Consider the following 57,193-nt stretch of genomic DNA (forward strand, 5'->3'; position numbering starts at 1 on the left):
GTCATCCGGTTCACCTACGACCCCAGCGCGGACAGCGGCGCCGGGCTCCTGGTGGACGGCTCGGCCGTCATCATGGCCCCGAACGCGGGCCTGGACGGCGACAAGGCCAACGGGCTCGCCCTGGGTCCCTGCAAGCCGGGCGCGCCGGCGACCTGCAAGCACTCGCTCTACATAGGCGGGCTGCTCGACGGGTTCATCCGGCGGATCAACAACCCCGAGGACGACCCCCGCAACCAGACCGTCGACGTGGTCGCCATGACCACCGAACAGCGGACCGGCACCCTCGGCCGCGGCATCAACGGCTCCATGGGCATGATCGGCGACGACCTCTACCTGCCCGAGAACCAGGGCTTCACCGTCGTCAAGGCCATCAGCGCCTGCCCGACGTCCGGACAGGTCTGCCCGACCACGCCACTCAACATCGCCCAGTTCGGGTTCATCTTCGGCTCCGCCATCGGCGTCGACCCCGACCCGCAGCACCTGCGCAGCACCGCCGGCCTGGTCTACGCCTCGGTGTCGCCGGGCGCGGCCAACGCCACCGTCTATCAGTACGACATCGCGACCAACACCTCCCGGATCTACGCCGCCCGCGGTCAGATGCCGCCGGCGGGGTCGGCCGAGGCGACGGTCTACTGCACCACCACCTGCACCCGGCCGGTCGACCCGGCGAACCCGCCGGGCGGTCCCGCGGCGTTCCGGTTCGCGCAGGGGCTCATGGTCGCCGACGACGGCTCGGTCTACCTGACCGAGGACGCCTTCGCCGGCGCCCGCGGCGGCCGCGGACACACCTTCGTGGCTCCCGGTGACCCGTACCCGCCGGGGGCGACACCGGTGCCGCTGCCGCCCCCGCCCCCGGCCGGCAACACCACCTGCACGGTGAACGTCCAGGTGCCGGCGCTCGCCGGCGGCCAGACGTGGTGGGTCCAGTTCACCGCCCACGCCACCGGCCAGCTCGCCGCGACCTGGACGCTGCAGGTCCCGCAGTCGGCGCAGCTGCTGCTCTACCCGGGCAACCCGTTCACCGGGTTGGCCGACCCGGTCGCGACCGGCGCCAAGGGCGGCTTCATCGCGAAGCAGGCCACCACGAACACGACCAGCTTCAGCGTCAGCACCGCGCCGACGAACGAGCCGGCCGGGACGTACACGGCGCAGTTCTTCAACGGTGGCTCCGCGATGGGGGCCACGGTCGGGTCCATCACCTACAAGAACGACCCGGCGTCGGCCTGCGGACCGGCCCAGCTGGTGCCGCCGAACCACATCGTCAACTGACCCCTCCCCGAAAGGCCGTGGCCGCTGCCCCTCCCCCGGGGCGGCGGCCACGTGCTTTGCCGATCCCTAACCCGGGCGGTCCTAGCGTCCGCGGCGGCCGAACGGGCAACCGAGCTGTCCGGCGGCCGGGCGGGAGGGCGGCGAGGATGCGGATGGTGCTGCGGGCCGGCCCGCTGGAGCTGGACCCGGCCGAGCGACGGGTCCGGCTGCACGGGGCGCCGCTGGTCCTCCGGCCGCGGGAGTACGCGCTGCTGCACTACCTCCTGCGCCGCCGCGGCGAGGCGGTGAGCAAGGCCGACATCCTGACCGAGCTGCAGGACGAGTTCGCCGGCGGGGACGCCTACGTCGTCGAGGTCACCATAAGCTACCTGCGGCGCAGGCTGGCCGCGCCGCCGAACCGGCCGATCGTCGAGACCGTACCCGGCGTCGGCTACCGGCTCTCCCCCGACGGCGGCTGCCACTGACCCACCCGACCCCGCGGCCTGTGCGGACACTCCGCGTCAGCCGGCGGCCCTGACCGGCGTCCGATGGGGCAGCCTCTCGGGCGACGGAACAAACTGAGCTTGGAGGCGTCCATGTCGGTGTTGGAGACGTTCGCCCTGCCGGGGCGGGTCGTGGTGGTGACCGGCGGGAACCGGGGTCTCGGCGAGGCCTTCGCGCACGCCCTCGGCGAGGCCGGCGCGCGGGTCGCGATCCTGGCCCGGGACGCGGAGCGCAGCGCGCAGGTGGTCGCCGAGCTGGCCGGCAAGGGCATCACCGCCGCCGCGTTCCAGGCCGACGTGACCGACCGGGCCGCGGTGGAACGGGCCGCGGCCGAGATCACCGCCGCGTACGGGCCGGTCGACGTGCTGGTCAACAACGCCGGTGCCTGCATCCACCGCCCCGCGCTGGAGGTCACCGAGCAGGAATGGCGCAGCGTCCTGGACGTCAACCTCACCGGCGTCTGGAACGGTTGCCAGGTCTTCGGCCGCCGCATGGTCGACTCCGGCGGCGGTGTGATCGTCAACGTCGGATCCATGTCGGGCCAGATCGTGAACCGGCCGCAGTGGCAGCCCGCGTACAACGCCTCCAAAGCCGCGGTGCACCACCTGACCAGGTCACTGGCCGCCGAATGGGCGCCGTACGGGATCCGGGTCAACGCGGTCGCCCCCGGCTACGTGCGGACCGACATGACGCCGATCGACAGACCCGAGTTCGCCCGGCACTGGATCGAGGACGCACCACAGCAGCGCGCCGCGGCGCCGGCCGAGATCGCCCCCGCCGTGCTGTTCCTGGCCAGCCCCGCCTCGGCCTTCATGACCGGCTCCGTCCTGGTCATCGACGGCGGCTACACCGTCTTCTGACCGGGCCGGGCGTCAGGCAGCGGGTGGTGATCTCCTCACCGTCGACGATCAGCAGGTCCCGGCCGGCGTACGCGCCCCCCAGACGCCGCTGGCGCTGGACGTGTCGTGGTCGGTGGAGGCGACGAGGTCCAGTCCCCCGGCGGGCGGCACTGCCCTGAAGCTGGAGATCTCCGGCGCCGCTGGCCGCCCTCGGCGCGCACGGTCCTCTTCTTCGACCGGTGAGCCCGCGCCCGATCAGGACGCGCGGGCGGTGGCGGAGCGGATCACCGGGGCGATCTCGTCGGCGAGGCGGGAGATGGACTCCTCGACCAGTCCGCGGGGCAGCCCGCCCCAGTCGACCTGACCGAAGAGGCGGTCGATGCCGAGCAGGTCGTACGCGGTCATGATCTTGGTGATGATCTCGTCGGAGGAGCCGATCAGCAGCGCGTTGCCGGGCGCGGCGCCGGCCAGGAACTGGTCCTGGTCGACGAGGAACCCCCGCCCGCCAGGCCGCTTCGGCCGCAGGTACTCGTGGTAGTGCGGGTAGACCTCGCGGGCGGCGGCCGCCGTGGCGCCGGCGTGGAAGTGGGTGGAGATGCCGACGCTGAGCCGGTCGGCGTGCCCGGCCCGCTCCCCCGCCTCGCGGTACTCCGCGACCACCCGCCGCGCCCCGGCGATGCTCCCGCCGATGAGGCCGAGCACCATCGGCAGCCCGAGCCGGCCGGCCCGGGCGGCGCTGCCCGGGGAGCCGCCGACGCCGACCCACACCGGCAGCCGTACGGCCCGAGGCATCACGTCCACGCCCGGGATCGGCGGCCGGAACCGGCCGGACCAGGTCAGCCGCGGCTCGTCCTTCAGCCGCAGCAGCAGGTCGAGCTTCTCCTCGAAGACCGCGGCGTAGTCGTCGAGGTCGACTCCGAACAGGCCGAACGGCTCGATGAACGCGCTCCGCCCGGCGATCAGCTCGGCCCGGCCGCCGCTGAACAGGTCGAGGGTGGCGAAGTCCTCGTACACCCGGACCGGGTCCAGGACGCTGAGCACCGTCACCGCGCTGGTGAGCCGGATCGACGAGGTCGCCGCGGCCGCGGCGGCGAGCACGACGGCCGGGGAGGACACCGCGAACTCGGCGCTGTGGTGCTCGCCGAGACCGAACACGTCCAGGCCGAGGGTGTCGGCCAGCCGCGCGTACCCGACGATCTCGGCCAGCCGCCGCCCGCTGTCGACCAGCCGGCCGGTGCCGGGATCGGCCTGCAGGTCGGCCAGCGACACGATCCCGATGTCCACTGTGGACCCTCCCGGTACCCGGCTCAGTCGACGGTGACGACGAGCTTGCCCAGGGTGCCCTGACCGAAGTCGGCCAGCGCCTGCGGGGCGTCCTCCAGCCCGTACGTCCGCTGGATCGTGACCCGGGTCGCGCCGCCGGCCTGGTTCGCGGCCAGCCGGTCCAGCACCTCCCGGACGGGCTGCGCGTAGATCGCGGCGACCTTCACGTCTCCGGCGGGCAGCTGGTCGGCCGACATCAGCAGGGTCGAGACGAACCGGCCCTGCGGCTTCAGCACCGGCAGCAGCGGGGCCGGATCGCCGGCCAGGTGCACCACGGCATCGATCCCGTCCGGGTACGCCGCCCGCACCTGTCCGGACACGTCGCCGGTGTGGTCGATCACCTCGGTCGCACCGAGCCCGGTCACGTGCGCCCGCTCGGCGTCGGTCGCGGCCGTGGCCAGCACCCGCGCGCCGGCCGCGACGGCCAGCTGGACGACCTGGCTGCCGACCCCGCCGGTCGCGCCGGCCACCAGCACCGTGCTCCCGTCCGCGAGCTCGGCCGCGTCGACGGCGGCGGCCGCGGCGGTGCCGGCGAGGCCGAGTGCCGCACCCTCGGCGTACCCGATCTCCTCGGGCAGCGGGGCCAGCCCGATCGACTCCGCCACGGTGACGTACTCACCGAAGGAGCCGTCGCCGAGCTCCGGCTTCGTCACCACGCCGAAGACCCGGTCCCCCACCGCGAACCCGTCCACGCCGGGGCCGACGGCATCGACGGTGCCGGCGAAGTCCTTGCCCAGCACGACCGGGAAGCGGTGCTCCATCGCGCCCCTGAGGTACGACCCGGCAACGGCCAGGTCGAAGCCGTTGACCGACGCGGCCCGGACCCGGACCCGCACCTCGCCCTCGGCGGGCTCCGGCACGTCGAGGTCCTGCACGACAGGGGTGGCACCGAAATCGGCGAGTACGAGCGCGCGCATCGACGTGTCTCCTAAGTGGTGGAGGTCTTCCGGATACCGACGCTATCTCATCTGGAAGGGGTCTTCCACATCGACTACCGTGGCTCCATGACCACGGAGGCGGAGCGCCCGCGACGGGCCGACGCCATCCGGAACCGGGAGGCGATCCTGACCTCGGCCCGGGAGATCTTCACCGCCGACGGGCTGCAGGTGCCGATGAGCGTCGTGGCCCGGCGCGCCGGCGTGGGCATCGCGACGCTGTCCCGCAACTTCGCCGACCGCGACGAGCTGGTCGCGGCCGTGTTCGCGGCGGAGATGACCGCCTACGCCGACGCCGCCGAGGCCGCGCTCACCGACCCCGACCCGTGGCACGGGTTCTGCACCTTCGTCGAGACCGCCTGCGCCCTGCAGAGCTCCGACCGCGGGTTCACCGCCGTGCTGGCCATGACGTTCCCCCGGGCCGGGGGACTCGAAGCCGAGCGCGCCCGCGCCTTCCGCAGCTTCGTCACGCTCGTGCGCGCGGCCAAGGCTGCCGGGAGACTCCGGCGCGACTTCTCTCCCGAGGACCTGCCGATCATCCTCATGGCCAACGCCGGCGTCGTCACGGCCGCCGGCATCGCCGCCCCGGCCGCCGCCCGGCGCCTGCTGGGGTACGTCCTGCAGGCCTGTTCGGCCGAACACACCGAACCGCTGCCCAAGCCACCCACGCCCCGCCAGATGTACGAAGCCATGACCAGTATCCAGACACCCGGCCACCAGTAGCCGCCGCCCGAGTCGGACTCCTTCGCGGAACGCCTGGCAGACTCTGACCGGGACAGTGACGCGCCCAGCGGGGCGGTGCCGGGTCCTCGGCGCCACCTTCACCCCAACCTCTTGCCACCGATAGCTAGGGAACACCGATGCGCCGTCTCGCCCGATTCAGCTTCCGCCGCCGATGGGTCGTGCTCGCGACCTGGCTGGCGCTGCTGCTGGTGGTCGGTGGTGCACTCGGCGCCATCGGCGCCGGCTACGACGACAAGTTCACGCTGCCCGACACGGAAAGCACCCAGGCCCTGGCCCTGCTCCAGCGGGTCAGCCCGCAGGCTTCCGGCGACCAGCTCACCGCAGTCGTGCATGTGAACTCCGGACGCGTCACCGACGACGCCGCCCGGCAACGCTTCACCCGCGGGCTCGAGGCCGCCAAGGCCACCGGCAAGGTCGCGGCATACGCCTCCCCGTACGCCGCTGCCGGTGCCCAGCAGGTGTCGAAGGACGGCCGGACCGCCTTCGCCACGCTCACTCTGGCCGGCACCGTCCCGAACGACGTGACCAGCGCCCAGGTCGTCGACATCATCGACGCCGTACGTGGCCCGGCCGGTGACGGCGTGCAGATCGAGGTGACCGGAGCCGCCGCGCAGGCCGCGCCCGCGCAGGGTGTGGCCGAGGTCGTCGGGCTGATCGCGGCCGCCATCGTGTTGTTCCTGGTGTTCGGATCGCTGCTGGCGATGACCCTGCCGCTGATCACCGCGATCCTGTCGATCGCGGTGTCCGTTGCCGGGATCGGGCTGCTCGCCAACCTGTTCACGATCGCCACCTTCGCCCCGACCCTGTCCGTGCTGCTCGGTCTCGGCGTGGGCGTGGACTACGCGCTGTTCATCGTCACCCGCTATCGGCAGGGCCTGCTGGAGGGCAAGAGCCCGGAGGAGGCGGCGGTCACCGCGGTGGACACCAGCGGCCGCGCGGTGCTGTTCGCCGGCATCACCGTCTGCATCGCGCTGCTCGGCCTCTTCGCCCTCGGGCTGTCCTTCCTGTACGGCGTCGCCATCGCGGCCTCGCTGGCGGTCGCGGTCACCGTCCTGGCGTCGCTGACCCTGCTGCCCGCGCTGCTCGGCTTCTTCGGGCGGCGGGTGCTGCCCCGGCGGCGCCGCGCCGCCCCGGTCGGACGCCCGGAGGACCTGCAGGAGGAGCCGGCCGGCTGGCGCCGGTGGACCGCGCTGCTCGACCGCCGGCCGGCGCTGTTCGCCGGTCTGGGGCTTCTGATCATGCTCGCCATCAGCGTGCCGTTCCTGCACCTGCGCCTCGGCCTCACCGACCAGGGCAGCGACCCGGCCGCGTCGACCACCCGCAAGGGCTACGACCTGCTGTCGGAGGGCTTCGGACCGGGGTTCAACGGCCCGCTGCTGATCGTCACCGACCTGGGCCGGTCGGCGGACCCGGCCGCCACCGAGAAGCTCCGTACGGCGCTCACCTCGGACCCCGGCGTCGCCGACGTCCTGCCGACCGTCTACCTGGGCGGCACCCAGCCGGGCAAACCCACTGTCGGTGGCATCGGACTGACCACCGTCTACCCCGCCAGCGCTCCGCAGGACGCGGCGACCAGCGATCTCGTGTCCCGCGTCCGGGACAACCTCGTGCCGGCCGCCGAGCAGGGCAGTGGACAGCGGATGCTCGTGGGTGGCACCACCGCCATCGGCGAGGACTTCAGCGACACGATCGCGAAGAAACTGCCGCTGTTCGTCGGTGTCGTCGTGCTGCTGTCGTTCCTGCTGCTCACCGCCGTATTCCGCAGCCTCGTCGTCTCCACGGTGGCGGCGGTCATGAACCTGCTCTCCGCCGCGGCCGCGTTCGGGGTGGTCGTCCTGGTGTTCCAGGACGGCTTCGGGCTCTCCCTCATCGGAGTCGACCGCACCGGGCCGATCCTGTCCTTCCTGCCGGTCATCCTCTTCGCCATCCTGTTCGGCCTGTCGATGGACTACGAGGTCTTCCTGCTCAGCCGCATCCACGAGGAATGGCTGCACCGCAAGGACAACCGCCAGGCCGTCCTGCACGGGCTCGCCGCGACCGGACGCACCATCACCGCCGCCGCCGCGATCATGGTGTTCCTGTTCCTCGCCTTCGTACTCGGCCCCAACCTCACCATCAAGCTCTTCGGCTTCGGCCTCGCCGCCGCCGTCCTGCTCGACGCACTGGTGATCCGCAGCATGCTCGTCCCCGCGCTCATGCTCCTGCTCGGCCGCGGGAACTGGTACCTGCCCCGGTGGCTCGACCGTGTGCTGCCGCGGCTGTCGGTGGAGGGATCGGCCGCACAGGATGAGACCCGCGAGGAAGAACCCGCAGGCACCCACTGACCTCGCGCTGCCTCGGTCCCCGAACCATTCCGGGAGGTCGGGAGCGTGACGACTACCTTCTGGATCCTTCGGCATCATCGTGACGACTTCCACGTCGGGTGTTGAAGAACTGGACACGATCGACCATCGTTTCCCTGTCGTCAGACGCGCAGCGGATCGACGACGTTCTTGTCGTCGGACGTGCGGAATTCGTTCACCTGCGTCGCGACCTCGCTCGGAAACTGGAAGATGTATCGGTGCGGTGCTCGAACTCCATCGCCACGTCGGCGAGATCCTGGACGACCACGAGATGGACCAGTGACAGCTTTGAGCCCTTCCGGTACAGGTCCGCGAGACGCTCGAGCGACCGGACCGACACCGTGCCGCATGGCCTTGCTGCCCACGCCGCGGAACGGCACCGTGAAGGTTGTCGAACGGGGGGCCGGCACGCCGGTGGTGTTCCTGCACAGCGGGGGTGGGCAGCGCCGGGGAGGCGGACGGCTGTTGCCGGGCGCTCATGCATCGCCTCCGGTGGTGCCGTGATATTGGTCGTCGGTGATGTGCTCGAGCCAGGTCGTGCTGCCGGTGGGGTCATCAGCACCCTCGAGCATCGCGATGTGCTCCATGAAGGTGTCCTCGGACGCGGCGTGCCAGTGCTCCTCGCCCGGCGGGGTGTAGATCGTCTGGCCGGGGTGGGCCTCGATGACCTTGCCGTCGCGGGTGCCGAACCGGCCGACGCCCTGCGTGACATGCAGGTACTGGCCGCGGGCGTGCGAGTGCCACGCGGTGCGGGCGCCGGGGGCGAAGCGGACGGTGGCGACGACCATGCGCTGGTCACCTTCGTGCGGGAGCGCGATCGGGTCGAGCCAGACGTCGCCGGCGAACTGCTCCGGGGGGTTCTTCGTCGTCGGGATGGTCGGTTCGATGTTCATCTGCTGATGCTCCTCAGTAGCTGTCCGGCTCGCTGCCGGCGCATGACCGGCAGGACGGCGCGGGTGACGTTCAGCGGACCGAACAGGTTGACCTCGAGCTGGGCCCGCAACTGCTCGGGACTGACCTCCTCGAAGAAGCCGGCCTGGAAGGTCCCGGCGTTGTTCACCAGCACGTCGATCCGGCCGAACCGTTGCACGGCGGCGTCGACGGCGGAGGTTGCGGCCTCGGGGTCGGTGATGTCCAGGGCCACGGCGAGCAGGTTCTCCTGCGCACCGACCGAGGCGCTCACCCGCGCGGCGTCTCGGACGGTGGCGACGACGGCGTGCCCGGCGGCCAGAGCCGCCTGGGCGATCTGGACGCCCAGGCCGCGTCCTGCGCCGGTGATGACGTAGACCTTGACGTTGCTCATAGGGGATGCGTCTCCTCGCGAGAAGGATGGGGAAGTGTGGCCGCGGCGGCTGTCGCGACGACGAGGACGGCGGCGGCGACCAGCAGGCTGAGACGGACGCCGGATCCGATGGTGGCGGGGTCGGCGAGCAGCCCGCCGAAGACGGCGACTCCGAGCGCACCGCCGACCTGGCGGCTGGTGTTGAACAGGCCGGACGCCATGCCGGAGCGGTCTCCCGGCACGCTGTCGAGCAGTGCGCCGATGGCCGGCGGTATGACCAGGGGTGCGGCGGCGCCGACGGGGATCATCAGCACCGCCAGCTGCCGCGGCGACGCCACCCCGGCCAGGAGGCCGAGCGCCACCAGGTCGAGCGCGATGGTCAGCAAGCCGGTGGTGATGACCGCCCGGCGGCCGAGGCGCTCGGCTATCCGCGCTGAGAACGGGGTGATGACAGCGCCGATCAGCATCATCGGCACGAAGACCGTGCCGGTGGCCAGTGCCGAGAGCCCGCGACCCTGCTGGAGGTAGAGGCTGAGGACGAAGGGCAGCCCGTAGTAGCCGACCATGAACGCGAAGCCGACCGCCAGCAGCACCGCGACCCCCCGCGCCCGGACCAGGTCCGGTGGCACCATCGGATGCGCCCCGCGGGTCTGCCCGGCGATGAACGCCGCGAGCGCGACCACCGTCACCGCAGCCGCCGCCAGCACCAGCGGATCGGTGACGCCGGCCGCGCCGGCTCCGATGGCGGCGTACGTGAGGCCGCCCAGGGCGAGCACGGCGGTCACCTGCCCGACCCGGTCCAACGGCACGTCCCGCCGCGGCGACGGGCGCAGGCCGGCGAGCAGGCCCAGCGCCACCGCGCCCACCGGGACGTTGATGAGGAAGATCAGCCGCCAGTCGATCAGTTCGAGCGCACCGCCCAGCGCGGGACCGGCGGAGGAGGCGACGGCGCCCCCCATCGCCCACACGCCCAGGGCGCGGCCCCGCGCGCCGGCGTCCGGATAGGCCTGGCGGATCAGCGCCATCGATGCCGGCATCATCACTGCCGCGGCCGAACCCTGCAGGAACCGGGCCGCCACGAGAACTGTCAGACCGGGTGCGACGGCACAGGCGGCCGACGCGAGCACGAAGACGACGATCCCGCCGGCGTACGCACGGCGCGCGCCGATCCGGTCGGTCAGAGCGCCGGAGGACAGCAGCAGCGCGGCGAACATCAGCGTGTAGCCGTCGACCAACCACTGCAGACCGGTGATGCCACCGCCGAGATCGGCGCGGATGGCCGGCAGCGCCACGTTGACCACGACGGTGTCGAGCGTGACGACGAAGAACCCCAGGACCGCCGCCGCCAGCGCGGCTCGCGCCTGGCTGCCGACCGCCACGGAGGGGGCCGGGTGCGCGATCGCTGCGGACATGCCGGGGCTCCTGACGGACGGGATCGGGTGCCGGGCTGGTCGCCGACGCCACCGAGGCAACCGCGTCTCCCCGCGGCGTGGGAGGTCGTGTCTATGGGGGGTACAGACACGACCTCCCACCGGCGGCCGGTGGACGTAGCGTCGTCACCGTGGACAACCGAGCCGAGATCCGCGAGTTCCTGGCCACGCGCCGGGCCCGGATCACCCCGGGACAGGCCGGGCTGCCCGCTGGCGGCGGCCGGCGGCGGGTGCCCGGGCTACGCCGGGAAGAGGTCGCGGTCCTGGCCGGCGTGAGCACCGAGTGGTACGCCCGACTGGAGAAGGGCCACATCGCCGGTGTCTCCGAGGACGTCCTGGACGCGGTGGCCCGCGCCCTGCAGCTCGACGAGGCCGAGCGGGACCACCTCTTCGACCTCGCCCGGGCCGCCCGCCCGGGCCGCGGCCCCGCCCGCAGGACGACGCCGAAGGTGCCGGCGAGCGTGCACTGGATCCTCGACTCGATGACCACCGCGGCCGCGTTCGTCCGCAACGGACGGCTGGACGTCCTGGCCATCAACCCGCTCGGCCGCGCCCTCTACGCGCCGGTCTTCGACGACCCCAGACGCCCGGCGAACCTCGCCCGGTTCAACTTCCTCGACCCGCGATCCGAGGACTTCTACCCCGACTGGCGCGGCGCGGCCGACACCAGCGTCGCGCTGCTACGCACCGAGGCCGGCCGCGACCCCCACGACCGCGACCTGACCGACCTCGTCGGCGAGCTCGCCACCCGCAGCGACGAGTTCCGCACCCGATGGGCCGCGCACGACGTCCGGCTGCACCGGTCCGGGGTCAAGCACTTCCAGCACCCCGTCGTCGGCCGGCTCGACCTGGCCTTCGACGCCCTGCAGCTCCCCGCCGAGCCGGGCCTCACGCTGACCGCCTACACCGCAGAACCCGGCTCACCCGCACAGGACGCACTCTCGCTGCTGGCCAGCTGGGCGGCCACCACCGCTGTGACCGATCGAGCGGCGACCGACCGGCCCGCGCGCTGAGCGCCGCACCTGCACTGCACCGACGGCAGCGGTTGCTCGGTCGGCCCAGCCCGCATCGGCGGCTCTTTCGCCCGCAGGCATGCGGTCAACTCGGGCACAGGGAGACGCCCGGCCCCCGCGGACCTAGCTGAGCTCCAGCTGCGCGAGTTCACCGCGGGAGGTGACGCCCGTCTTGGCGAAGGAGTTGCGGAGGTGGAACGCGACCGTGCGGGGCGAGATCCAGCACTGGGCGGCAACGTCCTTATTGGACAGACCCTGACGGACCAGCTGGGCGACCCGGAGTTCCATGGGCGTGAGATCCAGCAGGGTCGAGGGATCGCGGGTGCGGGCGGTCTCCCCCGAGGCCCGCAGCTCCCGGGTGGTGTGCTCGACGAGCGGCTCGGCGCGCAGGTCCTGGAAGGTGTCCAGCGCGAGCCGTAGGTGGGTACGGGCGTCGACCCGGCGGTGCGCACGGCGCAGGAACTCCCCGTACGCGAGGTGGGTCCGGGCCCGGTCGTACGGCCGCCCGCCGTGCGCCAGCGCGCTCTCGAAGAGCCCCGGCGCCTCCGCCGGTCCGGCCAGCAGGGCCCGTCCGTGCCCGGCGGCGGCAAGCGCCCACGGCCACCGGGTCGCCTCGGCGAAGGCGGCCAGTTCCTCCGTCCAGACCGCGGCCCGCTCCCGGTCGCCGGCCCGGACCGCGGCGTCGACGCGGTCGACGGCCGCCATCCGCGCGATGACCGGCAACCGGATCCGGCCGAGGTGGTGGAGGGCGGCGTGGACGTCGCCGGCCCGGGCCGCCCGGGTTCCGACCGCCCACCGGGTCAGGTCGTGGACCGGGTCGGCCAGGATGCCGAGCGGATGGCTCCCGGTGACGGCCTCCAGCTCGGCGAGCAGGGCGTCGTAGTCGGGACGGCCCTGGAGGGCGGCCAGGAGGGTCAGCCAGGCAAGGGGGGCCGCGGTCATCGGTCGCGGCGCGAGCGTCAGCGCTTCGGCGGCGGAGCTGCCGGCGGCGGTCCACCGCCCGGCGAGCAACTGGGCGAAGGCGAGCCGCGGCAGCGCGTAGAGGACGAGCATGCCGGCGCCGCTCTCCCGGGCGCCGGAGAGCATCGCGGTGAAGCTGCGCCGGTGGGCGTCGTCGTCGCCGAGGTGCAGCGCGGCGTTGCCGAGGTTGGCCAGCACATCCGGGTCGGTCACCTCGGCGCTCTCGGCCAGCGCGTCCCGCAGCGAGGCCACGGCCGTCCTCACGTCACCGCGGGCCGCCTCGGTCATGCTGGCCAGCAGCCGGCTGAGGCAGCGCCGGCGAGGGGTGTCGTGGGGGATGGCGACCGGGTCGGCGGAGGCGCCGCTGTCCGCGCCGTAGACGACCAGGACCGAGGCGGCGGCCGCCATCTCCAACGCCCGGTCCGGGTCGTCGGCGGCGACGACCCGGGCGGCCCGGGTGAAGATCCGGTGCCCGTCGGACGCCGAGCCGACGTTGATCTCGATCCGGCCGCGCAGCCGATCGATGTCGGCCCGCAGCAGCCCGTCGCCGGTGCCCTCCCGTGCGGCGGCGGCCAAGGTACGGGCCCGGGTCGGCTGCCCGCAGGCCCAGGCGTTGCGGGCGGCGGCGAACGACCGGGCTGCGCGCACCTGATCGCCGGTGGTCAGCTCGGCGGCGCGCTCGTAGGCGGCGGCCGCCGCGACGTACCCGCCGCGCCGTTCGGCCCTGCCCGCGGCGAGATCCAGGGCCGCGGCGACCCCGTCGTCGGGCCCGTCGGCGGCGGCCGCGCGGTGCCACGCCTCCCGGTCGGGGTCGTCGGCCAGGGCGCCGGCGAGGGCCTGGTGGGCCGTCCGCCGCTGGGCGCTGGTCGCGCCCTGGTAGATAGCGGACCGGACGAGCGGGTGCCGTACCCGCGCGCTGTCCCCGTCGATGGACAGCAGGCCGGACCGCTCGGCCTCGTCCAGCGCGTCCGCGACGACGCCGAGGACCGCGGCCGCGCGCCGCACCGTCGCGGTCCGGCCGGAGTCGTCTGCGGCCGCGACCAGCAGCAGCGTCTGGACAGGCTCCGGCAGCCGGCGGCACCGGTCCAGGAAGACCCGTTCGACGCCGGCGGTCAGGGGCAGCCGCGCCGGCATCGGCGCGGTCCCGCTCAGCTGCGCCGCGGTCAGCGCGGTCGGCAGCTCCACCAGCGCCAGCGGGTTGCCGCCGCTCTCGGCCAGGAGCACCTCGGACACCTCGTCCGGGAGCGGGTGCCCGGCGCCGCGGTCGAGCAGCGCCCGCGCCGCGGTCCCGTCCAGCCCGGTGAGCACCAGCGATGGCACCCCGTCGGCCGCGAACGCCGCACCGTCCCGGGCCGCGAACAGCACCGCGACCCGGTCGGCCTGCAGCCGCCGGGCGGCGAACAGCAGCGCGTCGGCCGAGGCCGCGTCGAGCCAGTGCGCGTCGTCGACGACCGCCAGCACCGGGGTCTCCTCGGCCGCCTCGGTGAGCATCGACAGGGTCGCCACCGCGACCAGGAACGGCTCGACCGCCGGTCCGTCCGTCTGTCCGAACGCGACCCGCAACGCGCGCGCCTGGGGCGGTGGGATCCGGTCGAGCAGCCGCAGGACGGGACGCAGCAGCCGGTGCAGCGCGGCGAACGCCAGCGGTGACTCCGACTCCAGCCCCTGCGTCCGCAGCACCAGGACGCCGGCCGCGGAGGCGATCAGATCCTCCAGCAGCGCCGACTTCCCGACCCCGGCCTCGCCGCGCACCACGAGCGCGTCGGCGCGGCCCTGCCGGGCCCCGTCGAGCAGGACGGCCAGCCGGGCCCGCTCGACGTCCCGGCCCTGCAGCACGGCCCGACGCTACCGGCGATCCCGGCCATTTGACCGGGTCGAGCAGCCGCCGGCGCGCCCACTCTCGGCGTCACCACCTCGAGGAAGCGAGACCGCGATGGCCACCACCACGCTCATCGACCGCCCGGCCACGATCGCCCCCGAGCCCGGGCCCGGTCCCCTCCGCCGCGTCGTCGCGGCCGGTCTGACGGCCGGGCTGCTGGGCGCGCTCCTGCTCACGCTGGTCGTCCTCGCCGGCGCCGGCGAGCACGCCATCACCGGCTCGGCCCTGCTCGCGTTCGGGTTCGGCTGGGCGCTGCTGGCCGTGCTGTCGATCCGCCGGACCCGCGCGCCGCAGCGGTGGGCGCTGGTGCCCGCCGTCCTGATGGCTGGCACCGGAGCGTGGCTTCTGACGTCGGCCCCGGGCGACGGCGTGCTGTCCGCCGCCGGCTGGGTCTGGCCGCCGGCAGTGCTGGCGCTGGCCGCGTGGATGGGCGTCCGGGCGCGGCAGGTCCGTCCCGGCCGCTGGCTGCTCTACCCGGTCGTGGCCGTCCTGGCCGCCGCGGCCGTCGGCGGCGGCTACGCCACCGTCACGGCACCGGACAACCCGATGCCCGGGGTCTCCTACGACGTCGGCGGCCACCGGCTCCACCTGAACTGCACCGGGTCCGGCGGTCCCACCGTCGTGCTGGAGAACGGGCTGGGCGAGACCTCCCCGCTGTGGAGCCGGATCACCGCGACGGTCGGCCGGGACACGAGGGTCTGCGCGTACGACCGGGCCGGCCAGGGCTGGTCCGGCGACGCCCCGCAGCCGCAGGACGGCGCGCAGATCGCGGCGGACCTGCACACGCTGCTCGCCCGCGCCCACGAGCCCGGGCCGTACGTGCTCGTCGGCCACTCCACCGGCGGCGTCTACGCCCTTGCGTACGCGGCCCGGTATCCCGCCGAGGTCGCCGGCATGGTGCTGCTCGACTCCGCCGGCCCGAACCAGTTCACGGCGCTGCCGGACTACCCCCGCCAGTACGCCGCGATGCGCCGCCTGACCGCCCTGGCCCCGAGCCTGGCCCGCCTCGGCGTCACCCGGCTGCTACCGGCCTCCGCCTCCTCGGGCCTCCCGGCCCGGGAAGCGGCGCAGGTACGGGACTTCGCCACCAGTCCCCGCGGCCTGCGCAACATCCGCGACGAGCTGTCGGTCTACCCGGTCGTCTTCGTCCAGGCCGGGGCGCTCACCGGCCTGGCCGGCCGGCCGCTGGTCGTCGTGACCGCGGCCGAAAACCAGCTGGGCACCGCAGGCTGGGCGGCCGCCCAGGACCGGCTGGCCGCGCTGTCGACCATCAGCAGCCACCGCCTCGCCGACACGACCCACGTGGGTCTTCTCGACGACCCGCGCGGCGCCGCCGCCTCGGTGCGCGCCATCACCGACGTCGTCCGCTCCGTCCGCACCGGCACGCCGCTGCCCGCGCGCTGAACTCACCGCCGCCCCAACAGAGGAGCCGTCATGCACACCGCCGAACCCGTCCGCCCCACACCACGCTCCGCGCCGCCGAACGACCGCGTGGCTCTGCACTGCCGGCCCTCGGGACGACACGTGGCGGGCGTGGCACTTCTCGTGGCCTGGCTCGGACTGGGGCTGCTGTTCTCGCTCGGCGCCGTGGGCTTCCTCCTCGCCGGGCTGGGGCTGGCCGTGGTCGTCCAGCTCGGCCGGCGGAGATCCTTGGCCGAGTTGTGGACCCGCGACCGCGCCGGCATCGGCAGGAGCCGGGCCGGCAAGGCCGGTGTCATCGGGGTGTTGCTGCTGACGCCGGCGTACCTGGTGGTGCACTACCTGCCGACCTGGGTGGGCAACAGCTGGATAGCCCTACTTGCGGCGCTGGGCCTCGTCGTCGCCTATGTCGCGATTCGCAGGCTCTTCGTCGCCGTAGCCGTGACCGCGGTCCTCGTCGCCGCCGCGATGTGGACACAGGCCCCGAGTCTGTCCACTGCCACGACCGGCGACGCCGGGTTGCTGGCCCAACTCGACCGCGTGCAGGACAAGGGAATGCTGACCGGATACGAGGACCTTTCCCTGGCCACAGTGGACCTCGACGCGGCGCAACCTGTACGGCTGGCCGGGTTCGGTGCCGACGCCACGAGACCGATGGAGATCGGCTCGATCACCAAATCTCTCACCGGCCTGGTCGTCGCTGACTCGGTCGAACGTGGAGAGCTGAGCCTCGACGCCCGGGTCGAGACATACCTGCCTGCGCTGCACGGCTCGGCCGCCGGCACTGTCACCATCCGGGAACTGGTCACCCACCGCTCCGGCTACGCCGAGTTCGGAGCGGCCACGCTGCGACGCGCGGCCTGGTCGGCCCCGACCGGCCGGAACTGGATCACCGCCGATCTCGACCACCTCATGCGGGAAGTCAGGACCGGGAGCCTCGCCACCCGGGGGACGTTCGCCTACTCCACGCTCGGCGCCGCCACCGCCGGACAGGCCGCGGCCGCCGCTGCCGGCATGAGCTATCCCGACCTGATGCGAACCCGGCTGTTCGAACCTCTCGGCATGACCCACAGCGCCATCCAGGTCGGCCACCCGCTGGTCGGCGGCGGCAGGACCGCATCCGGCCACCGGGTCCAGCCCTGGGTCTTCGGCGCGTACGCCCCGGGCGGGGCCGCGGTGTCGACCGCTGCGGATCTCAGCCGCCTCGCCACGGCCCTGCTCGACGGCACCGCACCCGGTATGAACGCCATGACACCCATCGCGCCGACTGGCCAGGACAACACCCGCATCGGCGAGTTCTGGCACATCTCACGATGGCCGACCGGCCAGACCATCACCTGGCACAACGGTCAGACCGCCGGCTACACCGCCTACCTCGGCCTTGACCGGCAGCACCACAGGGCCGTGATCGTGCTCTCCGACGTCGCCAACGCCGCCACCACCGAACTCGGCACCGAGCTCCTCTCCACACCGAGCTCGCCAACGCCGTGACGGCTGACGAAGCGCTCGCACTCGTCTGGTCGGGGTCAGATCTCCCGTCCGCTACGGCGATCGCGGGATCTCTCCTGCGGGTGGGTCGGCCGCGGCGCCCCGACCCTTCCAGGCCTGACTGGCGAGCAGTTCCCGCAGCAGCAACCGGCGGCAGCGCGGCTGGTCGGCCAGCTCGACCGCCAGCACCGTCAGTAGCAGCCACATCACCGCGGCGACGGACACCGTTGTGAGCACAGGCAGCCACAGCCGGCCGAATTCGTGGACGGCGATCTGTGTCGCCCAGATCCGCCAGTACAGCACCGTGTTGACGAGGTATCCGACGGCGTAGGAGATGACGAAGGCTGTCAGGAACGGCAGCAGCGTCTTGTCCTGCCGCCGCTCCCTGATGGGTTCGTCGCGAACGGGCAGCACCACCGAGAGGATGTTCCCGGCGCCGAGCCAGAGCAGGATCATGGTGAACAGCAGGCCGAACGCGACGACGAGCGCGTCGACGTCGCCGCTTCTCCACGCCAGCAGCAGGCTCAGCAGCAGGCCGGCCGTGCCGACCAGGATGAGCAGGACGAGGTTCTTGACCAGGAGCAGATGCCACAGCCGGACACCTCCGGACAGCGCGGCGCGGACTCTGGCCGCATCCATGCTCATGGCATTGGTACACACCACGCTCCCAACCACGCCGGACAGCGCGAAAAGCGCCAGGTAAGGAAGAAACTCCTCCTTCACGTCCCACCGGTACAGCCGCAGGAAGCCCAGGTAGGCCAGGCCCAGCGCCAGGCTGATCCCCAGCCGCACGGCCAGCGGCCGCGGCCGCTGCCGCACCACGTGCGCGAGCTCGGCCCTCAGGCCGGTACGCAGCGCGCGGCCATGGCGCGCGACGAGGGTCGCGCCCACGAGCGGCACGTAACCACGGACGGCCGCGGCGACCTGATCCGTGTCGCCGGTCTCCAGTACGGCCAGCCGCGCGCGCAGGACGGCCAGGCTTGCTTCACCCAGCGCGATCCGGGCGACCGCGACCGCAGCGGCCGCATCGGCCTCGGTCCGGATGGCGACCGCGGTCGCCTCGTCGGAGGTCGATCCGTCCTCGGACGGCCGCGGCTCGGGAGGCGAGGATTCGGTGCGGTCGCGAAGTCGCCGCTGCCAGTCCGCGGACGCGGCCACCGCGGACAGCTCCGATCCGCCCAGCGTCGCCCGCTCGATTTCCAGCGCTCGGGACGCGTCGGTGGCCAAGCGGTCGATCGCCCGACGGTCAAGCCACTTCGCCGACCGCGCCACGGCCTCGGCCCCGCTGGCCCGGGCCGCAACCTCGGCGAGATCGTCCGCCGCCGCCATCAGTCGTCCCATCACTCAGACCGTCCGACGCCGTCGAGCTGCCGCGGCGCGCACAGTTCCGTCGTCTCAGTACGGCGACCGATCACGTGGCTGCACCCGCAGCGAGCGACGCCCCGCGGCCGCCAGCAACGCGCCGATCGCGATCCCGACCACGACGTTGATGAGGCACGTGGCGAGTCGGGAGGACAGCGTCGCGTCGGCGGCGAAGGGCACCAGTGCGGCGACGAGGGTGAGCAGGCCGACGATCCAGCCGAAGAACAGGAACGGGTGCGGAGTCACCAGCAGCAGTAGGTGCAGCAGGCCGGTGGCGGCCAGAGCGACCAGCGCCACGGCGACGGTGTAGCCGGCCGTGCTCCGGTCGCCCCAGGTCCCGTCGGCCCTCGCCGCCAGCAGCGGCACGGACAAGATGCCGCGGGCGAACAGGATGCCGACGAGCGCGACGAGGGCCGCGATCACGGCGGTGACGGCCCCGGACGTCCACAGCAGAGCCGGGTCGAGCCGGGACTCTGCCGCGGGTTCGTCGGCTCGGTAGCGCCGTGTCATGGATCGGTCTCCCCTGGCTCGACAGCTCGCTGGCTCGACCGTAGGTCGACACTGCCGGCCGGGGCGTCACCCTGAGGGGATGGTCGGGGTCATCCGGGCCGGGTCCGGTGCAGCCCGGTCGGCCCGGACCGGACACCGACGACTGCCTCATTCGGACCGCATGAAAGGTCGGTCGGCGGGCCCCGCGGCCCTCCCCTACGCCTAGCATCATGGTCGTGACCGGCTGGAGGCCGTCCTCAGCGATATGCGTGGTGGGGTCTCTCCTGCTGCTGCTGGGAATCCTGGCCGGGGCGGTCAACCGCAGCGTTGTGGACGGCGCGAGGTTCGCCGAGCACGTCGACGTCATCCGTACGGACCCGGTGGTGGCGCGCCAGGTCGGGACGGCGATCACCGTTCGGCTGCTGGTCGTCGACCCGGACCTGGTGGCGGTGCGGCCGCTGCTGGAGGCGGCCGCGACCTCGCTGGTGTCGAGTCCCTCCTTCGGCCCGGTGGTACGGGCGGCGGTCCGGCAGGCCCATCGGGCTGCGACGAGCGACGACCCGGGCCAGATCGTGCTCCGGCTCGCCGACCTGGGAGTGGTGCTGGCCGGCGTGCTGCGGGTCGTGGCGCCCTCGGAGGCGGCTCGGATACCGGCCGACCTGGACCTGACGCTGGCGCAGTTGGGTGGTCGGACCGTCGGTGCCCGAACGGTCCGGCTGACCCGGACGGTCGGCGTGCTGGCCTGGTTGCTGCCTTTCCTCGCGCTCTGCCTGTTCGCCGCTGCCGTGGCGTTGGCCGACGACCGACGGCGTGTGACGGTGACGGTGGGCCGGGGCCTGGTGGCGGTGGGCGCGGGGGTCGGCGCCGTGGCGTTGGCCGGTGCGCTGGCCGGGACGCTGGTGAACACCGACACTCTGCGCGGCGCGCTGGTGGCCGCGGCGGCGCGGGAGTTCGGCGGGACGCTGTGGTGGGTGGCGGCCGTGCCCGCCACGGCCGGCGCGCTCGTGGTGGCGGCCGGCTCGGACCGGCTGCCCCGGCTGGACGCCGCCACCCTCCGGCGCGCCTGGGACCGGTTGACCCCGCCGGCGCCGGGGCGGTGGTGGCGGATCGGTCGGGGGGCCGCCCTCCTGCTGGTCGGGCTGGGCCTGCTGGTGCGTCCGGCATTGATCGCCCGGCTGGTTGCCGTCGTCGGCGGCATCCTGCTCGGGGTGGCCGGCATCGGCGAGCTGACCGCACCGCTCGGGACGCGGCAGCGCCCGGAACCGGCCCCGGCGTCCTGGCTGCGCCGCCGGCCGGCTGCTGTCGGCGGGGCCGCCGGACTGGCCGCGCTGCTCGTCGTCGTCCTGCTCGGCGCCGTTCCGGCCGACCGGCGATTGCCCGCGGCCACGACCGGGACGACCGGCTGCAACGGACACGAGGAGCTGTGCGGCCGCAGTTACGCCGACGTCGCCTTCCCGGCCACCCACAACGCGATGGCCGCGGCCGACGAGCCGGGCTGGTTCCTCCCGGAGCAGCCGACCGGCCTCGTCGGCCAGCTCGACGCCGGCATTCGGGTGCTGCTCATCGACGCCTGGTACGGCCAGCGCACCTCCCGGCCCGGTCTGGTCGCGACCGCGCCGGCCAGTCACGCCGCCGCACTGGCCGCGGCCGAGCGCGACTTCGGGAAGCCGGCGGTGACGAGCGCGCTGCGGATCCGGGACGCGGTCACCACCCGTCCGACCGGCCCGGTCGAGCCCTACCTCTGCCACGGACTGTGCGAGATCGGCGCCACCGAGTGGGCGCCGGAGATGACCCGGGTCCGGGCCTGGCTGGATGCCCACCCGCGCGAGGTCGTGACCTTCGTCATCGAGGACTCGGTGTCGCCCGCCGACACCGCCGCGGTCTTCGCCCGGGCGGGCCTGAGCCCCCTGGTGCACACCCAGCGGTCCGGCCAGCCCTGGCCGACGCTCGAGGAGATGATCGACTCCGGTCGCCGGGTCGTGGTGATGATGGAGCGGCAGGGCGGCGGTGCGGCGTACCCGTGGCTGATGCCCGCCTTCGAATGGATCCAGGACACGCCGTACCGCAACCCGACCGCGGCCGACCTGAGTTGCCGGCGCGAGCGCGGCACGGACGCGAACCCGCTGCTGCTGGTCAACTACTGGCTCGGCAACGACTTCCGCTCGCTGGTGACCGACGCCCGGGCGATCAACGCGCTCGCCGTGCTGGCGCCGTACCTGGCCAGGTGCGAGGCGGAACGTGGAACGCGGCCGAACTTCGTGGCCGTGAACTACTTCGACCAGGGCGACCTTTTCCGGGCTGTCGACGAACTCAATGGAGTCGGCTGACGTCGCCCAGCTGGCGTCCTGGCCGCAGGCCAGCGCATCGCCGCCCGTCCGAACGATCGAGCACCGAGCCGGTCGATCGGCCTCCGCCGCCGGCGACCGTCAGTCGGTCGAGGGCGGCCGGGCGGCCAGGGTGACGGTGGCGTCGGCGCTGGACCCGGACCGCCGGAAGGTCAGCCGCACCTGCTGTCCCGGGCCGGTGGTGAGCGACAGCGCCTCGAGCTGGTCGGGGTCGCTCAGTTCCACGCCGTCCAGGGCGGTGAGCAGGTCGCCGCGGCGCAGCCCGGCGGCCTGGGCCGGACCGCCGGTCGTGACCGCGGTGACGAAGAGGCCGCCGTGGTCGTCGTCCTGGGATGGGAACGGCGCGACCTGCAGCCCGAGGTAGGAGTGGCTGACCGTGCCCGTGCCGATGAGCTGGTCGGCGATCCGCATGGCAGAGTCGACGGGGATGGCGAAGCCGATCCCGATGCTGCCGCCGCCGGCGTTGCCCTGCTCGTCCGGGACGCTGGCACCGGCGGTGGGGACGCCGACCAGCCGGGCCGAGCAGTCCACCAGCGCGCCGCCGCTGTTGCCCGGGTTGATCGCGGCGTCGGTCTGCACGGCCGAGGCCAGCAGGGCGGAGCCGGCGTCGTCGGACGGGACCCGGACCGTACGGCCGAGCGCGCTGACCACGCCGGTCGTGACCGTGCTGGACAGCCCGAGCGGCGCGCCCAGCGCGACCACCGGCTGGCCGACGGTCAGCCGCGCGGACGAGCCGATCACGATCGCCGGCAGCGGGCGACCGGTGTCGACCTTGAGCACCGCGAGGTCGGTCTGCGGGTCCCGGCCCACGATGCGGGCCGGGGTGACGCTTCCGTCGTCGAACACGACGCCGACCTGACCGGTGCTGCCGGCCGGGGAGATGACGTGGTCGTTGGTCAGCACGTACCCCTCGGCGCGGATCACCTCGCCGGACCCGGTACCGGCCCCGGCGGCGCCCTGGGCCCGGATCGTCACGACCGCCGGCAGCCCGCGGGCGGCGACGTCGGCGGCCGAGCACACCCGCGCGCCGTCGTCCCGGTCCAGGGCCGCGCCGCCCAGGCCGCCCACGAGCGCGGCCCCCAGCACCGCCACGCCGGCCAGCCCCCACCACCGGCCCGAGGGCCTGCGGGCGCTCCGGTCCGCTCCGGACGGCGCCTGTGGTCGACCGGCTGTGTCCTCGTCCACCGGATCCCTCTCGCGTGGTCGGGCCCGCGCGACGGCCCGGTCGCGCTGGCTACTGGCCGCGGGCTAGGCCGCGAACGCCTCCAGCAGCGCCTTCTCCTGCTCATCGGTCATGTTGGTGAACACCAGCTCCGACTGCCGGCCCTTGAACGCCGCGCTCACCTTGTCCAGCACGGTGTCGGACGTCAGCAGGAACAGCGCCGACGTACCCGGGGTCACCTGGTCCCGGGTCTGCTTGATGAACTCGTCATCGATCCCGACATCGAGCAGCGATCCCGACAACGCGCCCGCCGCCGCGCCGAGGGCCAGGCCGAGTAGCGGGACGAAGAAGATCAGCCCGAACAGCAGTCCCCAGAACGCGCCGCCCAGCGCGCCCCGGCCGGCCAGGTTGTGCAGCTGTCGCGTCTTCGGTCGCTTCGCCTTGGACTCCCACGACACGATCGCCGCGTCGTGCACGGTGACCAGTCCCTGCTTGGACAGCTCCTGCAAGGTGGTGGCGGCCTCGTCGGCGCCCTCGGGCGTGTCGAACCGCCACACCGTCAATCGCTCCATGTGGGAGTCTCCTCTCCTCGTCGTCCCACGGATGTGGTCCACCGGATCCCGCCCGGCGGGCCACATCGCACGTCACCGAGTTCCGCCGGACAGACGCCATCGTCGGGTCCGCCGGACGCAGGTGCCTCACTCGTCCCGGATGAGCGCCGTCCGAGAAGGCCGGTCAGCAGGGGTCCGCTCCGGCGCCGTCCCGTCGGCGGCGCCGGCCGGCCCGACCGGCCCCCGGAGGCGACTCACCCGGAAGGGACGAGCCCCACAGCCCGGGCGGCTCGTCACGCCGGCGTCTGCTTGTCGTCCGGCGGTGACCCGGAGACGTGGCTCCCGGGCTCGCGCAGCGCGAGCTTCACGTCCACGAGCTCGAGCCCCAGCGCCCGAACCTGGTGGAGGACGGCGTGCAGGCCCGCCTGGTCCAGCTCACCGGACAGGACCGTCGCCGTGGGTTCGACGTCGACCGCCAGGTCGGCGAACGCCTCCCGGCCGGCGGCACCCAGCGCACCGACGACCCGGACCTCATACGTGTCGCCCACCCTGACCTCCTCGACCGACTCGGCGTCGCCGGGCTGGGCGGGTACACCGGCCGACCCGGTGATCCGCCCGGGCACCGGACCGCTCAGCCCGCGCGTCGGGGGGATCCTCGAGTTCGCCGGAGGTCCAGGAGCTCCCACCGCATGATCCTGATCCGTTGCAGCACGCCGTGCAGCGCCGACTGGTCCGGCTCACCGCAGATCAGGACGACCGCGTCCGCCGCGATGACGTCGAGCCCGCCGACCGCGTCCTCGGTGCTCCGATCGGAAGCGCCGGACGACCTGATCTCGTATCGAGCGGACACCGGCACCTCCGTGCGACGTCGCGTCCGGACGGCGCCAGCATGTCCGCCGATGGGCCGCAGCACGTCACCCGAACGGCATGACGCCTCAGAGCAGCTCGAGCTCCCGGGCGCGGAACACCGCATCGCGGCGCCGGCCCACCGACAGCTTGCGGTAGATGGCCGAGAGGTGGGTCTTCACGGTGTTCACCGAGAGGCAGAGCTCGTCGGCGATCTCCATGGTCGCCATGCTGGTCGCCATCAGCCTCAGCACGGCCTGCTCGCGATGGGTGAGCGGCTCGGGGAGGCTTGCCGCCGGCGCCGCCGTGGCACCGGTCGGGGCGAGGCTCGACATCCCCGCCGGCCAGCGCGCGGCCAGCATGGGATGCCGGCTGAGCACCGGGCCGAGCGCCTCGGTGGCCTGGACGAAGGGCAGCACGATGTCCTCGCCGCCGATGTCCAGGGCCCGGTCCAGCAGCTCCAGCGCCCGGCCGTCCTCGCCGCGGTGGTGCGCGATGTCGGCCTCGCACAGCACGGCGTCGATGAGCAGTTGCCGGGTCACGTACGGGCTGGGGGTCGTGGTGACGCTGCGTACGAGGGCAGCGGCGGTGTCGAGGTCGCCCAGCGCGAGGTGGGCCCGCGCGGTGGCGACCGCGGTGACGATGGCCAGCGGGGTGCCGCGGTGCGGCTCCAGCCCCTGGAGCGCGGCTGTGGGGTGCCCCAGCGCGATCTCGATCGCGGCCAGCTCGCAGTCGCGGAGCGCGCCGTACAGGCCGGTCGCCGTGACCGCGAGCGCGGAGTTGTTCCGCAGCACGTCGCGGGCCCGGCGGAGTTCGCCGCAGGCAGCCAGGAAAGTCGCTTGCACGAAGGCGACCGTGGCCGCCTGCCCGGTGTCGGCGTAAACCGGACCGACCGCATGGACCCGCCGCATCGCCGCCGCCATGCCGGCCAGGTCGGCCTTGGCGTGCGCGCGGCGGGCGAGTGCGAGGTCGAGCACCACCGGCCGGGGAAGCTCGGGATGCCGGTCGAGCAGGGTGTCCGCGCGGTCGGCCGCGTCGTCGGCGCTGCGCGGCCGCCCGGCGGACACGCCGACGAAGACGAGCATGGACAGGACGTCGAGCTCCACCGCCGGCATCCCAAGCTCCACCACGTCCAGCGCACGCTGGAGCAGCGGCTCCACGTCCTGCGGCCGGCCGGCGCTGAACCGGGCCCGGGCCTGCATCAGCAGGACGCTGGCCCGCAAGCCCGGCACGCCGTCCACTGCGGCCCGCAGATCCTCGTCGGACAGCAGTCGCTCGGCCGCGGCGTCGACGACGGCGAAGGCCCCGGCCTTGCGGCCCAGCATCACTTCGACGAGGCAGTCGGTGACCCTGAGATCGGGATCGGTGTCGTTCAGGTCCGGCCGGTCGGCCTGGAGCTGGGCCAGCTCGACCGCCGCCGTCCCCGGATCCGCGGAGATGGCGATGATCGCCCGGTCGGCCCCGTCGTACCCGAGCAGCTCGGCCGGCGTGGCGCCCGCCGGTGGTCGGCCGTTCGCCAGCTGCCGGAGACCGGCCTTGTCCATGTCCTGGTTGCTGACGAAGGCCTCGGCCAGGCCGCCGTGGACGAGCAGCGACCGGGTCGCCGACGCGTCCCCGGCTTGTACGGTCCACCGCAGCGCACCGGCCATGTCCCCGTGCCGGCGGTACCAGTCCGCGGCCTGCGCGTACTGCGCCCGCTCCTCGCCGGGAGGTTGCCGATGGGCGAGATGGCGCAGGACCTCACGGAACAACTGGTGGTAGCGGAAGGTGGTCTGAGCCGGGTCGAGCGGGATCACGAAGGAGTTGGCCCGGGCCAGCGTGGCCAGCAGCGCGCCCGAACCCTCGATACCGGTGACCGCTTCGGCCAGCGGCCCGGTGACGTCGTCGAGGAAGCTGGTCCGGATCAGCAGGCGCTGGACGCTCTCGGGCAGGAGGTTGAGCACCTCGGCGGTCAGGTACTCGCCGACGCTGCCCTGGTCCATGGCGAACACCGCGACGAACTCCGCCGGCCGCTCGATGTGCTCCATCCGCAGCGCCGCCAGCCGCATCCCGGCCGGCCAACCCTCCGTGCGCCGAGCCAGCAGCCCCAGATCCTCGTCCCCCAGCGAGACGCCGTGCTCACCGAGGAGCGCGCGCGCCTCCGGCTGCGTCATGGCCAACTCGGCCGCCCGTATCTCGTGCATCTGGCCGGCCAACCGGTATCGGTGCAGCGGTAGGAGGGGGTCGCTGCGGGCCGAGATCAGCAGCCGCACCCGATGGGACCAGCGGTACACCACCCGGTCCAGCCCCTCCAGAATTTCCGGGTCGGTCAGCAGGTGCGCGTCGTCGAGCACCATCGTCAGCCGGTGGGCCGGTTCGGCGGCCCGGCCGAAGGCGAAGTCGAGCAGGTCGACGGTGCCGCCGCTGGTCCACGCGGTCGGCGGGAACTCCTGCCCGGCGGCCCGGCCCGCTTCCAGGAACTGACGCCAGAACCGGCGGGGATCGTCGTCGGCGGCCGTCAGCGCCAGCCAGGCCACCGGCCGCGTCTGGCGATGGGCCCACTCGCTCAGCAGCACGGTCTTTCCGGTGCCGGCGCCGGCGGACAACACCGTCAGCGCGACCGGGCAGGCCTCGTCGAGGCGGTCGAGCAACCGAGTCCGCGAGAGGTGTCGGGGAGGCACGAACGGAGCCACGAACCGTTGATCGGACACCATCGCCGTCATGCCCGCCTCCGCCCGGCTGACCGTGTTGTCTCACGGTCCCCGGACGCCGGATCGTCTGGATGAAGACCATCCCTCACTGACGAACATGCATGTTCCAAGACTGACCGGGGTATCAATCCGTGTTCGCCTCCTAGCATTCTGTACCCGCCTGTCAACCATGCGATCAACAACAGCCGCTCTCCAACGGGACGAGGGCGGCGTAGCGGGTCTCGACCGTCGGCACCGACGCGACCCTGATCGGAATCGAGACCCATCTGGGGCTGACTCTTCGGGACCCCGCGGCGGCCCGGCGGCGGGAACGCGATCGTGGCCGAGTTCGACACGGCGAGAGCGCCACCTGCGCGGTTCCTGACCGGCTCACCCCGCGCGAATGAGGCCGGGCGAGGTCGGCGCCCGTAGCGTCCCGACGGACGGGCCCTGCCGGGTTCGTCCGACAGGACAAGGGATCCGTCGGTCGGTCGGCCCGCCCGGCCGGGTGGGAGCAACGCCGTGCAGCGGACGGGAGACGGACCATGCCCCCGATCGGCGCAGTCTTCGACGTCGCCCTGTCGACGCGAGTGCCGGTGACGACGTCGGCGGCCGACCTCGCACCGTCCTCTGTGGACCGGTCGCCGTCCCGGGTGACGGCGGGCTGCGGCACCGCCTGCTCGTGGACCTCGCGCTGCGCTTCGCCGCTCCGGAGCCGAAGGCCGGGGCACCGGCATGACGCCGCCGGGCCCTGGACGCCTACCGCCCCACCTCCCATCGAAAGGACGGCCATGTCCGGCACCGACCCGGTCGTTCCGCCCCCGCCGACGTTCGCGCCCGGCGCCTCCGCGGCCCAACCGGCCGGCCCCGACGGCGGCGGCCCGGCGCCCGTCTCCCACCGGCCGACTCCCCTTCCGGCGACGCGTACGGGGTGGGACGTCGCCCTCGGGCTCGTGCTGATCGTCACCGGGGTGGTGGTCCTCGGTGACGTCGTCGTCGCCAGTGTCGTCTCGGTCCTCTTCATCGGCTGGACCCTGCTGATCGGCGGCGCCGTCGGCATCATCGTGGCGCTGTCCCGGATCGGCCGGGGCGGGTTCTGGATCGGGATGCTCGGCGGCGCGCTGGCGCTGATCGCCGGACTGATCTTCGTCACCAACACCGAGGTGGCCCTGCTCGCCCTCTCCCTCGCGATCGGCGCCAGCATGGTCACCAGCGGGGTCGTGCGGCTGGTCGCCGCCGTCCAGCATCCGGAGGCGCGCTCGGCCCTGGTCGTCTCGGGCGGACTGAGCCTCGTGCTCGGGCTGCTGATCCTCAACCAGTGGCCGAAATCCGCACTGTGGCTGCTGGGCACGCTGCTCGGCGTCCAGCTCGTCGTGGACGGGCTGACCCTGGTGCTGGCCGGCCGGCCCCGGCTCAGGGCCCCGGCCTCGACCGCCACGGCCGTACCGTGACGTCCAGGACCGAGCAGCTCGTGGGGGCCGTGATCGCTCTGGCCGGCGTGGCCGTACTCGGGGCCGCTCCTGCTCTGACCGACGGGACCCTGACGTGGCTGCTCGCGAGCAGCGCCGTCGTGCTCGTCCTGTGCGGCGCAGGTCTGGTATTGGACGCCCGGGCGCGGGCCGGCCGGGCCGGCCCCACCCCGCACCAGGATCGTTGACCAGTCGCACCGACCGCAGATCCCAGGAGGACATCGCCATGGTGGACGTCGCGGTCGTTCCGGCCGAGAACAAAGGCACTGTGCACGATGGCTGACGACGTCGCGGCAACACCGAAGCCGAACCCGATCGCGGGCTTCCTGCGCAGCCGTTGGATACCGATCGTGCTGGCGGTCGTCGCCGCCGTCTTCATCGGACAGAACCGCAACCGGGTCTCGATCGACCTGTTGTGGCTGCAGCTCTCCGCGCCGTTGTGGCTGATCCTGCTCGTCGCCGTCCTCGTCGGGATCATCATCGCGGCGTCGGGCTCGCGGCGGCGACGGCGGCAGTCGAGGTGACCACGGCCGTCGCCGGCACCGGCGCGTCGACCTGGTCCGATCTCGCGGAGCTCTATCGCGACCTGCATCGCCACCCGGAGCTGTCCTTCGCCGAAACCCGCACAGCGCGGATCGTCGCGGACCGGTTGCGCGGCATGGGCTTCCGGACGACGGAGAACGTGGGGCGCACCGGGGTCGTCGGCGTCCTGCGCAACGGTGCTGGCCCGACCGCACTGCTGCGCGCGGACATGGATGCGTTGCCACTCCTGGAACGCACCGGCCTTCCGTACGCCAGCACCGCCCATGGCCTCGACCGCGAGGGCCAGGACGTGCCGGTCATGCACGCGTGCGGCCACGACATGCACGTCGCCTGCCTGCTGGGAGCCGCGCACCTCCTCGCCGAGGAGCTGTCTTCCTGGCGGGGCACGGTGCTGGCGGTGTTCCAGCCGGCGGAGGAGGCCGGGCAGGGTGCCGCGACGATGGTGGCCGACGGGCTGTACGAACGGTTCGGCCGGCCCGACGTGGTACTCGGCCAGCATGTGGCGCCGCTGCCGGCCGGAGCCCTGGCCGTCCGGGCCGGCACCGCGTTCGCCGCCGCCGATGCTCTGCGCGTCGTGATGTTCGGCCGTGGCGGCCACGGGTCGCGGCCGGAGACGACGGTCGATCCGGTGGTCATGGCCGCCGCCACCGTCATGCGGCTGCAGACGATCGTCTCTCGTGAGATCGCGGGGACCCAGACCGCGATCGTCACGGTGGGCGCGTTGCGAGCCGGCTCGAAGGAGAACATCATTCCCGATCGGGCGGAGCTCCTCATCAGCGTACGGAGCTTCGACGACACCGTCCGTCGCCGGACGCTCGACGCCATCGACCGCATGGTCCGAGCGGAGGCCGTCGCCTCGGGCGCGGACCGCGATCCGGAGATCACGGTTCTCGACGGCTTCCCGGCGGTGGTCAACGACGAGGCGGCCGTGGCCCGGACCGTTCCCGCGTTCGAAGCACTCGTGGGCGCCGGTCGCGTGTTCGACCCCGGATTGGTCACCGGCAGCGAGGATGTGGGACTGCTGGCCTCGTCGGCCTCAGCACCCTGCGTGTACTGGATCCTCGGCGGCGCGGACCCGGCCGAGTTCGCGGACGCGAACAATGCCGCGGACATCGTCGCCCGGGTGGCGGAGCTGCCGTCCAATCATTCGCCGCTGTACGCACCGGTCGTCGAACCGACCCTCGTCACCGGGGCCCGGGCGCTGGCAACCGCGGCGCGCGTGTGGCTTCCGGCCACTCGGTGACCAAGCATGGCCGCAACGACCTGCCGGCGAGCCGGGCGCGGGGCGACGGCGCGGTGCCATGCTGTTCGGCACCGGCGTTCGTCACGGGGAAGGGAGTGGCCCGATCGTGGCCGTCCACACTGCAGTGCTCCCCCCATCCGGGGAGCTGAGCCGCCGGCAGATGAATCTGGTCTTCGGCACGGTGCTGCTGGGGATCCTGCTGTCGGCGCTGGACCAGACGATCGTCTCGACCGCGCTGCCGACGATCGTCGGTGATCTCGGCGGCGGCGCGCACCTGTCCTGGGTGGTGTCCGCCTACCTCCTGACGGACACGATCGCGACGGTGCTCGCGGGGAAGTTCGGCGACCTGTTCGGTCGCAAGCTGATGCTGCAGGTGTCGGCCGGGGTGTTCGTGATCGCCTCGGCCGCGTGCGGGTTCGCCGGCGGCATGACCTGGCTGATCGGCTGGCGCGCGGTGCAGGGGCTGGGTGCCGGCGGCTTGGCCGTGACCGCGACCGCGCTGATCGCCGACGTGATCCCGCTGCGCGAGCGGGGCAAGTACCAGGGCGCGCTCGGTGCGGTGTTCGGGGTGACGACGGTGCTCGGGCCGCTGCTCGGCGGGCTGTTCACCGACCACCTGTCCTGGCGCTGGGCGTTCTACGTGAACCTGCCGCTCGGCGTGGTGGTGGTGATCCTGGCCTCCTTCACCATCCCGCGGGCCAAGACGGTCTCACGACCGATCATCGACTACCTGGGTATCGGGTTCGTGTCCGTGGGCGCCGCCGGTCTGGTGCTGGCGCTGAGCTGGGGTGGCACCGAGTACGCCTGGGGCTCGGCGACGATCCTCGGGCTGTTCGCGGCCTCGGTGGTCGCGGTCGGGCTGTTCGTGTACTCCGAGTCGAGGGCGGTCGACCCGATCCTGCCGCTGCGGCTGTTCCGCCGTCAGGTGTTCAGTCTCAGCGTCGTGCTCGCGTTCATCGTCGGTTTCGCGATGCTCGGCGCGATCACGTTCCTGCCGACGTACTTCCAGTACGTCCGGGGCGTCTCGGCGACCGCCTCGGGCGTGCAGACGCTGCCGCTGGTCGTCGGGCTGCTCGTCACGTCCATTCTGTCCGGCACGATCATCGGGCGTACCGGCCGGTACAAGGTCTTCCCGGTCGCCGGGTCGCTGCTGATGGGCCTGGGGCTGTGGCTGCTGTCGCTGATGGACGCGCGGACCAGCTTCTGGCTGATGGCGACGTACATGCTGGTGCTCGGCGCCGGCATCGGGTTGATCATGCAGGTGCTGACGATCATCGTGCAGAACACCGTCGACTACCGCGACCTGGGCGTGGCGACCTCGGGGGTGACCTTCTTCCGGACCCTGGGCAGCGCCTTCGGGGCAGCGATCTTCGGCGCGATCTACTCCAACGTGCTGCGCTCCGTGCTGCCCGGCGCGGTGGCCCGTGCGCCCGGGGTGAACCCGGCCGCGATCGGCACCCCCAAGGCGCTGCACGCCTACCCGAAGAACCAGATCGCGCCGATCGTCGACGCGTACGCCCACTCGCTGCACGTGGTGTTCCTGTTCGCGGTTCCGGTCGCCGGGCTGTCCTTCGTGCTCTCGCTGTTCCTGAAGGAGGTCCCGCTGCGGGACACCGCCAAGGCCGGAGCGGGCGACGTCGGTGGCGGGTTCGGCCTGCCGGAACGGGCCGAGAGCCTGCAGCAGCTGCAGACCGCCATCGCCCGGGTGATGGGCAGCCGCGGACGGGCGGCGCTGGCCGAGATCCGCGACGCGTCCGGCACCGAACTGGACGTCGCGAACGGCTGGTGCGTGGGCGCGGTGTACCTGCGCGCCCGGCTGGACCGCGACACCAGCGTGGCCGCGATCGCGCACAACCACCGGCTGCCGGCCCCGGTCCTGCAGCCGGCTTTCCAGCAGGCCCGCGCCGCCGGCTACCTGACCGGCGACGACGACCACCTGCGACTCACCGAGGCCGGCCAGCACGAGATCGACGACCTGGTCGCCGCCATCCACGCGTGGCTGCGCACCGAGTTGCGCGACTGGGGCTCCGACGACGACCAGCTACTCCGCCAGGCGATGGCCGGCATCGCCCGCCAGATCGTCGACCAGGAGCCGCAGCCGGCGCCGGTGCCGCAGCTGGCCGCGTCAACCCGAGACTGAATGGTCGAGTCCTCAGTGGACCCCGCGGACGGACTCGGCTGCCGGTCCGCGGCGCTCAGAACGACCAGAACAGCGGCACGAGGAAGGTCCCGACGAGCACGAACATGACCAGCAGCGGCAGGCCGAGCTCCCAGTAGTCGCCGAACCGGTAGCCGCCGGGGCCCATCACCATGAGGTTCGCCGGGGTCGCCACCGGCGTGAGGAAGGACGCGGCGGCAGCCACGCTGACGGCCATCAGCAGCGGCCGGGCCGAGACGCCCGCGTCGGCGGCCGCCGACACCGCGATCGGGATGACGATCAGCGCGGTGGCCGTGTTGCTGATCAGCTGGCCCAGCGTCGCAGTAAGCACGCACAGGCCGAACAGCAGCAGGTACGGGCCGCCGTGGCCGACGACCGAGACGAGCAGCTCCGCCATCCGTTCGGCCGCGCCCGACTGCTGCATCGCGGTGGACAGCGGGATCATGCCGCCGACCAGCACCACCGTCGTCCACGACACCGCCTTGTACGCCTGCGGCACGGTAAGCACCCGCAGCAGGATCAGCGCCCCCGCGGCGAGCAGCCCGGAGACGACCGGGGTCACCCCGGCCAGCAGGAGCGCGACCATGCCGGCGAGCACCAGGCTGGCCAGCCGGCCGCGGCGCCCCATCGGTGCGGTCTGCCGGCGGACCAGCTCGGGCGGATCGACCACGAGCACGTCCGGGTCGTCGAGGTTGTCGGCGAAGGCGTCCCAGCTGCCCTCCAGCAGCAGCGTGTCCCCGGCCTCCAGCACGGTCTCGGCGGTGCCGAGGTCCTCGCCCCGACGCTGCACCGCGAGGACCACGAGCGTCCCGCTGTCGGTCACCATCCCGGGGAACACCGTGGCGCCGATCATGCCCGAGCGGGGCGGCACGACGACTTCGGCGACACCGGTGTCCCGGGTGAACAGCGCCCGGTCCGGATCGTCCAGCGTCCCGGGACCGGCGCCGTACTGGCGGACCAGCGTCCGGGCATGGTCACTGAAGTCCGGCGGGACGCTGCGCGGCGTCCGGCCGGGTACCAGCCGGTCGCCGAAGAGCAGCACGATGGCCACGGTCCCGGCCAGCAGCGGCACGCCGACCAGCGCGAAGTCGAAGTAGCCGAACCGGCCGGCGCCGGCGTCCACGGCGGCATCCGAGACGATCACGTTGACCGGGGTCCCCGTCAGGGCGAGCAGCGACCCTGCGTGCGCGGCGAAGACCAGCGGGAGCAGCAGCCGCGACGGTGACTGGTCCAACCGGATCGCCGCCATCACCGCGACCGGCACCAGGGCCGCCACCGCACCGTTGACGCTGATGAACGCCGTCGCCGCGGCCACCAGGAGCATCACCAGCACCAGCAGCCGGCCGCTGCTGCCGCCGGCTCCGCGGACGAGTCGCCGCCCGGCCCAGGCGGTCACCCCGCCGGCGTCGAGCCCCTCGCTGACCACGAACAGGGTGGCGATGAAGATCACCGTCGGGTCGCCGAAGCCGGCCAGCGCCGCGGGCAGGTCCAGCACGCCGGTGCCGTACAGGGTGAGGGCGGCACCGACCGCCACCAGCTCGACCGGAATCCGGTTCCACACGAACAACACGACGGCGGCGCCGAGCACCGTGAAGCTGATGGCCATGTCGCTCACGCCGGACCCGCCCTCATTCGGGAAGGATGAGCGGGCACGGATCGAGGTCGGCGGGCGGGTCGGGCAGCGGGCCCGGTGCCTGCGTCACGTCGACCAGCTCCAGGCCGAGCGCGCGGACTCGATCCAGCAGGGCGTGCAGGCTCGACTGGTCCAGCTCGCCGGACAGGACGGTGGCGGTCGGTTCGAGGTCGACGGCCAGGTCGGCGAACGCCTCCCGGGCGGCCGGGCCGAGCGCCCCGACCACCCTGATCTCGTACGGCGAGCGCGTCACGCCGGCCTCCTCCAGATCCGCCGCTGCCGGGCTGGGCCCGACTTCCGGGCCAGAACTTCGCACCGCGGGCCGGTGTCACGGTCGGCTCCGGCTCCTGCGCACGTCCAGCAGGTCCAGCCGCAGGATGCGGACCCGTTCCAGCAGCCCATGCAGAGCCGCCTGGTCCAGCTCGCCGCGCAGGAGCAGCACCCTGCCGTCGGTCCGTACGTCGAGGTCCAGGAACCACTCGGTGCAGCGCGTGCCGGGACGGGCGCACAGCCGGATCTCGTAGCGCGGGGTCACGGCGTTCCTCCGGGATCGGGGTTCCTCGTGCGCCGAGGGTGCGCCAGGTCGCCGCCGGTCACGTCACCCGTCGGGCATGAAGGCCGACGGCCGTCTCGGCGGGCGCCACGCCGGTCCCGTCGACCGAGCACCGCAGCTGACCCCGTGCCGCCGAGCGCGGACACCATGCTGCCCCGGTTCTCCTACGCGATCGTCGGCCCGTGGCCGTCGCCGCCGCCGGTCCACCCGAAACGGACGAGGACCCGGTCCGCCGCCGGCTCTAGCGTCCGATGGGACCGGAGGGTGGTGGGACATGGAGATGGGACCCGTGGAGCTCGTTCTGCTGACCTTTCCCGGGACGCGGGCGGACCCGGCGGTGGTGGCGGCGACCCTGGCCGGAGCGGTCCGGACCGCCGGCGGCGAGGTGGCGCTGCACGTCCAGCTCCCGCGGGAGACCGCGCTCGACGCGGCGTCCGTGTCCTGAGGAGGACCCATCCCCCTTCCCCACGACCTCGAGTTCCACCTCCGAAGGGACGGAAGCCCCATGGGCGCACCAGGGTCGACGATCGACGTGACGCCTTCGATCCGGCGGCTGGCCGATCTGCTGGTCTCGGTCGGCACGGAGGTGAAGCCCGGGACCGCGGAGGCGATCGCCTGGATCGTCGGCATCGACGGCGCCGTGCCCGCGGACCTCGGGGTCGACCGCGCCGGGCTCACGATGTGCGGCTTCGCCGGTGAGGTCGGGCAGTGCCTGGTGGTGCCGGGCCGGAACGGGGCCGCCCACATCGCCGTCGGTACGGGCACCTCCGCGTCCGCCGCCGACCTGCGGGACGCGGCCGCGACGCTGGCCCGCGCGCTTCCCCACCTCGGCAGGCTGGCCGTCCACCTGCCGGGTGCCGCCACCGTACCGACCACCGACGCGGCGCAGGCCGTGGTGGAGGGCCTGATCCTCGGCCGCTACCACTTCCACGTCCGCAGGACGGACGACACCCGGGAACTATCGGAGCTGACCCTGGTCGTCGACACCGACGCCGTCGCCGACGCCGAGGTGGGCGCACGGCGCGGCCGGTCGGTCGCCGAGGCAACCTCGCTCGGCCGGGACCTGGCGAACTGCCCCGCCGGCTATCTCACCGCCACCCGGATCGGCGAGGTCGCCCGGGAGGTGGGCGGGCGGGCGGGTCTCCAGGTCGAGGTGTTCGACAAGGCCGCGCTCCTCGAGATGGGCTGCGGCGGCCTGCTCGGCATCAACGCCGGCAGCATCGAGCCGCCCACCATGGTGAAGATCTCGTACCGGCCGGAGGGCGGGGCGCGCGGTCACCTCGGCCTGGTCGGCAAGGGCATCATGTACGACTCCGGCGGCATCGCGCTGAAGCCCGCCGACGCCAGCCACTCCCAGATGAAGAACGACATGACCGGGGCCGGTGTCATCCTGGCGGCGATGACCGCCCTGCCGGCGCTGTCCGGCCCGGTCGCCGTGACCGGCTGGCTGATGTGCACCGACAACATGCCGTCGGGTTCCGCCACCCGGCTCGGCGACGTCCTGACCATGCGGGGCGGCACGCGGGTGGAGGTCCTGAACACCGACGCCGAGGGCCGCGTGGTCATGGCCGACGCGCTCGTCCTCGCGGTCGAGGACGGCGTCGACGCCATCGTGGACATCGCCACCCTCACCGGTCAGTGCCTGCGGACGTTCGGCACCGAGATCGCCGGGGTGATGGGCAACGACCAGGCGCTGGTCGATCAGGTCAAGGCGGCCGGGGAGGCCGTGGACGAGCCGGTCTGGCAGCTGCCGCTGGCCCATCGGTACCGCCGGCAACTGGACTCCCCCATCGCCGACCTGTCCAACATGGGCGGACCGAACGCCGGCTCCATCACCGCGGCGCTGTTCCTGGCCGAGTTCGTGGGCGACACGCCCTGGGCGCACATCGACATCGCCGGCACCGCCCAGGCCGATGCCGAGCGCACCTGGCGCAACAAGGGCGCGACCGGATTCGGCACGCCGCTTCTCATCGAGCTGGCGACCGCGTTCGCCGCACAGGAGCGCTGATCCAGATGGCCGGCCGCCACACCACTGCCCCCGGGACGCCGAGTCCGGAGCTCCCGGCTGCCGCCGAGGAGAAGCGCGGGTTCACCCAGAAGCTGCTGGACGGGATCGAGCGGGTCGGGAACAAGGTCCCGCACCCGGCGATCATCTTCGCCGGCCTCTGCGTGTTCGTCATCATCCTGTCCGCCGTGCTGAGCCTCTTCAACGTCAGCGTCACGCACGAGGTCGCCGAGGCCGCTCCGGCCGCCCCGATCTCCCAACCGCTGACCGACGAGATCGAGGGCGGCACCCAGTCACCCGACGCCGTCAACCAGCTGCCGCACTCCACCGCCGACGACGTGGTCATCAGGACCGAGACCACCGAGATCAAGAGCCTGCTCTCGCTCGACGGGATCCGCTTCCTGTTCACCTCGTTCGTCGACAACTTCGCGGGCTTCAGCGTCGTGGCGGTGATCCTCGTCGCGATGCTGGGGGTGGGGGTCGCCGAGGAATCGGGCCTCATGGGGGCGCTGATCCGCAAACTGGTGAAGGTGGCGCCGCGCTCGGCCGTGACGTTCATCATCGTCTTCGTCGGGATGCTGTCCAGCATCGCATCCGACGCCGGCTACCTCATATTGATACCCCTTGCCGCCGCTGCGTTCCTCAGCGTCGGTAAACATCCGCTCGCCGGCCTCGCCGCCGCGTACGCCGGTGTCAGCGCCGGGTTCGCGGTGAACATCCTCATCACCCCCAGCGACGGCGTCCTGACCGAGGTCACCAACGAGGCCATCCACCTGGTCGACCCCGACACCTCCATCGGCATCACCTCGAACCTGTGGTTCAACATCGCCTCCACGATCTTCGTGACCTTCGTAATCGTCTTCGTGTCCTCCCGGCTCATCGAGCCGAGGCTGGGCCGGTACGAGCCGGAGCCGGCCGCGGTCCTGGCCGGATCGGGCTCCGGTGCCGCCGGCTCGGGCGGTGCCGGCGCCGTTGCCTCGGGTGGTGCCGGGTCAGGCGGTGCCGGGTCAGGCGGTGCCGGGTCAGGCGGAGACGCGGGGACGGAGACGGCGGCCGAGGACGCCGTCGACACGGCGGCCGAAGCCCGCGGCCTGCGCTACGCCAGCATCGCCGTCCTGGCGACCCTCGCCGTCGTCCTCCTGCTGGCCATCCCGTCGTGGGGACCTCTGCGAAACGCGGACACCGGCTCGCTGATCGACGACGCCCCGCTGATGACCAGTCTGATCGTCATCATCACCATCATCTTCCTGCTCGCCGGCATCGGCTACGGCCGCGGCGCGGGGACCCTCACCACCAGCACCGCAGTCATCAACGCCATCACCAAGACCTGGGCCGGCCTCGCCGGGCTGCTGTTCATGCTCTTCCTGATCAGCCAGTTCATCGCGTACTTCAACTACTCCAACATGCCAGTCGTCGCGTCCGTGGGGATGGCCGACCTCCTCGAGCGGGCCGACATCGGCGCCGTCTGGCTGCTGATCGGCTTCATCCTGGTGATCGCCCTGCTCGACATCATCATCCCCGGCATGCTGCCCAAGTGGGCGATCTTCGCCCCGGTCTTCATCCCGCTGTTCATCCGGCTGAACGTCGCCCCGCAGACGCTGCTGGCCGCCTACCGGCTCGGCGACTCGCCGATGAACGTCGTCACCCCGCTCATGGTGTACCTGCCGTTCATCGTCATCGTGGCCCAGCGGTACCGGAAGAGCGCCGGCCTCGGCACCATCATCTCGCTGATGATCCCGTTTGCCCTCATCGTGCTCCTCACCTGGACCATCTTCTTCGCCGCCTGGTTCCTGCTCGGCATCCCGATGGGGCCGGGCTACCCCTCCCACCTCTGACCCGCCCGTGCACTGTTCCCGCTGATGGAGCGCCGGCGATGCCGCCCGGCCGCCGGATCGGCCCGTCCCGACGCGAAAGGTGGCCTCGCATGTCCACCGCCCCCACCGCCCCGCCCGCTCCCGGGCGCGGCTCCGGCCCGGCCAGTGCCTCGGGCGCCCACCGCGACCCCGACGGCGTCGGCCGGCCAGCCGGTCAGGCGGACCCACCGGTGGTGGCGATGAGGCGCACCGGGTGGGATGTCCGGATGGCGCAGGCGGTCCAGGAGCGGGACCAGCGCTTCGTGCTGCTCTTCTCCGGCGTTGTGACCCTGGTGCTCGGGGTGATGATCCTTGACCGGTGGCCGGAGTCCGCGCTCCGGCTCCTGGGCACTCTGCTCGGCGTGCAGATCGTGGTCGACGGGCTCTTGCTCATGGTCTTCGGCCGGCCCCGGCTGACGACCTGACCGGCCGCCGCGACCGATCGGAGGGCGCCGGGATGGAACGGGACAGCGCGGTGGACAGCCGGGCCCGGGACGGGGACGGGGACGGAGCCGCCCGGTACGTGTCCACCGGGGAGCTGCCCCGGGATCCGACGCTGGGTGAGGTCGTCGAGGAGGCGTACCAGCTCTTCCGACCCGACCGGTCCGGATCAGTGTCCACAGTGTACCCGGCTCTGTCCTATGTGGACCCGGACCGGTTCGGGGTGTGCGTGGCCGGGGTGGACGGAAGTCTGCGGGAGGCCGGGGACTCCCGGTGGCCGTTCCCGATCATGAGTGTGGCCAAGCCGTTCGTCTTCGCGCTGGTGTGCCAGGAGCTCGGGGTCGACCGGGTGCGGGGACTGGTGGGCGTCAACGCGACCGGGCTGGCGTTCGACTCTGTCGTCGCGATCGAGCGGGACCCGGAGGGCCGGACCAACCCGATGGTCAACGCGGGGGCGATCGCCACCACGAGCCTGGTGCCGGGGGCGTCGGCGGAGACGCGGTGGCGGTTCGTCGCCGACGGGCTGTCCCGCTTCGCCGGCCGAGGCCTGCCGCTCACCGAGGACGTGCTGGCCTCTGCTCTGGCCACCAACCACCGCAATCGCGCGCTGGCGGCGCTGCTGCGATCGAGAGGAGCACTGGCCGGGGATGCGACCGCGGCGGTCGACCTCTACACCCGGCAGAGCTGCCTGGCCACCACGGCCGTCGACCTCGCGGTCATGGCGGCGACGCTCGCCGACGGCGGGCTCAACCCGCTGACCGGGGACCGCGTCGTCACACCGGACGTCGCCCGGGTCACGCTGGCCGTCATGGCGGTGGCCGGGCTGTACGAGAGCTCCGGCGACTGGCTGGTCGACGTGGGCGTGCCCGGCAAGAGCGGCATCGGCGGCGGCATCGCCACCGTGTCGCCCGGCAAGGGCGGCCTGGGCACCTGGTCGCCGCGGCTGGACGCCGCGGGCAACAGCGTCCGGGGACAGCGGGTGGCCGGGTTCCTGGCCCGCCGGCTCGGGTTGGATCTGCTCGCCTCCACGCCGGCCGCCCGGCCGGAAAGAGACCCCGGGGCGAGCCGATGAGCGTAAGACCGACGGCCCCGAGGAATCTGCGGGCCGGGAAGGAGCCGACGTGGACGAGCTGATCGGGTCGCTGGGCGAGTCGGAGCTCGCCGTGATGCGCGCGACCGAGCCGGCGGCGTTGACCGAGCTGGCCGAGGACGACCTGATCGACCTGCACACCCGGGTGCGGCGGGCCCGGAACAAGTACGCGGGGCAGTACCGCCGGCAGGCCGGCGCGCGGGTCGGTGAGGCCGGCGCGCGGGGTGCCGCCCGACCCCGGAACCGACGGGCCGCCGACCGGGCTGAGGTCTTCGAGGCGGCGCTGGCCCGGGTGAGTACCGCACTGGCCAAGGCGGCCCGCCGCAGCGCGGCGGAGCTGAAAGCCCAGCGCCTGTCCGCGGCCCGCGCGTCGGGAACCGGACCGGGCCCCGATGCCGGACCGGAGCCCGGCAGCACCGAGACCGCGGCGAGGCCGCGACCGCCGGTCAGGTCGGCCGGCCGGCAGAAGCGGGATGCCTCCTCCCTGGCCGCTGGGGCCCGCCGGCAGGCGCGGCGGGACTCCCGATGAGGCCGGCGCACCGGACTCGCCGGGGCGGTTCAGTGCCCTCGCGAGACACCGTCGACGGCGCCCGAGCAAGCCGGGCGGCGATCGCCCGCGGGGCGGGCGGCTGGGACCGGACGGCCGGCGCGGCCCGGGCGAGGTCTCGGCCAGGAAGCGGATCGGATCCCTACCGTTCACCGGCGACGTGCGGTGATGATCCAGGCGCGGGAGCTGAACCAGATGCCGTCGTCGCTCAGGTGGGCGGCGAGCGCGTCGCGTAGCCGCGCGAGGGCGCGAGCGGCGGCGGGCTGATCGAGCCGCTTCAGAAACTCGTTCGTGCACGCGAAGCCGCGAACCCAGTCGAGAGCGGCGGCCGGATCCGGCCCGTAGTAGACGGGTTCGGCGACGTCGGTCAGGCCGACCGCGGCGAATCCCGCGGCTCGGAGGATCCGCTCCACGGTCGGCGGATCGGCGAGCGAGAAAGGATCCGGTCCGGCGCCGGTGACCGCGGTCGGCCCGGCATGTCCGGCGAGCGCCCGGTGGAGGGCGACGTCCCACTCGTTGCGGCCGCCGGCCTGCCAGACCAGCATGACCAGACGTCCGTCCGGGCGCAGCGCCCGCCGGATGTTGCCGAACGCGACGACGGGGTCGTCGAAGAACATCGTGCCGAACCGGCTGATCGCGAGGTCGAAGTGCCCTTCCGCGAAGCGGTGTTCCTGCGCGTCCACCGGCTCGAAGGTGACGTTGCGCAGACCCTCCGCCCGGGCGAGCTTGCGGGCACGTGCGATGGCGTGGGTGGACAGGTCGACGCCGAGCGCACTTCCCGCCCGGGCCATGCGCGCGGCATCGCGAGTCGTCTGCCCGGCGCCGCAGCCGATGTCGAGGATGCGGTCGTGGGGCCGGACGGCCCAGGCCCGGCGCAGCACCGTGCTGTACCTGCTCAGTTCGGCGTCGTAGTCGACCGGGCCGGGGATCACGGGCCTGCCTCGATGACCTCGCGTACCACCTGCTCCGGAGGCTGCGGTTCGATGCTCGTCAGCACCCAGGTGGCGCCGGCGGTCGCCCACTGCCGCACATCGGCCCCCGGGGGCACGTCCACGACGACATCGAAGTGATCGTCGCTCTCCCGTGCCTGGCTGACCTCCTCGACGAGGACAGCCAGTTGCTCGGGCCCGGGAAGATCGATCGGAAAGAGCCCGTCCCAACGGATCGCTCGCCGCAGCGGACGGCGGCTGGGCCACTTCATCGCGACCCAGACCGGGATCCGCGGGCGCTGGACCGGGGCCGGACTGAACTCCCCGCGCCAGAACCTGTCGAGCCGTTCGAGGCTCTCATCCAGTACGCGCGCCCGCTCACGCAGGTCGACCACCTCTCCGAACGTTTCGAAATCGGTGGGATTGCCCAGCCCCACACCCATCGTCAGCCGCCCGTCGCTGAGCTGGTCCAGGGTCACCGTCTCCCGGGCGACCTTCTGCACCCGCCGGCGGGCCAGCGGAACGACCATCGGCCCGAGCCGGAGGGTCTCGGTCGCCATGGCGATGGCGCTCAGCGCCACCCACGGGTCCGCCACAGCACGACCCGGCGGCGGATAGGCGATCCGATCCCACAGGAACAGGCCGTCCCAGCCACGGGATTCGGCCCGACCGGCGAGTTCCGCCAGGAGCCGCGGATCGGCCAACCGGTCGAACGGCGCCAGATACAGTCCACGCTTGATCGCTCGGCGCTCCTCCCGATTCGGCCGCTCCACCCGAACGCCGGCCCAGCGTACGAGCCACCAGTGGATGGACAACGATAGGCACGAGGATTTGAACAGCGAGGAAGTCGAGATGGCTGCGGCGGGGAGTCCGAGTCGTCCCTCGGACGCAATGGTCCGCTCGGCGCAGCCGGCGAGGGTGCCACCAACGCCGCGTCGCGCCCCGGCCCGCTGATGCGGGTGACGCCAAGGTGTGGGCCGGCATCTCGCGCAGCGGCTGGTCGCCGACGGAGAGCCGGTGGTGGACGTGCCGGCGAAGGCGCCGCCCGCACCCGCACGGTCAACCGGCTGCATCGGCTGCTGGTCGAGCTGGCGATCTGCTCGTACATCCGCCGCTCGGCACCTGGCGCCGGGGGCCCTCGGTCCCGTGTGCACGGGCCATCGGCGGGACCTCTGGCACTGCCCGCCGGCGTGCGTCCGCGGTCGGATGGACCTGGAGGGCCGGGTCGCCGGTCCCGGTCCGGAGGAGACGGAAGATGAACAGTGACGGGATCGGCGTGCTCGTCGGCATCGACGAGTCGGCCTGCGCCCAGGAGGCGCTGGTATGGGCGGCGGCCGACGCGGCCGCCCGCAAGACCCGGTTGACGGTGGCGACCGTGCTCGATCTGCCCCGCCTTGGGGACGTGCCACTGACGCGTCAGCTGCTCGCCACGGCCCAGCAGGTGGCCCAGCACACCGTCGACGGCGCGGTCGATCGGGCTCGCGGCGTGGCACCCGGGGTGGACGTGCAGGGCCGGGTGGCGAGCGGGAACCCGGCCGCGGAGCTGCTCCGGCTGGCCGAGGACGCCGAGGAGGTCGTCGTCGGCTCGCACGGCACGAGCGGGCTCACCGCGCTGCTGATCGGCTCGGTCGGCACCCAGGTCGCCGAGCACGCCCGCGGCCCGGCCGTGGTCGTCCGCACCCGTTCGATCGCCGGGTCCGTCCTCGTCGCCATCGACAACTCCCCGCACAGTGACGCGGCGCTGGAGTACGGCTTCGCGTACGCGGACCGGCACGGCCTGCCGCTGGTGGCGTTGCACGCCTACACGCTCGGCGCCTCCGTCTACCCGGTGATGGGCTACCCGGTCCCGCCGTACCCGATCGCGGAGGAGCTGGGTCGGATCCGGGCCGCCGCGGCCCGGACCGCCGAGCACAGCGTCGGCCGGTGGACCGAGAAGTATCCCGACGTCGCGGCACGGACGGACGTCACCGAGGGAGCTGCGGTGCACCAGCTCGTCGAGGCCAGCCGGACCGCGAGCCTGCTCGTGGTCGGCACCCGGGGACACGGCGGCCTGGCCGGCATGCTCCTCGGCTCCGTGAGCCACGGCGTGATGCGGCACGCGCACTGCCCCGTCGTCATCGCCCGCTGAAACCGATCAGACCTGTCGAGAAGGTGTCCGAGATGCGGATCCTGGTGAGCGCGGCGAGCCGGCACGGCTCGACCGCGGAGATCGCGACCGAGCTGGGGAAGGCCCTTCGCGGGGCCCTCCCCGGCGCCGGGGTCGACGTCGTCCCGCTGAGCCGGGTCAGCGGCGTCGAGCAGTACGACGCGGTGGTGCTGGGCAGCGCCGTCTACTTCGGACGGTGGCTGGAGGAGGCCCGGTGGCAGGTCACCGCGCAGTCGAAGATCCTGAGGGAACGGCCGGTCTGGCTGTTCTCCAGCGGACCGGTGGGCGACCCGGCGGTCCCGGCGACCGAGGCGGTGGACGCGGCCGAGCTGGCCGCGACGATCGGCGCCCGGGAGCACGTCGTGTTCCCGGGTGCGCTGCACCGGGAACTGCTCGGGATGCGGGAGAGGCTCGCGGTCGGCCTCGTGCACGCCGCGGACGGCGACTACCGCGACTGGCCGGCCGTCCGCGCCTGGGCCGATCGGATCGCCGCCGATCTGCGCATTCGCAGCGGGATCCGTTGACCGCAGCGGAACGCCGCCCACCAACGGTGGGCGGCGTCCCGTGTGGACCAACGGTCAGCGGGGGCTCCGGTCACGTGAGGAGCAGGTCCCGAACCGGGCGCCGAGGCGCCTGTGGCGGCAGCACTCCGGACGGCTGACCGATGCGGAGGATCAGCTGCGGCCACCCCTCCAGGCGCAGCTCGTCCCGCAACTCCTGCCGCAGGCCGGGTAGCTCCAGCGGCTGGTTGAGATAGGACGCCGCGTGTCCCTCGGCAGCGGCGGCAAGCAGCACGCGCATCAGTGCCTGCCCGCCGCGGAGCCAGTCGACGCGTTGGTCGCCGGGCGTGTGCAGCACCGTGACGAACGGGTGCTCCTCGGCCGGCCCGGCGTGCCGGGGTCGGTCCGTCCGGGTCCCGCCGGAGAAGTCGCGCAACGGGAACTCCGCGAGGTGACCCGCAGCCGCGGCGATCCCGAACGCGGACGGCGGGACGCCGGCGCCCTCCTCCGCCCGTTCGAGTGCGGTCCACCGCTCCAGCTCGGCCAGGTATGCCGGATCTCGCTGCTGGAGCCGCTCGGCCGCAGTCACGAGCGCGGAGACCCCGATCCGCTCCCCCTTCGCCACGACCCAGCGCAGGTCGGCCCCCTCGACCTCCGCGGCGCCGCGCCAGCCGATCTGAAGTGGCACGGGCACGAAGCCGGGCCGGAACGGCGTACGGACCGTCCGCCTCGCGGCCACGGCCGCGAACAGGCGGCGGTCGTCGTCGCCGGCGATCTGCCGGTCGCCGGCCGTCAACCGGGCGACGAGATCGGGCTCCGCGGGATCTGGCAGGAGCAGCACGTCCACCTGGCGGTCTTGCACGGTCAGGGCCAGCCTGAGGAGCAGGACGGCCGCGCCGAGCCCGAGATGGGCCTGGCGGCCCTTCGGATCGGCCACCGGGAGCAACCGGTCCCGGTCGAGCACGACGTCGACGTGGTCGCGGTCCACCCGGAACCGCCACGGCTGCGCGTTGTGGAGCGACGGCGCCGCTCCCCCGGCTGCGGCGAGGGTCTCGGCCACGGTGCGCAGGTCCATCGTGGCCTGGATGCCCATGACTCAGTCCTCGTAGGTCACGACGGCCGAAAGCGGCCGGCGGCCGGTCGGCGGAAGGGTCGGGCCCGGCTGCGCCCGACCGACCCGCAGCACCATCTGGGGGTGATCCGGCCAGTCCATCAGGGTCCGGAATCGCTCCCGGACCGAGGGCAGGTCGACGGCCTGGGTCATGGCGGAGCTGGCCAGGCCGAGTCGTTCGGCCTCGACGGAGATGCGGGCGTAGGCCTCGCCGGCACGCAGGCGTCCCATGCGGTCGTCGGTGAGTGTGAACACGACGAGGTAGAGCGGCTGCTCATCGATTACCTCGGTGAGCTCCTGGCCGCCGGTGATGCCGGCCTCGAAGTCGCGGACCGGGACATCGGTGTGCCGCAGCGCGCCGGGAGCGACGTGCGGCACCGCCGAGGCGGGAACGCCGTCGGGCGCGTTCGCGTCCGGGTAGCGCGTCCAGTACGCCAGCTCGGCCCGGTAGGCCGGGTCGGCCAGCTCGACGCCGTCGGCCCAGGAGAACACGACGGCGAGGTCGAGCTTCTGGTCCGCGCGCTGCACGGCGTAGGCGTAGACGTCGGCGTCGACCGCGACGCCGAGCAGTGCTGTCACCGCCGCCGCGGACACCGGCTCGGGCCGGAAAGGACGGCGGTCGGTGTGCCGGCGCTCTGCGGCCTCGGCACGCTGCACCGTGGCGGGGTCGACGGCTGACCGGCCGACGGGCCGGATGCGCGCCAGCAGGTCGGGCCGGGTCGGGTCCGGCAGGCGGTCCACCTCGGTACGCCAACCGGCTCCAGCGAACCCGAGCCGGGCCAGCTCCAGCGCAGCGCCGCAGGACAGCAGCACGGACCGGCCGTCGGGGTCAAGAGCCGGCAACTGACGCGTGCGGTCCGCATACAGCTCCAGAACGCCGTCGCGATGGAGCCACCGCCACGGCTGGGTGTTGTGGATGGAGGGCGCTCGTACGCCGAAGCAGATGGCCCGCTCGACGTCGGACCGCCCCGGTGCCTGGGTTGTCTCGGTCATGACCCGACGCTATGACCGCCGCCGCCTCGCGTCCGGTGCCGAAGGTCCCGACCCGGACGGTCCTCCGACCCCGGTGAAGGACGTACGGCCCTGCCGGAGCGCAGTGCGGAGGAGCCAGCCTGGAGGCATGACCACATCGACATCGTCCACGTCAGACCTGCGGATCGCCGGCGCAGTGCCGTCGGTGGTTCCGGTGACCCGAAAAGACCGCACGATCGGCGTTGTTCTGATCGACGGGAGTGGGTATCGCTGGCAGCGTACGACCGATGTCGACCACGTCATCGCGGTCGCGACGGTCACGGCCGGGGCGGTCGCCGCGGCCGGCCTGATCGTCGGTGCCCTGGGGCGCCCGCGGGTGCAGCGCATCACGATGGGACCCGGCGGCTGGGTCAGCTTCCGCGGCTCCGGAGTGCCCCGGCTGCGAGGGGTCCGCCGTCCCTGGTGGGCACACCTCCTGCGCGCCCGCCCGGTCGACCACTGAGCCCACACGGCTCAGCGGCCGTCCGGGAAGATCCCGGGCGGCGGATCGAAGCCGCTGGGGATCGCGACGTCACCGCTCGGTCAGGCGCTGGACCTGCCCTGGACTCGCCGTCGGCTGCGCCTGGAGCTCGGCCTGACCGGACACCCCCAGCTGGTGCTCCGGCTCGGGCACGCGCAGCCGCACCTCGGGCAGAGTCCCCGTCGGCCGGTCGACGAGGTCATCGACGTCCAGGGTGCCTCGCCGTGCCAGAGTGGAGCCATGGCGGGAGCGGTCGACAACGACGGGGACCCGGTGGCTGATGCCCCGGGCGGTGGTGGTCGCCTGCGTACGGCGTTGTCCGGACTGCGGCTGCCCGAGTTGCTGCACGAGGTGACCGAGCGGCTGGCGGAGATCTCGGCCAGCCAGGACAAGCTGCACGGCCTGCTCGAAGCAGTCGTCGGGATCGCCGGCGGCCTGGAGCTGCCGGCGACGTTGCGCCGGATCGTCGAGGCGGCGGTCGAGCTGGCCGACGCCGAGTACGGAGCGCTGGGCGTCATCGGTGCCGACCGCTCGCTGGACCAGTTCGTCTACACCGGCATCGATGAGAACGTCCGGCAGCGGATCGGTCACCTCCCCGAGGGCCACGGCCTCCTCGGGCTCCTCATCGATTCACCCCAGACGGTGCGGCTGAGCCGGATCTCAGCTCACCCGGCGTCGTACGGGTTCCCGCCGAACCATCCGCCGATGAACACATTCCTCGGTGTCCCGGTCCGAGTACGGGACGAGGTCTTCGGCAACCTCTACCTCACCGAGAAGCGCGGCGGCGAGTTCACCCCGGACGACGAGATGTTGGTACGAGCGCTGGCCGCGGCCGCCGGCGTGGCGATCGAGAACGCGCGGCTGTTCGAGCAGACCCGGCGCCGGCAACGCTGGCTGGAGGCGTCGAACGAGATCCGCGCCGCGGTGCTGTCCGGCACCGACCCGGACGAGGCGGTCCTGCTGATCGCCGCCCGGACCCGCGAGCTCGCCGATGCGGACTGCACCGCATTGGCCATGCCCGACCCGGCCGCGCCGGAGACGAGCCTGCTCGTCACCGTCGCCGATGGGCTGGACGCCCCGCTGCTGCGCGGTGCCCACAGCCCGATCGCGGCTTCGGTGGCCGGACGGGTGCTGCGTACCGGCGTCGCAGAGACGGTGCCGGACGTGGCCGCCTCCGAGCCGCTCTTCGCCGAGGCGCCCGGCTTCGGACCGGCGTTACTCGTCCCGCTCGGCGGTGACCCGGCCGTGGGGGTGCTCATCGCCGCGAATGCCGTCGACGGCGCCCAGTTCGACCCCGACGCCATCGAGCTGGTCGTCGCCCTGGCACTCCAGGCGGCGCTGACACTCCAGCTGGCCGAGGCTCGCCAGGCCCAACAGCAGCTGACGCTGTACGCGGACCGCGACCGCATCGCACGGGATCTGCACGACCAGGTCATCCAGCGGCTGTTCGCCACCGGGATGTCGTTGGAGAGCCTCATCCGGCAGGTCGTGCCGGCCGCGCAGCCGAAGCTGCACCGCGCGGTGGACGACCTCGACCAGTCCATCCGCGACATCCGCACCACGATCTACGCGTTGCAGGCTCCGGCCGATGCACCCATCGGCCTACGGCAGCGGCTGGCCGGAGTCACCGACGAGGTCGTCGGCGGTTCCGGGCTCCGGCTCGACCTCCGCATCGATGGACCGGTCGACACGACCGTGCCGGCCGAGGTCGCCGAGCATGCCACGGCGGTGCTGCGGGAGGCGCTGACCAACGTGGTACGGCATGCGGAGGCCACCGGAGTGGCGGTGTCCGTCAGCGCCTCCGAACGACTGCGGATCGAGATCGCCGACGACGGCGTCGGCCTGCCCGCAGGAGGCCGGCGCAGCGGCCTGGTGAACCTGGCACAGCGGGCGACCCAGCTTGGCGGCACGTTCACCGCGGAACCCGGTCCGGACGGCTCCGGCGCCCTCCTCACCTGGGACGTGCCGCTGGGCTGATGCCGCAGCCGGTCCTGACGCTCAGCCGTCCAGATCGCCGGTGCGGCGCAGCTCGGTCGCGAGGATCGCGGCTTGCGTGCGGCGTTGCATGCCGAGCTTGGCCAGCAGGTGCGACACGTAGTTCTTCACGGTCTTCTCGGCCAGGAACATCCGCTCGCCGATCTGCCGGTTCGTCAACCCCTCGCCGATCAATGCGAGCACCGTCCGCTCCTGGTCCGACAGCGTCGCGATCGGCCCTCCCTTCTCCACCGCCGTGCGCATCCGCTCCAACACCCTGGCCGTCGTGCGGGGATCCAACAGCGACTGTCCACTCGCGACCATACGGACCGCGCCGACGAGGTCGGTGCCGCGGATCTGCTTGAGCACGTAACCGGACGCGCCGGCCATGATCGCGTCGAAGAGCGCGTCGTCGTCGGCGAACGAGGTCAGCATCAGGCAGCGCAGGTCCGGCAGCTGGGAACGCAGCTCCCGACAGACGGTCACGCCGTCGCCGTCCGGCAGCCGCACGTCCAGGACGGCCACGTCCGGCCGCACCGCCGGCACCCGGGCCAGTGCCTCCGCCGCGGTCCCGGCCTCGCCGACCACTGTCAGGTCCGGCTCGGCCTCCAGCAACTCGGCGACGCCCCGCCGGACCACCTCATGGTCGTCGAGTAGAAATACCGTCACGGTCCGGGCGGCCGCCTCAGTCACGGTCGCCATGCTCGCACGAGCCGGCGCCCGGGGCGACGCTCACGGCCTCGCGGGCGATCGCGGAGACGAGGTCGGTGGCGGTGACCAGCCCGAGAATCACGCCGCTGCGGGTGATGACCGGGACGGCGTCACAGTGGCTCTCGACCATGACGCGGGCGACCGCCGCGGCGGGCTCGTCGGGGCTGACGCTGCGGACCCCGTGCCGGACGACGTCCCCGACCTTGCGCCGGTGCGGTGCGTCCGGACCACCGGCAGGCCATTCGGCCAGCACGGTCCGGTCGTCAAGGATCGCCGAGAGGCCGTACTCGTCCAGCACGGCGAGGTGGCGGACGCGACTCTCGCGCATCGCCGCCCACGCCGCGGCGAGGCTGTGCTCCGAAGTGACCCCGACCACGGGCGTGGACATCAGCTGTTCGGCGCTGACCGGATGCGTCGCGTTCATGCCACCACGCTAAGCGACGTCGGCGGTTCGGACCGGAGTCGTCGGTCAGGTCTCGAGGGGACCTTCGACCCTGTTGCAAGCCCCACGAGCGTCACGAAGCCGCCGGCCGCTCGGTCCTGGACGGCCTCGTCGAGCGGGCTTCGGTATCCAGAGTTGCCCCAGTGGCGAGCAACCGGGGCCCACGTCCGTGTCCTCCTGGCTCGTCGTGATTCCGGTGGTCGGACGCCCGCGTCCTGCGGGCGGGGGGCCCTTGAGAGGGCCTGCCAGTGCCTTCCAGCAGGACCGGTCATGCCTGCGCATGACCGGTCCTGCTGGAAGGAGAGTGCGTCGCGTCAGACGGCAGCTGCGACCCGCGGCGGGCTGAGGGCCGCCACCGGCTCGTGGCGGGCGTGGCGCAGGCCCAGCCCGGCGAGCAGGAGCAGCAGCACACCCGCAGCCGTCGAGATCCACGCCGCGATCCAGGCGAGGCCCGCCATCGTGTCGAAGGCGTAGGCGTTCAGCAGCAGACCCCGCAGCGTCTCGCCCCGGAAGAGGGTCTGCACCTGGCCGGCGAGCTTCTGGTCGGACGGGTTCGCCAAGGACTTCGCGCTGACCTGCGCGTAGGTCTGGCCACCGGCGACCTCGGAGAGGTGGACCTTGATGTAGTGGTCGGCGAAGGCCTTGGCCTGGGCGCCGGTGGTCATCTTCTGGCCGGCGTACTGGGCGATCACGGCCTGTTCGGCGGCCGGCAGCGAGGTGATGCCTTCGGATCCGGCGGCGGGGAAGGCGATCTGCTGCTGGGTCAGCTGGTCGGCAACCTGGTTGTGGACGTAGCCGTGGGCGTAGAACAGCAACGCGGCCGCGGCCAGCAGTGCCACCCCCATGACGGCCCCAGTGACCGAGACGAGCCTGTCGATAATTTTGCGAGTCACGGTGAGCTCCTCAGTCGGATCGGGTGCTACGCAGCTATCGTCGCCGCGTCGAGTGGCCCACCCGAAGGGACCAAGGTCCCTATAGACATGGGCCTTGGACCCGACCGTGGGACCGGCCGGCCGCGACCGGATGGCGTGGCCGACACCCAGCGGAGCCTTCAGCCACGATCCCGAGCGGACGGCCGGGCGGCGAGGGTCGCCACTGCGACCAGGAACCGCTCGACCGCCGGTTCGGAGCACCCGGACGCCGACCGCACCGGCGATGACGTCCTCCTGCCGCGTCGACATCCCGACGCCGGCCTCACCGCGGGCGACGAGCGTCCCGGGCCGGCCCCATCTGGCGTCCTCGAGGAGCTCGGCGAGCCGGCCCCGCTGGACATCCCGGCCGTACAGCGCGGCCCGTCGATACCGGCGATCCCGGCCATTTGACCGGGTCGAGCAGTCCGCGTCGCGCCCACCCTCTGCACCACCACCTCAGGAGAGCGAGGCCGCGATGACCATCGCCACGCACACGCGACGCCGTCCGTCACCCGCCGAGACGTCGGCTGGGACCGGACGCGGACCTCTCGGCCGACGCGCGTGATCAGCGCAGCAAACGCCATGCCCGGGCTGTCCTACGACGTCGGCGGCCATCGGCTGCACCTGAACTGCAGCGGATCCGGCGGCCCCACCGTCGTGCTGGAGAACGGGCTCGGTGAGACCTCCCCGCTGTGGAGTCGGATCACGGAGACCGTCGGCAACGACACCAGGGTGTGCGCCCACGACCGTGCGGGCCAGGGCTGGTCCGGCGACGCCCCGCGGCCGCAGGACGCCCGGCAGATCGCGGCAGACCTGCACACGCTGCTCGGCCGCGCTCACGAGAGCGGCCCGTACGTCCTCGTCGGTCACTCCACCGGCGGCCCCTACGCCCTGACGTACGCAGCGCAGTACCCCACGGAGGTCGCCGGAATGGTGCTGCTCGACTCGGCCAGCCCCGACCAGTTCACCGTGCTGCCCGACTCCCCCGGCCAGTACGCCACCAGCCGCCGGCTGACAGCGCTCGCCCCGAGCCTGGCCCGCCTCGGCGTCGCGCACCTCCTTCCCTCCTCCTCAGGCCTTCCGGCGCGGGAAGCGGCGCAGGTACGGGCGTTCGCCACCACCGCCCGCGGCCTGCGCAGCATCCGCGACGAATTCTTCGTCTACCCCGCTGTCTTCGAGCAGGCGCAGGCGCTCACCATCTCCGGACGCGCCATCGAGGACGTCATCCGCTCCGTGCGCACCGGCGCTCCGCTCCCCGTGCGCTGAGCAACGCCACCGCAACCACACGCCGCTGTCTACATCCCGAGGAGCCACCATGCGCATCGCCGAACACGCCCACCACACCGCCGCCGAAAGGCCGCAACCGGCGCCGGACAACGGACCCCGCAGGTCGTGGGCGGTGCTCGCCGTCGCCCTCACCGCGCAGATCCTCGTCGTCCTCGACATCTCCGTCGTCAACACCGCACTGCCCACCATCGGCCGTTCCCTGCGGCTGGACGGCGGTGACCTGCAGTGGCTGGTCACGGCGTACCTGCTGCTCTCCGGTGGTGGCCTGCTGCTCGGCGGGCGCATCGCCGACCTGCTCCCCCGGCGGCGGGTCTTCCTGGCGGGCCTGACCGTGTTCACCGGCGCCTCGCTGCTCAGCGGCTTCGCCGGCAGCGCCGCCGAACTCATCGCCGCCCGCGCGACCCAGGGGCTCGGCGCGGCCCTCATGACACCAGCCGCACTGTCCATCGTGATGACGACCTACTCCGGCGCCCAGCGCCGCAAGGGACTCGCGCTGTGGGGTGCGGTAGGCAGCCTCAGCGTCGCCGGCGGCGTCCTGCTCGGTGGTGCCCTCACCACCTGGGCCGGCTGGCAGCTCATCTTCTGGATCAACGTCCCGATCGGCGCCGTCGCCCTCGTCGTCGCGCTCAAGGTCCTGCCGAAGGACACGACCACCCGCGCGGACCTCACCCAGCTCGACCTGCCCGGCGCCCTGACCGCCATCGGCGGCCTCACCGCGCTGATGTACGGCCTCGGCGGCACCGCCGCCCACGGGTGGCTCTCGGCCCGGACCCTCGCCGCGCTCAGCCTGTCGGCCCTGTTGCTGGCGGCGTTCGTGCTCGTCGAGCGACGCGTCCCGCGGCCGCTCGTCCCGCCGCACACCTGGAAGATCCGCACGCTCGTGTCCGGCACGACCGTCATGCTCGGCGTCACCGGCCTCCTGGTCGGTACCGTCTTCCTGACCTCGATCTTCTTCCAGACGGTCCTGGGCTTCTCCGCGCTGCGCGCCGGCGTCGCCTTCCTTCCGCTGGCGCTGGCCATCACCGCGGGCGCGCACCTCGCGGGAAAGATGCTGGCGCACGCCGCTCCGCGCACCATCGCCGCGGCCGGCCTCGCCCTCTCCGCCACCGGAGCCGCTCTGTTGTCGACCGCGTCCGGATCCGCGCACTTCGCCCCCGACCTGCTGCCCGGTCTGCTGATCGTCGGCCTCGGCGTCGGACTGGTGTTCGTCCCGGTCTCCGTCACCGCGATGACGGGCATCCCGCCGCAGCATGCCGGCCTGGCATCCGGATTCCTCATGACCGGCCACGAGGTCGGCGCCGCCCTCGGCGTCGCCGTACTCGCCGCCGTGGCCGCCACGGCCGGCGGCCTCACCAGCCCGGCCGGCGTCGCCGCCGGCTTCTCCCGCGGGTTCGTCGCCGCCGCCGTCATCGCGGCAGTCCTCGGCGTCGTGGCCTTCGTCCGGATGCCGTCGACCCTCGCCACCGACGGCGCCGCGTCCGGGCACATGCACTGAGGACCGGCTGCGCCTCCGGCCGTCACCGGCTCCGGGAACTGGTCCCAGCCGGTGGCGGCGCGGTTCCAGGCGGCGCGGCTCAGGAGCCGCAGTCCGTTGAGTCGGTGTGCCCGTGCGGACAGGTCGACGATCTTCGGCAGGATCGCGAGCCCATCGCGGACGATGACCGCGTCCGAGGTTCGAGGGCGACGTCGGAGCCGCGCCGGCCCATCGCCACGCCTGGATTCGCGGCGGCCATCGCCGGCGCGCCGTTGACGCCGTCACCGACCAGCAGCACCCGCTCCCCCCGCGGTCTGCAGGGCGGTCACGGGGGCGACCTTGTCGACCAGCACTACGACGCCGTCCGCCCAGCCGACTCCAGCTCGACTGGGCCGCCCGTCGAGCAGGTCCTGCAGCGGGTGGTCGCGCCGGTAGTCATCGTCGGTCAGCTCCGGGAGACGGTGCGGCACGACCAGCTCGGACAGGGTCTGGACAAGTGACCAGAACGCCGAGATCCGCCGTCTCAGTCCGGCGACCCGTCGTTCATGCGCCGACCGTGTGGTCTGACTCGGCTGAAGACACATGTTGTCTCGGTTCAAGGCTAGTGCGTGGCAGGGACCCACTGATCGGCGAGCGTGGAGACCCATGCCTCCACGAGCCGAGCGTCGCTGGGTGGGCTGTCGACGATCACCATCTCGTCGACGCCCAGGTCGGCCAGCGCCTGGAGGTCGCCGACCTGCGGTTCGCGGAGGGCGACGGCTCGGCGTATGCCGCGTATATCACGGTCCGACCGCCGACACTCGTCCTCCAGGTAGCCGAGGCGTTCAGCCACCGCCGCGACGCCGGCCAGGTTGAAGCCGTACCACCCGTCGCCCCACGTGGCCACCCGACGTAACGCAGCGTCTGTGTTGCCGCCGACCACGATCGGAATCTGACGCTCGCGGACGGGTCGGGGATTGACCCGCACGGAGCTGAAGCGGACGAACTCACCGTCGAACGACGCGACGTCGTCGCGCCACAGGGTCCGGATGGCGGCCACGTACTCCGTGGTGCGCGCGCCACGGCGCTCGAAGGGCACCCCCAGCGCGTCGAACTCGTCGCGTGACCAGCCGATGCCCACACCCAGGGTCAGCCGACCCCCCGAGAGCGCGTCCAGGGTCGCGGCCTGCTTGGCGATGACGACCGGGTTGTGCTCCGGCAGGAGGAGCACGCCGGTCGCGATGCCGATCGTCGAGGTGGCTGCGGCGGCGAAGCTCAGGCCAATCATCGGGTCGTTCCAGTCCGCAGTCGTCGGCACCGCGATCTGGCCGTCATCCGCGTACGGGTAGGGAGATGTCGACTGGTCCACCATGACGACGTGCTCGCCCGACCACAGCGTCGCGAAACCGGAGGCTTCAGCCGCCTTGGCCACGGCGTCGACTACGTCTCGCTGGGCACCGGTGCCGATCCCCAGCGCGTGGAGCCCGATCTGCATGCTCAATTGGTAGGTCCTATCTGGTGGCGGTGACGTGCCGGGTACTGAAGATCGCTCGACAGCCCTACTACCGGTGGCTCGCCGCGCCGGTGACCGCCGCCGAATGGGCAGCGTCTCATCGGGCGAACGCGATCTTCGACGCCCACCGCGACGACCCCGAGTTCGGCTACCGGTTCCTGGCGGATGAGGCCCGCGACGCCGGCCGGGTCATGGCCGAGCGGACGGCGTGGCGGGTCTGCTCGGACAACAACTGGTGGAGCACATTCGGCGAGCGCCGGCGCGGCAAGAACTCGCATCCGCGTTCTGAGCGGTACCCAGCGGGCCGTCCTTGCCTGGTTCGCCTGGACGCAACAGCGCCCCAGCCGTCACACACCACGCCAGCGGACCTGACCCCGACCGGATGGGTGGTCCTTCAGGAGTGGTCGAGTTGGAAATGCCAGACGGTGGTGGACGCCTTGTCCCAGGCGGCGCGGGTCGCGGCCGGAATCAGCGGCAGCAGGCTCCAGGGCCAGTCCGCCCACTGGCCTACGGTGATCTCCTCCGGCGGTGCCGCCGGCTCGTCGGGCAGTGTGGGGCGAGGCTCCTCGCACCGCCGGACGCGCAGCCCCACCGGCAGTGCCGCGCGCAGGTAGTCACCGGTGCTGTGGCGGTAGGTCGGCGCCAGTCCAGGCTCGCCGGCCGGACCGGGCGAGTGCACCACCGAACCGAGCATCACCAGGTCCCGGTGCACGTCCGAGACCACCAGGTGCCCGCCGGGCCGCAGCACCCGCGCGAACTCGGCCATCACCGGTGCGAGCGTCGGCACGTGGACCAGCGCCAGCGCGCACACGACGACGTCCACCGCACCGTCGGCCACGGGCAGCCGGTCCAGGTCGCCGCGCAGGAACGTGCCTTCTGGCACCCGCACGCGGGCCCGATCGAGCATCTCCGGCGAGCTGTCCAGGCCGAGGACCCGGTGGCCCTGCGCGGCCAGGTAGGCGGCGTATCGGCCGGTGCCGCACGCCGCGTCGAGAATCGTGCCGGTCGGCAGGGCCTCGAGGATCTCCTGCGTGACCGGCTCGTCGGAGTCGAAGAGGCTGTTGCGCGGCGCGTCGTAGGTCGCCGACCACCGCCGGTACGCCCCCGGCAGGTCCCCGTGCCGAACGGCGACCCCAGCGTGGTCGGCCAGCACCGGCTCGTCCAGCAGCCGGCGCACCTCGGCCAGGCGCGCCCGGACGAACGCCTCGTCGTAGTCGCCGGCCCACGCCCGCAGTAGGGCCAGACCCTCGACCCCCAGCAGGTAGGCCAGCGGATGCTGGTAGATCACCGGGCGACGGTAGCCGGGGGCCGTCAACCCTCTCCACGCAATTAACTGTTCGCCCTGCCCGACGGATGAACCCGAAGACCCCGCTACGCGTCCCGCGCGGCGGGGGAGGCTCGTACGTCCCGCGCGCAGTGCGGCACTAGCGGAAGAGCCGCTTCGCGACGGTGCGGATGTCGGCTTGCGCGAGCTGGTCCGCCGACTACCTGTCGGGCGTGCCGGCGCCGGACGGGCCTGGCCTGACGGGCTCGTCCTTGCGGCGGAGGAGGGCGCCTCGGGCGATCGCGTGAGAGATCAGCAGCACACCTGGGATCTGCCCCAGGTGCTGCAGCGACCGCGCATCGAGGCCAACTGTGCTCGAGAGGCTCCCGGCAGGGAACGCAAAGAACACCGCAGACAGGGCACACACCGCAATCGCGGCGAGCATCTGCCCGGCTCCGGGATGCCGCGCCTGCAGCGCGTAGAGCCACACCCCGACAATGGCCGTCATGGTGACGCTCTCACTGAGCAGTAACGGCCCGGTCCTGCCAACGTCGGTCGTCGCGATCACCACCAGGTAGGTCAGCAGACCCCCGACGCGCAACACGATGACCAGCCGGGCCAGCCGCCGACCGAACAGCTCGGCCGCCGACGCCGCCAGCATGTAGGAGATCGCGACAGCGACAAGCACCCCGACCGCGACCCAGCTCAGATCCGAGGCACGCCGCGTGCCGTGGAAGAGCAGATGGTGAGCCGCGCCAGCCAGCGCGGCCGCGCCGGCTGACCACAGCATCAGCGCCCAGTAGCGGTGCACGCCCGGGGTCCGCTGCAGCCGCCCGGCACACCCGACGAGGACGGCGCCCAGCACTATGTCCGTGACACCGGCTGCGACCTCCTGCACACCGGCAGCCTAGGCCGCAGCGTCCGATGTCCCAGCCACGTTGACGGCCCTGCGCCGCCCGACGATGGTCAGCGGCCGAGGCAGCGGAGCGTCCCGGCACTGACAGCGGCAGCTGCTGCGTCGAGCCCAGCCGGCGACGCACCGCCGACCCGGCCCCCGGCTGGCTCGACGCCAGACGGCTGGTGCACGCCGACGCG

General features: G+C 72.9%; 53 protein-coding genes. 26 read left to right on the top strand and 27 right to left on the bottom strand.

The genetic code is table 11. From position 1 onward, the window contains the following. The 3 genes from VGP36_12385 to VGP36_12395 form a co-directional block, all read left to right on the top strand. A partial coding sequence (locus VGP36_12385) for a hypothetical protein (protein HEV7655512.1) occupies nucleotides 1–1,269 on the top strand: 1,269 nt, incomplete at its 5' end. A 146-nt stretch (nucleotides 1,270–1,415) separates the two neighbouring features. Next, nucleotides 1,416–1,733 (top strand): winged helix-turn-helix domain-containing protein, encoded by a 318-nt coding sequence (locus tag VGP36_12390; GenBank protein HEV7655513.1) that lies wholly within the window; start codon nucleotides 1,416–1,418, stop codon nucleotides 1,731–1,733. A 111-nt stretch (nucleotides 1,734–1,844) separates the two neighbouring features. Beyond that, on the top strand, nucleotides 1,845–2,612 hold the full coding sequence (locus tag VGP36_12395; GenBank protein ID HEV7655514.1) for a glucose 1-dehydrogenase: 768 nt from the start codon (nucleotides 1,845–1,847) through the stop codon (nucleotides 2,610–2,612). A gap of 234 nt (nucleotides 2,613–2,846) precedes the next feature. On the opposite strand, the gene VGP36_12400 is transcribed toward VGP36_12395, so the two are convergent. Both VGP36_12400 and VGP36_12405 read right to left on the bottom strand, forming a co-directional pair. Then, complete coding sequence (locus VGP36_12400) at nucleotides 2,847–3,875, bottom strand: LLM class flavin-dependent oxidoreductase (GenBank protein ID HEV7655515.1); 1,029 nt, start codon at nucleotides 3,873–3,875, stop codon at nucleotides 2,847–2,849. Nucleotides 3,876–3,898: 23 nt separating this feature from the next. Further along, nucleotides 3,899–4,831 carry an NADP-dependent oxidoreductase gene (locus VGP36_12405; protein ID HEV7655516.1) on the bottom strand — a complete coding sequence of 311 codons (933 nt, stop codon included), beginning with the start codon at nucleotides 4,829–4,831 and terminating at the stop codon, nucleotides 3,899–3,901. 87 nt (nucleotides 4,832–4,918) lie between these two features. On the opposite strand from VGP36_12405, the gene VGP36_12410 reads away from it, so the two are divergent. Then, complete coding sequence (locus VGP36_12410; protein HEV7655517.1) at nucleotides 4,919–5,572, top strand: TetR/AcrR family transcriptional regulator; 654 nt, start codon at nucleotides 4,919–4,921, stop codon at nucleotides 5,570–5,572. Between the two features lie 137 nt (nucleotides 5,573–5,709). Further along, nucleotides 5,710–7,917: an MMPL family transporter gene (locus VGP36_12415; GenBank protein HEV7655518.1), complete on the top strand. Its 2,208-nt coding sequence runs from the start codon at nucleotides 5,710–5,712 to the stop codon at nucleotides 7,915–7,917. Nucleotides 7,918–8,411: 494 nt separating this feature from the next. On the opposite strand, the gene VGP36_12420 is transcribed toward VGP36_12415, so the two are convergent. Genes VGP36_12420 through VGP36_12430 form a run of 3 tightly spaced genes read right to left on the bottom strand, consistent with a single transcriptional unit; the run spans nucleotide 8,412 to nucleotide 10,629 of the window. Next, nucleotides 8,412–8,828, bottom strand: a complete 417-nt coding sequence (locus VGP36_12420) for a cupin domain-containing protein (protein HEV7655519.1) — start codon at nucleotides 8,826–8,828, stop codon at nucleotides 8,412–8,414. Beyond that, nucleotides 8,825–9,238 carry an SDR family NAD(P)-dependent oxidoreductase gene (locus VGP36_12425; GenBank protein HEV7655520.1) on the bottom strand — a complete coding sequence of 138 codons (414 nt, stop codon included), beginning with the start codon at nucleotides 9,236–9,238 and terminating at the stop codon, nucleotides 8,825–8,827. The genes VGP36_12420 and VGP36_12425 overlap by 4 nt, the downstream gene beginning before the upstream one ends. Next, a complete protein-coding gene (locus VGP36_12430) occupies nucleotides 9,235–10,629 on the bottom strand; it encodes an MFS transporter (GenBank protein ID HEV7655521.1) in 1,395 nt (464 codons plus the stop codon). Before VGP36_12430 ends, VGP36_12425 begins: the two co-directional genes overlap by 4 nt. A gap of 149 nt (nucleotides 10,630–10,778) precedes the next feature. Here VGP36_12430 and VGP36_12435 point away from each other — a divergent pair, with 149 nt between their 5' ends. Beyond that, nucleotides 10,779–11,660 (top strand): helix-turn-helix transcriptional regulator, encoded by an 882-nt coding sequence (locus VGP36_12435; protein ID HEV7655522.1) that lies wholly within the window; start codon nucleotides 10,779–10,781, stop codon nucleotides 11,658–11,660. A 123-nt stretch (nucleotides 11,661–11,783) separates the two neighbouring features. On the opposite strand, the gene VGP36_12440 is transcribed toward VGP36_12435, so the two are convergent. Beyond that, nucleotides 11,784–14,456, bottom strand: coding sequence for an AAA family ATPase (locus VGP36_12440; GenBank protein ID HEV7655523.1), 2,673 nt, complete (start codon nucleotides 14,454–14,456; stop codon nucleotides 11,784–11,786). A 97-nt stretch (nucleotides 14,457–14,553) separates the two neighbouring features. On the opposite strand from VGP36_12440, the gene VGP36_12445 reads away from it, so the two are divergent. Together VGP36_12445 and VGP36_12450 are read left to right on the top strand one after the other, a co-directional pair. Further along, the gene (locus VGP36_12445; GenBank protein ID HEV7655524.1) at nucleotides 14,554–15,903 is read left to right on the top strand and encodes an alpha/beta hydrolase; all 1,350 of its coding nucleotides are present in this window, start codon (nucleotides 14,554–14,556) and stop codon (nucleotides 15,901–15,903) included. A gap of 129 nt (nucleotides 15,904–16,032) precedes the next feature. Continuing rightward, nucleotides 16,033–17,409: a serine hydrolase domain-containing protein gene (locus VGP36_12450; protein HEV7655525.1), complete on the top strand. Its 1,377-nt coding sequence runs from the start codon at nucleotides 16,033–16,035 to the stop codon at nucleotides 17,407–17,409. A 51-nt stretch (nucleotides 17,410–17,460) separates the two neighbouring features. On the opposite strand, the gene VGP36_12455 is transcribed toward VGP36_12450, so the two are convergent. Both VGP36_12455 and VGP36_12460 read right to left on the bottom strand, forming a co-directional pair. Further along, on the bottom strand, nucleotides 17,461–18,747 hold the full coding sequence (locus VGP36_12455) for a hypothetical protein (GenBank protein ID HEV7655526.1): 1,287 nt from the start codon (nucleotides 18,745–18,747) through the stop codon (nucleotides 17,461–17,463). Nucleotides 18,748–18,801: 54 nt separating this feature from the next. Continuing rightward, on the bottom strand, nucleotides 18,802–19,278 hold the full coding sequence (locus VGP36_12460) for a DUF6069 family protein (protein HEV7655527.1): 477 nt from the start codon (nucleotides 19,276–19,278) through the stop codon (nucleotides 18,802–18,804). A 248-nt stretch (nucleotides 19,279–19,526) separates the two neighbouring features. Between VGP36_12460 and VGP36_12465 the strand changes: the two genes are divergently transcribed. Then, a complete protein-coding gene (locus VGP36_12465) occupies nucleotides 19,527–21,584 on the top strand; it encodes a hypothetical protein (GenBank protein ID HEV7655528.1) in 2,058 nt (685 codons plus the stop codon). 99 nt (nucleotides 21,585–21,683) lie between these two features. On the opposite strand, the gene VGP36_12470 is transcribed toward VGP36_12465, so the two are convergent. From VGP36_12470 to VGP36_12490, 5 genes are all read right to left on the bottom strand, one after another. Continuing rightward, nucleotides 21,684–22,694: a trypsin-like peptidase domain-containing protein gene (locus tag VGP36_12470; protein ID HEV7655529.1), complete on the bottom strand. Its 1,011-nt coding sequence runs from the start codon at nucleotides 22,692–22,694 to the stop codon at nucleotides 21,684–21,686. Nucleotides 22,695–22,850: 156 nt separating this feature from the next. Beyond that, nucleotides 22,851–23,336 (bottom strand): DUF1269 domain-containing protein, encoded by a 486-nt coding sequence (locus VGP36_12475; GenBank protein ID HEV7655530.1) that lies wholly within the window; start codon nucleotides 23,334–23,336, stop codon nucleotides 22,851–22,853. A 272-nt stretch (nucleotides 23,337–23,608) separates the two neighbouring features. Continuing rightward, nucleotides 23,609–23,863: a hypothetical protein gene (locus VGP36_12480; GenBank protein ID HEV7655531.1), complete on the bottom strand. Its 255-nt coding sequence runs from the start codon at nucleotides 23,861–23,863 to the stop codon at nucleotides 23,609–23,611. Nucleotides 23,864–23,946: 83 nt separating this feature from the next. Then, on the bottom strand, nucleotides 23,947–24,165 hold the full coding sequence (locus tag VGP36_12485) for a hypothetical protein (protein ID HEV7655532.1): 219 nt from the start codon (nucleotides 24,163–24,165) through the stop codon (nucleotides 23,947–23,949). 85 nt (nucleotides 24,166–24,250) lie between these two features. Then, nucleotides 24,251–26,791, bottom strand: a complete 2,541-nt coding sequence (locus VGP36_12490) for a LuxR C-terminal-related transcriptional regulator (protein HEV7655533.1) — start codon at nucleotides 26,789–26,791, stop codon at nucleotides 24,251–24,253. An 830-nt stretch (nucleotides 26,792–27,621) separates the two neighbouring features. Between VGP36_12490 and VGP36_12495 the strand changes: the two genes are divergently transcribed. From VGP36_12495 to VGP36_12515, 5 genes are all read left to right on the top strand, one after another. Beyond that, on the top strand, nucleotides 27,622–28,281 hold the full coding sequence (locus VGP36_12495) for a DUF308 domain-containing protein (protein ID HEV7655534.1): 660 nt from the start codon (nucleotides 27,622–27,624) through the stop codon (nucleotides 28,279–28,281). Next, nucleotides 28,278–28,487 carry a hypothetical protein gene (locus VGP36_12500; protein HEV7655535.1) on the top strand — a complete coding sequence of 70 codons (210 nt, stop codon included), beginning with the start codon at nucleotides 28,278–28,280 and terminating at the stop codon, nucleotides 28,485–28,487. Before VGP36_12495 ends, VGP36_12500 begins: the two co-directional genes overlap by 4 nt. Before the next feature lie 87 nt (nucleotides 28,488–28,574). Beyond that, entirely contained in the window at nucleotides 28,575–28,823 is a 249-nt protein-coding gene (locus tag VGP36_12505; protein ID HEV7655536.1) for a LapA family protein, read from the top strand. Beyond that, entirely contained in the window at nucleotides 28,820–30,085 is a 1,266-nt protein-coding gene (locus VGP36_12510; GenBank protein ID HEV7655537.1) for an amidohydrolase, read from the top strand. Before VGP36_12505 ends, VGP36_12510 begins: the two co-directional genes overlap by 4 nt. A gap of 160 nt (nucleotides 30,086–30,245) precedes the next feature. Continuing rightward, nucleotides 30,246–32,225 (top strand): MDR family MFS transporter, encoded by a 1,980-nt coding sequence (locus VGP36_12515; GenBank protein HEV7655538.1) that lies wholly within the window; start codon nucleotides 30,246–30,248, stop codon nucleotides 32,223–32,225. 55 nt (nucleotides 32,226–32,280) lie between these two features. Here the strand turns inward: VGP36_12515 and VGP36_12520 are convergent, their stop codons facing one another. The 3 genes from VGP36_12520 to VGP36_12530 form a co-directional block, all read right to left on the bottom strand. Continuing rightward, nucleotides 32,281–33,849: an SLC13 family permease gene (locus VGP36_12520; protein ID HEV7655539.1), complete on the bottom strand. Its 1,569-nt coding sequence runs from the start codon at nucleotides 33,847–33,849 to the stop codon at nucleotides 32,281–32,283. A 22-nt stretch (nucleotides 33,850–33,871) separates the two neighbouring features. Then, entirely contained in the window at nucleotides 33,872–34,129 is a 258-nt protein-coding gene (locus VGP36_12525; GenBank protein HEV7655540.1) for a hypothetical protein, read from the bottom strand. Nucleotides 34,130–34,204: 75 nt separating this feature from the next. Next, entirely contained in the window at nucleotides 34,205–34,411 is a 207-nt protein-coding gene (locus VGP36_12530; protein ID HEV7655541.1) for a hypothetical protein, read from the bottom strand. A 307-nt stretch (nucleotides 34,412–34,718) separates the two neighbouring features. Here VGP36_12530 and VGP36_12535 point away from each other — a divergent pair, with 307 nt between their 5' ends. The 6 genes from VGP36_12535 to VGP36_12560 all read left to right on the top strand — a co-directional run bounded on the left by VGP36_12535 (nucleotide 34,719) and on the right by VGP36_12560 (nucleotide 40,347). Further along, nucleotides 34,719–34,874, top strand: coding sequence for a hypothetical protein (locus VGP36_12535; protein HEV7655542.1), 156 nt, complete (start codon nucleotides 34,719–34,721; stop codon nucleotides 34,872–34,874). Nucleotides 34,875–34,934: 60 nt separating this feature from the next. Beyond that, entirely contained in the window at nucleotides 34,935–36,437 is a 1,503-nt protein-coding gene (locus tag VGP36_12540) for a leucyl aminopeptidase (protein ID HEV7655543.1), read from the top strand. 5 nt (nucleotides 36,438–36,442) lie between these two features. Beyond that, nucleotides 36,443–38,269 (top strand): AbgT family transporter, encoded by a 1,827-nt coding sequence (locus VGP36_12545; protein ID HEV7655544.1) that lies wholly within the window; start codon nucleotides 36,443–36,445, stop codon nucleotides 38,267–38,269. A 218-nt stretch (nucleotides 38,270–38,487) separates the two neighbouring features. Continuing rightward, entirely contained in the window at nucleotides 38,488–38,712 is a 225-nt protein-coding gene (locus VGP36_12550; GenBank protein HEV7655545.1) for a hypothetical protein, read from the top strand. A 32-nt stretch (nucleotides 38,713–38,744) separates the two neighbouring features. Further along, nucleotides 38,745–39,800 (top strand): glutaminase A, encoded by a 1,056-nt coding sequence (gene glsA, locus VGP36_12555; GenBank protein HEV7655546.1) that lies wholly within the window; start codon nucleotides 38,745–38,747, stop codon nucleotides 39,798–39,800. A gap of 49 nt (nucleotides 39,801–39,849) precedes the next feature. Next, a complete protein-coding gene (locus VGP36_12560) occupies nucleotides 39,850–40,347 on the top strand; it encodes a hypothetical protein (GenBank protein ID HEV7655547.1) in 498 nt (165 codons plus the stop codon). Between the two features lie 167 nt (nucleotides 40,348–40,514). Here VGP36_12560 and VGP36_12565 read toward each other — a convergent pair whose 3' ends face one another. Together VGP36_12565 and VGP36_12570 are read right to left on the bottom strand one after the other, a co-directional pair. Beyond that, the gene (locus tag VGP36_12565) at nucleotides 40,515–41,246 is read right to left on the bottom strand and encodes a class I SAM-dependent methyltransferase (GenBank protein ID HEV7655548.1); all 732 of its coding nucleotides are present in this window, start codon (nucleotides 41,244–41,246) and stop codon (nucleotides 40,515–40,517) included. Nucleotides 41,247–41,293: 47 nt separating this feature from the next. Beyond that, nucleotides 41,294–42,067 (bottom strand): LLM class flavin-dependent oxidoreductase, encoded by a 774-nt coding sequence (locus VGP36_12570; protein HEV7655549.1) that lies wholly within the window; start codon nucleotides 42,065–42,067, stop codon nucleotides 41,294–41,296. A gap of 482 nt (nucleotides 42,068–42,549) precedes the next feature. Here VGP36_12570 and VGP36_12575 point away from each other — a divergent pair, with 482 nt between their 5' ends. Both VGP36_12575 and VGP36_12580 read left to right on the top strand, forming a co-directional pair. Further along, a complete protein-coding gene (locus VGP36_12575) occupies nucleotides 42,550–43,422 on the top strand; it encodes a universal stress protein (protein ID HEV7655550.1) in 873 nt (290 codons plus the stop codon). Between the two features lie 32 nt (nucleotides 43,423–43,454). Continuing rightward, nucleotides 43,455–43,964, top strand: coding sequence for a flavodoxin domain-containing protein (locus VGP36_12580; protein ID HEV7655551.1), 510 nt, complete (start codon nucleotides 43,455–43,457; stop codon nucleotides 43,962–43,964). Between the two features lie 70 nt (nucleotides 43,965–44,034). Here VGP36_12580 and VGP36_12585 read toward each other — a convergent pair whose 3' ends face one another. Both VGP36_12585 and VGP36_12590 read right to left on the bottom strand, forming a co-directional pair. Continuing rightward, a complete protein-coding gene (locus tag VGP36_12585) occupies nucleotides 44,035–45,033 on the bottom strand; it encodes a hypothetical protein (GenBank protein ID HEV7655552.1) in 999 nt (332 codons plus the stop codon). Between the two features lie 3 nt (nucleotides 45,034–45,036). Further along, complete coding sequence (locus tag VGP36_12590) at nucleotides 45,037–46,044, bottom strand: NAD(P)H nitroreductase (protein HEV7655553.1); 1,008 nt, start codon at nucleotides 46,042–46,044, stop codon at nucleotides 45,037–45,039. 193 nt (nucleotides 46,045–46,237) lie between these two features. On the opposite strand from VGP36_12590, the gene VGP36_12595 reads away from it, so the two are divergent. Together VGP36_12595 and VGP36_12600 are read left to right on the top strand one after the other, a co-directional pair. Beyond that, entirely contained in the window at nucleotides 46,238–46,525 is a 288-nt protein-coding gene (locus VGP36_12595) for a hypothetical protein (protein ID HEV7655554.1), read from the top strand. 258 nt (nucleotides 46,526–46,783) lie between these two features. Beyond that, nucleotides 46,784–48,520 (top strand): GAF domain-containing protein, encoded by a 1,737-nt coding sequence (locus VGP36_12600; GenBank protein HEV7655555.1) that lies wholly within the window; start codon nucleotides 46,784–46,786, stop codon nucleotides 48,518–48,520. A gap of 21 nt (nucleotides 48,521–48,541) precedes the next feature. On the opposite strand, the gene VGP36_12605 is transcribed toward VGP36_12600, so the two are convergent. The 3 genes from VGP36_12605 to VGP36_12615 form a co-directional block, all read right to left on the bottom strand. Then, nucleotides 48,542–49,219, bottom strand: coding sequence for a response regulator transcription factor (locus VGP36_12605; GenBank protein ID HEV7655556.1), 678 nt, complete (start codon nucleotides 49,217–49,219; stop codon nucleotides 48,542–48,544). Beyond that, nucleotides 49,203–49,652, bottom strand: a complete 450-nt coding sequence (locus tag VGP36_12610) for a CBS domain-containing protein (GenBank protein HEV7655557.1) — start codon at nucleotides 49,650–49,652, stop codon at nucleotides 49,203–49,205. The genes VGP36_12605 and VGP36_12610 overlap by 17 nt, the downstream gene beginning before the upstream one ends. Nucleotides 49,653–49,984: 332 nt before the next feature. Beyond that, nucleotides 49,985–50,515, bottom strand: a complete 531-nt coding sequence (locus tag VGP36_12615) for a hypothetical protein (GenBank protein HEV7655558.1) — start codon at nucleotides 50,513–50,515, stop codon at nucleotides 49,985–49,987. Nucleotides 50,516–51,142: 627 nt separating this feature from the next. On the opposite strand from VGP36_12615, the gene VGP36_12620 reads away from it, so the two are divergent. Both VGP36_12620 and VGP36_12625 read left to right on the top strand, forming a co-directional pair. After that, a complete protein-coding gene (locus tag VGP36_12620; GenBank protein HEV7655559.1) occupies nucleotides 51,143–51,847 on the top strand; it encodes an alpha/beta hydrolase in 705 nt (234 codons plus the stop codon). A gap of 49 nt (nucleotides 51,848–51,896) precedes the next feature. Next, on the top strand, nucleotides 51,897–53,363 hold the full coding sequence (locus tag VGP36_12625) for an MFS transporter (protein HEV7655560.1): 1,467 nt from the start codon (nucleotides 51,897–51,899) through the stop codon (nucleotides 53,361–53,363). A gap of 260 nt (nucleotides 53,364–53,623) precedes the next feature. Here the strand turns inward: VGP36_12625 and VGP36_12630 are convergent, their stop codons facing one another. The 4 genes from VGP36_12630 to VGP36_12645 form a co-directional block, all read right to left on the bottom strand. Further along, nucleotides 53,624–53,812, bottom strand: a complete 189-nt coding sequence (locus tag VGP36_12630) for a hypothetical protein (protein HEV7655561.1) — start codon at nucleotides 53,810–53,812, stop codon at nucleotides 53,624–53,626. Nucleotides 53,813–53,943: 131 nt separating this feature from the next. Then, on the bottom strand, nucleotides 53,944–54,816 hold the full coding sequence (locus VGP36_12635) for an LLM class F420-dependent oxidoreductase (protein HEV7655562.1): 873 nt from the start codon (nucleotides 54,814–54,816) through the stop codon (nucleotides 53,944–53,946). A 412-nt stretch (nucleotides 54,817–55,228) separates the two neighbouring features. Then, nucleotides 55,229–56,122, bottom strand: a complete 894-nt coding sequence (locus VGP36_12640) for a class I SAM-dependent methyltransferase (GenBank protein HEV7655563.1) — start codon at nucleotides 56,120–56,122, stop codon at nucleotides 55,229–55,231. 196 nt (nucleotides 56,123–56,318) lie between these two features. Next, entirely contained in the window at nucleotides 56,319–56,996 is a 678-nt protein-coding gene (locus VGP36_12645) for a hypothetical protein (GenBank protein HEV7655564.1), read from the bottom strand. Nucleotides 56,997–57,193 lie beyond the last annotated feature (197 nt).

This window comes from Mycobacteriales bacterium, from assembly GCA_035995165.1.
GTDB lineage: Bacteria > Actinomycetota > Actinomycetes > Mycobacteriales > CADCTP01 > CADCTP01.

What these genes read in the sequence shown, in the direction of transcription:
- VGP36_12390 (HEV7655513.1), top strand. Translation starts at nt 1,416, where the DNA reads ATGCGGATGGTGCTGCGGGCCGGCCCGCTGGAGCTGGACCCGGCCGAG.
- VGP36_12395 (HEV7655514.1), top strand. Translation starts at nt 1,845, where the DNA reads ATGTCGGTGTTGGAGACGTTCGCCCTGCCGGGGCGGGTCGTGGTGGTG.
- VGP36_12405 (HEV7655516.1), bottom strand. Translation starts at nt 4,831, where the DNA reads ATGCGCGCGCTCGTACTCGCCGATTTCGGTGCCACCCCTGTCGTGCAG.
- VGP36_12410 (HEV7655517.1), top strand. Translation starts at nt 4,919, where the DNA reads ATGACCACGGAGGCGGAGCGCCCGCGACGGGCCGACGCCATCCGGAAC.
- VGP36_12415 (HEV7655518.1), top strand. Translation starts at nt 5,710, where the DNA reads ATGCGCCGTCTCGCCCGATTCAGCTTCCGCCGCCGATGGGTCGTGCTC.
- VGP36_12420 (HEV7655519.1), bottom strand. Translation starts at nt 8,828, where the DNA reads ATGAACATCGAACCGACCATCCCGACGACGAAGAACCCCCCGGAGCAG.
- VGP36_12425 (HEV7655520.1), bottom strand. Translation starts at nt 9,238, where the DNA reads ATGAGCAACGTCAAGGTCTACGTCATCACCGGCGCAGGACGCGGCCTG.
- VGP36_12430 (HEV7655521.1), bottom strand. Translation starts at nt 10,629, where the DNA reads ATGTCCGCAGCGATCGCGCACCCGGCCCCCTCCGTGGCGGTCGGCAGC.
- VGP36_12445 (HEV7655524.1), top strand. Translation starts at nt 14,554, where the DNA reads ATGGCCACCACCACGCTCATCGACCGCCCGGCCACGATCGCCCCCGAG.
- VGP36_12455 (HEV7655526.1), bottom strand. Translation starts at nt 18,747, where the DNA reads ATGGGACGACTGATGGCGGCGGCGGACGATCTCGCCGAGGTTGCGGCC.
- VGP36_12460 (HEV7655527.1), bottom strand. Translation starts at nt 19,278, where the DNA reads ATGACACGGCGCTACCGAGCCGACGAACCCGCGGCAGAGTCCCGGCTC.
- VGP36_12475 (HEV7655530.1), bottom strand. Translation starts at nt 23,336, where the DNA reads ATGGAGCGATTGACGGTGTGGCGGTTCGACACGCCCGAGGGCGCCGAC.
- VGP36_12495 (HEV7655534.1), top strand. Translation starts at nt 27,622, where the DNA reads ATGTCCGGCACCGACCCGGTCGTTCCGCCCCCGCCGACGTTCGCGCCC.
- VGP36_12505 (HEV7655536.1), top strand. Translation starts at nt 28,575, where the DNA reads ATGGCTGACGACGTCGCGGCAACACCGAAGCCGAACCCGATCGCGGGC.
- VGP36_12515 (HEV7655538.1), top strand. Translation starts at nt 30,246, where the DNA reads ATGAATCTGGTCTTCGGCACGGTGCTGCTGGGGATCCTGCTGTCGGCG.
- VGP36_12520 (HEV7655539.1), bottom strand. Translation starts at nt 33,849, where the DNA reads ATGGCCATCAGCTTCACGGTGCTCGGCGCCGCCGTCGTGTTGTTCGTG.
- VGP36_12540 (HEV7655543.1), top strand. Translation starts at nt 34,935, where the DNA reads ATGGGCGCACCAGGGTCGACGATCGACGTGACGCCTTCGATCCGGCGG.
- VGP36_12545 (HEV7655544.1), top strand. Translation starts at nt 36,443, where the DNA reads ATGGCCGGCCGCCACACCACTGCCCCCGGGACGCCGAGTCCGGAGCTC.
- VGP36_12550 (HEV7655545.1), top strand. Translation starts at nt 38,488, where the DNA reads ATGAGGCGCACCGGGTGGGATGTCCGGATGGCGCAGGCGGTCCAGGAG.
- glsA (HEV7655546.1), top strand. Translation starts at nt 38,745, where the DNA reads ATGGAACGGGACAGCGCGGTGGACAGCCGGGCCCGGGACGGGGACGGG.
- VGP36_12575 (HEV7655550.1), top strand. Translation starts at nt 42,550, where the DNA reads ATGAACAGTGACGGGATCGGCGTGCTCGTCGGCATCGACGAGTCGGCC.
- VGP36_12580 (HEV7655551.1), top strand. Translation starts at nt 43,455, where the DNA reads ATGCGGATCCTGGTGAGCGCGGCGAGCCGGCACGGCTCGACCGCGGAG.
- VGP36_12585 (HEV7655552.1), bottom strand. Translation starts at nt 45,033, where the DNA reads ATGGGCATCCAGGCCACGATGGACCTGCGCACCGTGGCCGAGACCCTC.
- VGP36_12590 (HEV7655553.1), bottom strand. Translation starts at nt 46,044, where the DNA reads ATGACCGAGACAACCCAGGCACCGGGGCGGTCCGACGTCGAGCGGGCC.
- VGP36_12600 (HEV7655555.1), top strand. Translation starts at nt 46,784, where the DNA reads ATGGCGGGAGCGGTCGACAACGACGGGGACCCGGTGGCTGATGCCCCG.
- VGP36_12605 (HEV7655556.1), bottom strand. Translation starts at nt 49,219, where the DNA reads ATGGCGACCGTGACTGAGGCGGCCGCCCGGACCGTGACGGTATTTCTA.
- VGP36_12610 (HEV7655557.1), bottom strand. Translation starts at nt 49,652, where the DNA reads ATGAACGCGACGCATCCGGTCAGCGCCGAACAGCTGATGTCCACGCCC.
- VGP36_12615 (HEV7655558.1), bottom strand. Translation starts at nt 50,515, where the DNA reads ATGGGGGTGGCACTGCTGGCCGCGGCCGCGTTGCTGTTCTACGCCCAC.
- VGP36_12625 (HEV7655560.1), top strand. Translation starts at nt 51,897, where the DNA reads ATGCGCATCGCCGAACACGCCCACCACACCGCCGCCGAAAGGCCGCAA.
- VGP36_12635 (HEV7655562.1), bottom strand. Translation starts at nt 54,816, where the DNA reads ATGCAGATCGGGCTCCACGCGCTGGGGATCGGCACCGGTGCCCAGCGA.